Origin of the sequence: Flavobacterium sp. Arc2 (assembly GCF_041431385.1) — a bacterium.
Lineage (GTDB): Bacteria > Bacteroidota > Bacteroidia > Flavobacteriales > Flavobacteriaceae > Flavobacterium.
Genome location: NZ_JASMRH010000020.1, coordinates 1 through 55,906, shown reverse-complemented (window position 1 = coordinate 55,906; position 55,906 = coordinate 1). Strand labels below are relative to the sequence as shown.

Here is a 55,906-nt window from a genome sequence, read left to right as displayed (position 1 = left end):
CTTCAAAGAAACTTGCAGGTTTTTTTTATGTTCAATTTTTAGAAAAAATGATATAAAGCAAAGGTTCGAATCCGAATCATAAAACTATAACCTTCAAAGAAATTTGAAGGTTTTTTTATGTTCCATTTTTGGAAAAATTATATAAAGTAAAAGTTATAATCCAAACGAGACTACTAACCTTCAAAGAAATTTGAAGGTTTTTTTTATGTTCAATATTTAGAAAAAATTATATAAAGCAAAGGTTTGAATCTGCACGATGCCTCTAAAACCTTCAAGGAAACTTGGATATTTTTTTTATCCTAAACTCACAAAAGCACTTCATATAGCCTAAATAGAACTACTCAATTAATAACAAAAATTTTAGATATTACCTTCAAATCAAGTTTATGTTTAAAAAATTGAACATAAAAAAAACCGCTCAACTAGAGCGGTTTTAATATATAAAGTAAAAAATTTAATTTTCTTTCTCTATTTTCTGAAATGCATTTTTTACCATTTCTTTTTCTTTTGGAAACCAACCTTGTGTTATCAAAACCAATCCAAAAACCATTAGAACAATACTTATTCCTTTTTTAATTTTTAAGATATTTGTTGGAGTCATTTTTGTTTTTAACTGTTTAGCTAAAAGTATTTTAACACAATCAACTAATAAATAAGTAATAATTACTGCACTAAAAAAAGTAAACATTCTCGAGGTTTGCATATCTAATTTTGGTCCTACCGAAATGATTATTGCTAACCAAAATCCCAGCACTCCAATATTAATAATGTTCAAGAAAAATCCCTTAATAAAAAGACTAAAATAGTCTCTTTTTATGATTTCATTATCAATTTGTTTAGTGTCTATCTTTTTTTCTTTTCTTAAACTCACAAAAGAAATTATACCATAGGCTAACATGAGCATCCCTCCAAAAATAAAGAGAGCCGGTTTGTCTTTTAAAGATTGAATTAACCTATAACTACCCAAGTATGCAATACCTATAAATACGATATCACCTAAAATAACACCTAAATCAAAAACTATTGCAGCCCTAAAACCTTTTATAATACTTGTTTCAAGTAAAATAAAAAATACCGGACCTATCATAAAACTTAAGAAAACTCCCCAAGGAATTCCGGATAAAATATCGTTTATCATTAAAATTTATAACTATAGATTATTTTTTCTCTACGATGGTTCCACCAAACAATGTTTCTTTATTGATTTGTTTTGGACTTCCATAAATGTAAATAGAGCCTCCTGCTCTAACTTTTGCGTCAACAAGGGTAGTAGCATATATTTCGGCAGTTCCTCCCGCAGAAACGCTTATAGTCGTTTGTGAGGTATATAAATCCTTTGAATTCAAAACACCACCTGACATCAACACAACGTCCTGATTTAACGCTTTACCAGACAATTCAATGATTCCACCTGTTACCGCTTTTACATTTACTTTTTGGACATCGATATCGATATTGATCTCTGCCCCTTCACGAGCATTTAAATCCATGATCGTAGCTTTAAATTTATCGTCACTTGCAACATAAGAACCTTCGCTGGCTGATATTGATTCTATATCTTTAAAATACAATTTAATCGTAATATCATCTCCAGATAATAATTTAGGAAATGGCATTCTTATTTTCAACTCACCGTTTCTATTAACAAATTCCACTTCACCTTCCCTATTTCCAGTAATTACTGCTCGATTTTCTGAAGATGAAATTAGTATAACTTTCAGTTTATCAAATACTTTGATATCGCTAAAATCACCTAAGTTTTTCGTTACCTGACCAAAACTCATTTGGGTAACAATAACAAATGTTATAATCAATAATTTTTTCATTTTTTTTATTTTATTGGTTCTTCAATTCTTCTTAAAAAATTAAAATCAAGTTGTTTTTTAACAAGATCCGCATTTTTAACTTTAACGTAAATTTCGTCACCTAATTGCAATAACTTGTGTGAACTTGCTCCCACGAGTGCATATTGTTTCTCATCAAAAGAATAATAATCATCTTTTATGTCTCGAATTCGAACCATCCCTTCACATTTATTTTCAATGATTTCTACAAAAATTCCCCATTCAGTAACACCAGAAATAACTCCCAAAAATTCTTGATCTTTATGATCCTGCATGTATTTAACCTGCATGTATTTGATAGAATCTCTCTCTGCACTAGTTGCTAATCCTTCCATAGTGGAAGAATGTAAACATTTAGCTTCATAGATTTCTTCATCCACGGACTTTCCACCATCTAAATAATGCTGTAGCAAACGGTGTACCATAACGTCAGGATAACGACGTATCGGTGATGTAAAATGAGAATAATAATCAAATGCTAATCCGTAATGACCTATGTTATCAGTAGAATATTTTGCTTTACTCATCGTCCTAATGGTTAAAGTATCTACTAAATTCTGTTCTTTCGTTCCTACAACCTCACTTAATAAACTATTCAATGATTTCGAAATATCATCTTTACTTCTTAAATCTATTTTATAACCAAATTTTGCGATCACCGTTTGTAATGCAATTAATTTATCTGCATTAGGCTCATCGTGAATTCTATAAATAAATGTTTTCTTTTGTTTACCAATAAACTCAGCTACTTTTTTATTAGCCAAAAGCATAAATTCTTCAATCAAATGATTTGCATCTTTTGATACTTTAAAGTAAACTCCTTCTGGTTCACCTTCTTCATTTAAGTTGAATTTTACTTCTACTTTATCAAAAGAAATTGCTCCATCATTCATTCTTTTTCTTCTAAAAATCTTAGCTAATTCATCCATTTTTAGAGTAGCAGCAACAATTTCATCAGAAACAACATAAGAACTTCCAGTTATCGAAATTTCTTCCGGTATTGTATTGTCTTTGGTTTCTATGATATATTGTGCTTCTTCATAAGCAAAACGCTGGTCAGAATAAATTACTGTTCTTCCAAACCATTGATCAACTACTTCACATTTATCTGTTATTTCAAAAACAGCCGAGAATGTATATTTTTCTTCATTTGGACGCAATGAACAAGCAAAATTAGATAAAACCTCTGGCAACATAGGTACTACCCTATCCACTAAATAAACAGAGGTAGCTCGTTGATAAGCTTCATCATCAAGAATAGTTCCTTCTTCAAGATAATAGGAAACATCAGCAATGTGAATTCCTATTTCGTAATTTCCATTTTCTAATTTTTTGAATGATAAGGCATCATCAAAATCTTTAGCATCTTTTGGATCAATCGTAAAAGTCAAAGTATCGCGCAAATCTCTACGATTAGCGATTTCACTTTCAGTTATCGATGTATCAATTTTTTGAGCAAAGGTTTCTACTTCAATTGGAAACTCAGATGGTAAACCGTATTCAGCTAAAATAGCGTGAATCTCAGTATCGTGTTCTCCTGGTTTTCCTAATACTTTAATAACCGCTCCAAAAGGACTGTCTGCTCTTGAAGGCCAGTCTTCGATATGAACTAATACCACATCTCCTTGCTCTGCCTCTCCAATTTTGTCTTTTGGAATAAAAATATCCGTATACATTTTTGGATTGGCTGTAGAAACAAAAGAAAAATTCTTCTGAATATCAATTACCCCTACAAAGTCAGTTTTATGTCTTTCTATTACCTCAATAACTTCACCCTCAGGTCTTTTACCTTTTCTTCGGTTATAAACATATACTTTTACAATATCTTTATCTAAGGCATGGTTTAAATTATTGGTTGGAATAAATACATCCTCCTCTAATTCAGCACAAACAAAATAGGCTGTTTTTCTACCGGTCATGTCGATCTTACCTTCGTAATACTCTTTGCTTTCTGCTTTTATTAAATATTTTCCAGGTTCTGATTCAATAATTTTATTTTGACTTGCAAGTATCTTTAAATCTTTTATTATTTGGTTTCTACTTTGTGTATCGTCAAGCTCTAGCTTTGCTCCTATTTGTTTATAATTGAATGCTTTATTAGCACTTTGCGATAATATTTTTATAATTTGTTCAGAGAAATCTTTCTCTTTCTTTACCGGCTTTCTTATTCTTTTACTCATAAATCTTTTCTTAAAAGTTGAAAATTACGAAATAGTTACGCAGTTATGAAGAAAAAGAGGCAGTTTTAAAGAAAATATAACTTTACAGAATAGTTGTATCTTTATGAAAACAATAAAAATGGAAGCATTTATAACCATCGCTATTTTTGATTACATCCATGAAATAGAAATTCTAAAGCATCGATTAGATCAGGAAGGTTTACAGTATTATTTTCAGAATGAATTAATGTCATCAATTGTTCCAATGTACTCAACTGCTCTTGGAGGAATCAAACTTAAAATTCATCCTAATGACTTTGCAAGCGTAAAAGCAATTTTACAAGAAATGAAGTACGATAACAATTTAAAAATAGTTTAATTTTTCTTTGAAGTTGTCAACATATATATAATACAACAAAAAAAAAAATTAATTTAAATTATTTATTAATGGGTATTATAGCTTGTTAATAGTGGCTATAAATATCTTAAAAAAAGTATTGAAACCAAGTTGTAGAACTTTATTCTGAGTTATTAACAATGCTATAGTTACTTAAATAGTTAGTTTTAAAGAGTTTTTAGATTTTAATTAACAACGGTTGATAAACTAAAATCATTTGAATTTGTAAATAAGTATTTTTAAAATTTTTGTTAATAAAGTACTTTTTAATAGTGATAACTATTCTAAAAATTAACCAAAGTAAATTAGGATTTCTAATGTGGGTTTTTGATTACTTATTTTTTTAATACTACAGAAAAATAGTTCTAATATTCTATCTCAAGTTATCAACAATCAATGTTAATTTAAAGTTAACTGAATATCAAGCAATTGCGTTTTGCTATTAACAATGGCTATTTTTAACAAAATTTATTCAAATTATTTGTTGATTATCAGGGTTTTATGTAATAATCGCAATTGTTGATAACTACTAAACTATCTAGTAATCTGTACATTACAATACAGTAAACAACCGAAGCTAAAATCCACTTTTCTTTTTTAACAAATAAAGAATTCCATACTTTAATAATACAAAATTGTTTTGGTAAATTTGCACGACACAACTTAATAGAAATAAAATGAAAATCGCAATTGGAAATGACCATGCTGGTCCAGAATATAAAAAAGCCATTGTTGACATGCTTAAAGCAAAAGGATACGAGGTAACAAATTATGGAACGGATTCAACTGATAGTGTAGATTATCCTGATTTTGGGCACGCTGTTGCAAAAGATGTAGCTGAAGGAAAAGTTGATTTTGGAATTGTTATTTGCGGAAGCGGTAATGGAATTGCCATGAGCGCTAACAAACATGCTAAAGTGCGTGCTGCTTTATGTTGGATGAAAGAGATAGCGGTTTTAGCGCGTCAACACAATGATGCTAATATTATTAGTATTCCAGCTCGATATACATCTATTCCACAAGCAGTAGAGATGGTAGATACTTTTTTGAATACTGCATTTGAAGGTGGAAGACACAAAACTAGAGTCGATAAAATTGCTTGTTGCTAATTTTTGAAATCCAGGTGCTTCACACCAAATAATTATATCTAGCCTATTTATTTTTAAATGAATAGGCTTTTTTTTAGAACAAAATTTACAACCTAAAATTCTTATCGTTTCCAGTAATTGATTTCCTATCGCTAGTTTTTATGAGATTACAAGGTCTAACTATTTTGATTTTTTCCGTTCAAATAAAACCACCCGCAAAGGATTATAGCTTGTATTATGACAATAGTCCAAAACTTTAATAAATAGCTTCTTTTAGCCGTTTTATGTCTAAAAAACAACATAGCAATTCCGCTTCCTATAGTACCTCCAAAAGCTACAAAGCTCAAAAGCATTTTTTCGGAGATTCTTCTTTTATGGACTTTCGCTAAATATTTATCGTACGCGATTACTATAAAAGCAATTACATTTAAAATAAGAAATAGGTAGAATAAAATAATCATTTAACTCAATTTAAGTTTCAAAGATATTATTTTAGCTGTTCGAAAAAAACTAAAATGACTAACATACAATTCATATCAAAAGTAGTTGCTACAGCAGCAATTAACATTCAAAAAACCGTGCAATTATTACAAGAAGATTGTACGATTCCGTTTATTTCTAGATATAGAAAAGATACTACAGGAAATCTTGACGAAGTTCAAATTGAAAACATAGCCAAACTTCAAAAAGAGTATGAAGTCATTGTGAAACGCAAAGAAGCCATTTTAAAAGCTATTACGGAACAAGGAGCTATGAACGAAGGGTTGTTTGCTAAAATCGACAAAAGTTTTGATTTACAAGAACTAGAAGATTTCTACTTGCCTTATAAAAAGAAGAAAAAAACCAAGGCTGATGTTGCTCGTGAAAACGGACTAGAACCTTTGGCTAAAATCATCATGGCTCAAAATAATGATGATGTCGATTTTATTTCGACAAAATATTTAAACGATAATGTTATCAACGAAGACGCAGCATTGCAAGGAGCACGTGATATTGTAGCCGAATGGATTAATGAGAATATTTATGTTAGAAAGCAATTGCGACGTTTGTACGAACGTAAAGCAACGATAACAACTAAGGTGGTAAAAACTAAAAAAGACGACGAAGTAGCCCAAAAATTCAACCAATATTTTGATTGGTCAGAGCCATTGACCAAAGCACCTTCACACCGCTTAATGGCCATGTTGCGCGCCGAAAACGAAGGGTTTATCAAGTTTAAAGTCGAAGTGGATGTCGATGAAGCCTATGATATTATTGATGCATTAGTTTTAAAAGGGCAAAATAAAACGACTTCTCATGTGCAACTTGCTATTGAAGACAGTTACAAACGATTGTTGAATCCAGCTATTTCAAATGAAGCTTTGCAAGAAGCAAAAGCCAAGGCTGATGCCAATTCGATTCAGGTATTTGCAAATAATTTAGGGCAATTGTTGCTGGCGCCACCATTAGGTGAAAAACGTATTTTGGCCATCGATCCGGGATTTAGAAGCGGTTGTAAAGTGGTTTGTTTAGATGAAAAAGGAGATTTATTGTACAACGAGAATATTTATCCGCATGCACCACAGAACGAAACGGCCATGGCAATGAAAAAAATAAAATCGATGGTGAATGCCTATAAAATCGACGCTATTTCCATAGGAAACGGAACTGCTTCCCGCGAAACTGAATTTTTCATCAAGAAAATAGCTTTTGATAAACCGGTACAAGTTTTCATCGTTTCTGAGGCAGGAGCTTCGGTATATTCGGCTTCAAAAATTGCCCGTGAAGAATTTCCAAATTACGATGTAACCGTACGTGGTTCGGTTTCTATTGGTAGACGACTTTCAGACCCGTTGGCAGAGTTGGTTAAAATTGACCCGAAAGCGATTGGAGTCGGTCAATACCAACATGATGTGGATCAAAGCAAATTAAAAGAAGAATTAGACAATACGGTAATTCGTTGCGTGAATTCGGTGGGAATAAATATTAACACCGCCAGTAAACATTTGTTGAGTTATGTAAGTGGAATAGGAGAGAAGCTGGCGGAAAATATTGTGAACTACCGCTCAGAAAATGGGCCTTTTGAAAATAGAAAACAATTGAAAAAAGTGCCTCGTTTGGGAGAAAAAGCATATCAACAAGGGGTTGCTTTTATCCGAATTTCGAATGCTAAAAATCCGTTGGATAATTCAGCTGTTCATCCAGAGGCCTATGGGATTGTGGAGAAAATGGCCAAAGATTTGAAATTGACAGTAAATGATTTAATTGCCAATAAAGAAAAAACAGCCTTAATAAAACCGGAGAATTATATCACTCCAGAAATTGGATTGTTAACCTTGAAAGATATTATCAAAGAGCTTGAAAAACCAGGATTAGACCCAAGAAAATCAGCCAAAGTATTTGAATTTGACCCAAATGTAAAAACGATAAAAGATGTAAAATCCGGAATGATATTACCAGGAATTGTCAATAATATTACCAATTTTGGTTGTTTTGTTGATATTGGAGTCAAAGAAAGCGGCTTAGTTCACATCTCGCAGCTCAAAGCAGGCTTTGTAAGTGATGTAAACGAAGTGGTGAAGTTACACCAACATGTAGAGGTAAAAGTTACGGAGGTAGATGAAGATAGAAAGAGAATTCAGTTGACGATGATACTTTAAGCAGTACACTAATTTTACAGTATCATTTGCCGAAAGGCATTAAACAATAAAGACCAAACTTCTCATAAAAAAACCATCTTTTTTTAAAGATGGTTTTTTTATTTGAGTATGAGGAGATATTATTTCAGCTTACAAAAAGAGCATTAATAGTGTTAGTACGATTCCTGCTGCAGTAAAGTACATTCCTTTTTTAAATATAGTTGTTTTAGGTAAAAACATCCAAAATGTAGAAATAACAAAGAAAAGCAAGGATAAACCAAAAAACACATTCAAAAAGAATAGTGGTTCGCCTGTTTTTGCTTTATGCAAATGATTCATTTTTTCGATTATTAGAGGTTGACTAGTAGTTGTATAGTCGGTTACTCCGGTTTTTTTATTATATGTTCCCTCTTTAAAGAAAATGACATCACCTTCTTCACGCTCTGATTTAAATTTTCTAAGATGTAATGCTTTCCCTATATCTTCTCCACTTAAATTGGTTGCTATAGTTTTAACAATATTCTTTTCTTGTTTTAAAAACGAAGTTTCTCTAAAAATTAATAAGATACCACTTATCGAATATACAGCCATAATCCCCGCAAGGAAAAATCCTAAATAACGGTGAATGATACGCATGTTATTACTCAGTTTGTTTTTTTTCGCCATTTTTATTTCAATTGTTTGTAATGATTTTTTAATTTTTTTTGGCGATAAAAGTAGACAATCTAGATTATGTCTTTATATAACTAAGAAAACTTTAAGAAATACTATTGCGTTACCTACTGTATATTTTAGGTATTTGTAATAATTGAGTATCGTATTCCTGAAAAGATAGTCTGTATTATTTAATAGAAAGGGGTAAATGAAAAGCAACTAATTTAGGGATACTGATAGTTTTCTCTCAAAAAAAATAGCTACAATTTAGCCAACGCAAATTGGTGGTAGTGTAACCAACAATGACTCCTAGTTTAAATTTTTAAAAACAGGAAGAAAACTACATTATTTTTAAACATAAAAAATCCCAAATTCTAATAATACATTAGAGTTTGGGATTCAAATAAGAAAAGATATTTCTTATTTAGTTTCTTCTTTGCTGTCTTCTTTTTTATCAGTTGAATGCTCTTCTTTAGCGGCATTTTTAAATTCTTTAATTCCGCTTCCTAATCCTTTCATTAATTCTGGAATTTTTTTACCTCCAAAAAGTAATAAAACAACTGCTAATATAACTAGGATTTCTGTAACACCAAATCTTCCCATGATTGAATATTTTATTGCCGAAGCAAATTTTTAATAAATGTAGCTACAAAGGTAAATAGAATAACTTAATAAGAATCCAATTTAACTATTATTTAATTAAGTTAAGGTTAAAAATGTATTAAAATTAATTCATTGGTATGATTTAAGTCGAAGTAAGTGACCAAAGTACTTTCGTTGACATTAATTATTATATTTGTAACATAAAGAAAAAGTATGTCAGGAAAAAGATTGAAAAGAAAAAAACTTCACCGTAAATTATTCACTAAAAACCGCTTGGTCATTTTGAATGAGGATACTTTTGAAGAGATATTTTCTTTAAAATTAAACTTAATGAATGTTTTTGTTGTGGCCACTATTGGTGCCATTTTTTTGATTTCAGTCACTACTTTTATAATAGCTTTTACCCCCTTAAGAGAGTTTATTCCGGGGTATTCTTCTTCAAAATTAAAGAGAGACGCGACTGAATTAGCCTTAAAATCAGATTCATTAACCACCGCACTGAAGGAAAATGAAGCCTATATTCAATCCATTCAAAAAGTACTTAACGGAGAATTAGATTATGCAAAATTCAATAAGGATTCCATTCTTGCGTCTAGCGCAGAAGTAGTGCCACAACTAAAATTATCGGCATCAGAAGAAGAATTGGAACTCAGAAAAGAAGTAGAAAAAGAAGAGAAGAAACGCCAACCAGCGACTCCGAAGGGTGGTAGTAAAAACTCAAAATAATATAGACTTCCTGCCTTCGAGGCAAAACCAAAAAAAACTATGTCAGTAAAATCAGCCGCAGCAAAACTATTTGCCAAAAATATATACAAGAAAACCCAAGCTTGGGCCAGCAATCCCGTTGGGAGCCAACAAGCTGTTTTCAAATCATTAATTAAAGAAGCAAAAAAGACAGAATTTGGAATCGATCATCATTTTGACCAAATAAAGACCTTTGAAGATTTTGCTAAACAAGTTCCAATTCGAGATTACGAGGATTTAAAACCCTATGTGGAAAAAGTAGTAAAAGGTGAAGAAAATATTCTTTGGAAAGGAAAACCGCTTTATTTTGCCAAAACATCAGGAACTACTTCTGGAGCAAAATACATTCCGCTTACAAAGGAATCCATGCCTTATCATATTGAAGCGGCTAGAAATGCCATTTTACATTATATACATGAAACGGGAAAAGCTGATTTTGTCGACGGGAAAATGATTTTCCTACAAGGAAGCCCGGTTTTGGAAGAAAAACACGGAATACAATTTGGACGATTATCAGGAATTGTAGCCCATTTCATTCCAAAATATTTACAAAAAAACAGAATGCCTTCTTGGGAAACCAATTGCATTGAAGATTGGGAAACTAAGATTGACGCTATTGTTGATGAAACCATCAACGAAAATATGACTGTAATTTCAGGAATTCCATCTTGGGTGCAAATGTATTTTGAAAGATTGCATCAAAAAGGAGGAAAGAATATAGGAGAAATTTTTAAGAACTTTAATTTGTTCATTTACGGGGGAGTCAACTATGAACCTTACAGAGCCAAGTTCGAAAATTTAATAGGTAGAAAAGTAGACTCTATTGAATTGTTTCCGGCATCGGAAGGCTTTTTTGCCTACCAGGATTCTCAGAAAGAAAAGGGAATGCTGCTGTTGCTGAATGCGGGAATTTTTTACGAATTTGTAAAGAGCGACGAATTTTATTCTGATAAACCAAGACGCTATACCATTGGAGAAGTCGAATTGGGGGTCAATTATGTTTTGATCATCTCAACTAACGCTGGACTTTGGGGGTATAATATTGGGGATACAGTACAGTTTACGTCATTAAAACCGTATCGAATTATCGTTTCGGGAAGAATTAAACATTATATCTCTGCCTTTGGAGAACATGTTATTGCTAAGGAGGTAGAAAGTGCTTTACAGGAAGCAGTGGAAGGAACATCTGCCCGAGTGAATGAGTTTACAGTTGCTCCACAAATAACACCTGTCAGCGGATTGCCTTATCACGAATGGTTTATTGAATTTGAAAACGAACCAGATGACCTCGTTGCTTTTGCGGAAGCGATTGATAATGCCATGCGAAAACAAAATATGTACTATGACGATTTAATTATCGGAAACATCTTGCAAAAAGTAGTTATAACAAAAGTGACTAAAAATGGATTTCAAGACTATATGAAATCTATTGGGAAACTGGGGGGACAAAATAAGATCCCGAGACTTTCTGATAACAGAAACATTGCGGACTTACTAAGCAAGGCATAAAAGGATTACATTTGGATACCAATACTAATAAAAAAATGAAAGAAACTAAAAATATATCACGTTCAAGAGCACAAGAATCATCTGCTGCCATAGAGAAAATGTACATTACAATGCGTCATTTGTTTAACAGGGGATTCTATAAACCAATGGGAATTTCTGGAGACACTTTACGTGAAGCTTTATTAGCATTGCGTCCTGAAATATATGGAAATATTGCAGAAGAGAAAGTGGAATTAAACGGCCTTTTGTATGTTATTGAACGACTTCCTTTGGGAATTGAGGAATGTCGATTTATAAACCTTACCTCTGCAGAAGGATATTCTAAATCGCATTTCCAAGCAATTATTCCCCCTAAAAGAAAAAGAAATTGTTATCGAATTGATGAGGAGCAAATGAATGTGGAAATCACTCGTGGTCGTTCAGATATTTATGATATTTTAACCCATTTGACTTTTATTTTTATCGAATCCCATAAGATCAGAAATCGAGTTTTATTGGACGATGCCGGCGAAGTTTCACGCGATTGGATGAAATTGCAATATGCGGTTTCGCAAAATAAGAAATTATCTCTTGTAGAAAAAGAGAAAGCAATCTCACATACAGCTAATATTCTTGGGAGAACCTTTGAAGAAGTATTGGACATATATGATGCCTTTGGTTCAATAACTGCACCAGATCGTTTTTTACATGTTATTTACTGGTTAGGGAAGCTAGCGATTGAAGAAATTATCGACAACAAAAAAAGAACTATCACTTTTAGCCCTATTTTAAGAGAGCGACTAGGACATCATATTCATGGTGAAATTTGGGCTACTAATATCAAGGAAGTATTAAAAGAGCAGGGACTTTTAGACCGTCCTATTCATGTTATAAGCGCGAATATGCACTCTGTGATGAATTCTATTTTTGCCACAACCGTTTTAAAAACGCAGTTTAAAGATAAATCTGATTTCTTTATTTATGAAGAATTAAGCAAATCTGGTGCGAATGAAGTTAGAAACAAAGTAGAGGAAGTAGCCTTAAAATATGGTATGATTTCGATTCCGGATACATCTGGAACTAATATTGATGTGCAAATTTTTGATACTGCCAAAATTAATTGGGCGCACTCTTCATTTCCTACAGCGAAACTAGGAGATAAAAAACCAGTTTTAATTGTAATGGATTATGCTTTTGGGGAACAAGCTTACGAAACGGTTGATGAGTTGTTGAAACCGTTTAAAAAAGACACTTTGCTTAATGTGGAATCCGTTTCCATAATGGGAAAAGCGGGTATTCTTGAAGGTGGAAAAGGAGATATTATGATTCCAAATGCCCATATCAATGAAGGGACAGCTGATAACTATTTTTTCGAAAATGAATTAACCGCTGAAATGTTTGAAGGAAATGATATTGCTGTTTTTGCAGGGCCGATGGTTACTGTACTAGGAACTTCGCTTCAAAATAGAGATTTATTAAAATTTTTCCATGAATCTACTTGGGGAGTAATAGGTCTGGAAATGGAAGGTTCTTATTATCAAAAAGCCATTCAATCTGCTTCAAAAATCAGAAAAAGTGTACCACAAGATGTAAAAGTAAGATATGCTTATTATGCTTCAGATAATCCATTAGAAACAGGAAGTACATTAGCTTCAGGTGGACTTGGAACAACAGGAGTAAAACCTACTTATTTGATTACCATTAAAATATTGGAACAAATTTTCAACGTAAAATAGAATTATAATATGAGTGTAAACTTACCCCAACATAATACTAACGATCAAGAAATTGATTTAACACAAATATCTAAAAAGATAAAAAGCTTTTTTCAAGGAATTAATACATTGATTTTCAATTGTATTCGGTTTTTTGTGAAAAATGCTGTTGTGATTGCCATTTTGTTGATCGTTGGATTTAGTTTGGGAATGTTTTTAGATAAAACACAGAAAATCTATGATCATCGAATTATAGCAACACCAAATTTTGGAAGCACCGATTATTTATATTCTAAGATTGATTTGATTCAATCTAAAATCCGCGAGGGAGACAGTGTTTTTCTTAAAGAGGTTGTTGGGATAAGGAAGCCTAAAGAAATAGTGAAAATTGAGGTGAATCCAATAAATGATGTTTATAAGTTCATTGAAAATAAATCAGAAAATTTTGAATTAATCAAGTTGATGGCGGAGGCTGGTGACATTAATAAAATCCTTGAAGATAATTTGACAAGTAAGAATTATACCTTACATACCATTACCTTTAAAACCAATAAAAGAACAAATGATTCAGAAACTGTGCAGCCTATCTTAAATTTTTTGAACCAAACGGATTACTATGAAAAGGTACAAAAAGAGACGGTGCGTAATATTCAAGTAAAAATGAATCAAAATGACACTATTATTGCACAAATTGATGGTGTTTTGAATGGTTTTTCTAATAGGGTAAATGGCAATCAAAAAAGTGATAAACTGGTTTATTATAATGAAAATACCCAGCTAAATGATGTTATTAAAACCAAAGAAATGTTGATTAACGAACAGGGAGTTCATAGAGTACAATTAGTTGGATTAAACAAAATTATAAAGGACAATAGTACCACATTAAATATTGAAAACAGCAAGTCAATCAATGGTAAATTAAAACTGGTTTTGCCAATTTTGTTTTTGCTTTCATTTATTTTTATACACTTATTTTTAAAGTATTATAAAAGTCAAATGAAAAAGGCACAATTGATATAATTTCTTTTAAAATAAGGCAGAATCAAATAGGCATTTAATTAATTCAACAAATACAATTTCCTGAAATTTTGAAAAAAATCAATATGGGTTTCAATAAAATAAAAAAAAATCCAATTGTTTTACAGAGCTTTACAACTATGTTTTTAAGAATCATAGGGGTACTCACTCTTTTTGGTTTTTCATTGTTTTTAACCCATAATTACGACCCAAAAATCATTGGTCAATTTGACTTTATAAGAATGGTTTTATTGGTTTTAAGCAGTATTTGCGTTCTGGGCACAGATCAATCCATATTGTATTTTACTGGCATATTAAAAAGCAGTAATGAAACAGAAAAATTAGAAGCGATTTATAAAAAAATTGTCAAATTGATTTTTGCAATTTCTATGCTGGTACTGACTGTATTTTTCATCATTGGTCAAAATAGAATTAATGTTTTTTTTAACCAAAAAGGTACTTATTTACTCATGGCTAAGGCCATTATCGCCTTGTTTTTCTATTCCATAACTTTATTTAACACAGAAACAATTAGAGCATTAGACAAAATTTATATTGCTGAATTGTTTAGAAATACCTTTAAGTATGTTTCCGTTATTATTGGGGCTGTCGTCTTGTTTTATATACATGAGGAAAGCTATTTGGTAGATACTTTTTTGATCGGGTTTGTTGCGCTATCGATTATAACGACGATTATTGTTTTTAGACTGTTCGAAAAGCAAAAAAAGGAATCAGTTTTAGCAAATGGAATTGATCGTTTTACCTACTCTTTTATCGCCCACAAATCATATCCTATGGCTATTAGTAATTTAGCTATTTTCTTGATGATGACCTTTGACGTGGTGTTTTTGAAAAAGTTTAAAGGAGATGAAACAGTCGCTTATTATTCAATTGTGATGAAGTTGGTTTCTGTTTTGTTCATGATTAATAACTCCGTGTATATTTCTGTTTCTTTAAAAATTGCACAACTTTATACTGAAAAGAATCAGGCAGAATTAGTAAAAACATTGAAAGAAAGCGCTAGAATAATTGTTATGTTGACATTGGCCGTGGTTATAACCGTTTGTTTGTTTTCTGAAGATATTTTATATTTCTTTGGAGAAAACTATATAGAAGGTAAACAGGCGCTTTTGATATTAATGCTAGGACAATTGTTAGCTTCTTTTTTTGGAGTTTCTGCGATTTATTTGAATATGACGGGACGACAAAGTATTTTCCAAGTCGTCTTGATTTTTGCAGTAGTACTCAATTTACTTCTAAATATTATATTAATCCCAATGTATTCAATGACAGGAGCAGCAATTGCTTTTGTTGCGAGTTTACTTTTTTGGAATATAATTACATCAATAATTATATATAAAAAAGATAAAGTAGTGGTTCTATTTCATTAAAAATCGATTGTAAACAGCATCGATTTTTAACTGAATTATTCATAAACAAATTAAGGTTTCCTATAAAAAGCAAAAATGCGAACACTAGTTAAAAAAAATAAGGCAGTATTTATAGGGTTGTTTTTTTGCAATTTACTAGTTGCCTTTTTGACGCCTTATATTTTACCAGAAAGGTATTTTAATGATACTGTAATAATTGTGTTTGACAAAGGGCACGAAATAGGCTGGTTGGGTAGTTATCCGTTTGCGATTATGTTTTATAAACTTACAGGTTTACGGCATCTTTCTTTTTTTCTTATTGCCTTGATTCAATTTCCCATAGTAACTTACATACTATATAAAATTGGGGTTCCGTACAACTTTCATAAGCTAAACGTAAAAAACATTTTGGTCTATATTGGGTTCTTGCTTTTGGGAATATATATGTCGATGCCCACTAAGGAATTCATTACATTTTTAATGTTTTGTACTATTCCTTTTATATTTCAATCCAATAAAAAGCCAGTATTTAAAATTGCGTTTTCACTTATTTTAATCGCTTGTTTTTCTTTTTTCAGGCCTTATTATCTATTGATGCCAATATTTGCAATAGGGATGTATGTACTGTCGTTTATCAAATTTGAAAACAAAACAATATCGATTATTTTTTATGGAATATTGATCGCGATTTTTTTATCACTGAGTCATGGAGTTATAAAAGGGGAGTATATTTCGAAGCAAACAAGGGAAAATTATGTAGTTGAGAATATAAATAAAAAGAATATAAATACGGCTGTAGTATCGCCACTATCGCAAGACACATGGTACGGAGAGGCATTTGGTATTGTTTATGGTTTTATGGCTGTAAATGTACCCGTAATTGAAGCAATCAAACATATTTTATCACCACAAGTATTGGTTTTTGTATTGTGGCAGTTATTGCTATTTTATATTTTGTTTGTCCGGTTTTCCAGATGTTTAAAAAACAGGAAACAATATCAATTTGAGTTATGGACCTTATTGATTTTATTTGCTTTTTTTATCGTTCAAGGTATATTTGAACCAGATTTAGGCACTTCTATCCGACATAAAATAGGGCTTTTTCCTTTAATATATTTTGCATTGTATTATGAAGATTTCAGAAAAGACATTCGACAAATTATTTAATTTATTTCTGTTTCTAATTGCTATTACATTAATTTTCAGAAAACTATGTACCGTTTTTTTGATAGCTTTTGTAGTTTTCAATTTGCTGTTTTTAAAAAAAATAAAAATTTCAAAAAAGCAACTGCCAATTATCTTGTTAGTGGCAGCTCCATTCTTAATGGAAATGTTGTTTTTTTGGAATAATGATTTTTACGCTCTCGGTTTAAAATCATTAGAGAAAAGTGTTTCGCTACTCTTTTTCCCAATATTTATAATTGGGAATTATCAGCGTATTCAATTTATAAAAATTTTGAAAGCCTATTGCATCACTACAACGCTTATTATGGCCTTCTTTTTTGTGCGTTTTATAGTGTTGGATCCGGAGCATTTCTTTAAATACCTTAATGGGAATGACCTTTGGGAAATGGGCTATGTTTTTGCTGATAGTATTGGTATTCATGCACCAGCGCTCAATATGCATTTGGCTTTTGTTGCTTTTTCTAATTTTTATTTCTTGTTTGAAGCTTCCAAAATCAATTATAGTAAATGGACCAAAATAAGCAATTTATTGATTTTCATTCTTTCCTTCTTTTTTGTTTTGTATGTGAACACCAGAATGGCTTTATTAGCCACTTTAATTGGTTTTCTGATAGTTGTTTATTTCCAAATTTCAAAAAGTTACAGCTCTAAAGTAATCTTTAAAAGAGCCATAATTTCTCTAGTTTTGGTTACTTCGGTTTTATTTTTATTCATACAGAAGAATCCCTATATGAAAGAGAAGTATTCGACTCAAATTTTTTCGAATATGGATAAAGTAGGGAAACTAGACGAGATTGATCATCCTGAAATAGCGGTTTATAGCTCTTTTGTTACTAGGGTATCCATCTGGAAATCTGCTTGGGAACTATCACTCAAGAATCTTCCTTTTGGAGTAGGAGCCTCAGATGGAAAGCCAGAATTAGTAAAGTATTTTAAAGAAACAAATCAAGTATTTCTGGCAGAATATGAGTTTCCCACGCACAATCAATTTTTAGATTTTTTATTGAAATTTGGAATATTGGGTCCCATTGTTGCCTTGTTCTATATTGGATTTATTGCTTATTTGGGAATTAAGACTAAAAACGCAGTGATAATTTCGTTCTTTTTTTTGTTTTTCATGTCAAACCTGACAGATGATTTTCTGCTTCGTTTTGATGGAATTGTTTTCAGCGGATTATGGATTTCTATATTTGCTAGTTATTGGCTTCAACAAAAATCGGAGGCAATTGTAACTTAATATTTTTAGAATGAAACAAAAAAAACCGCTTATTTAGCGGTTTCAATTACATCTTTTTTAAATTCTAAATGTGGATATATTTCTCCAACTTCTGAAAATTGTTGTAGTGTTTCCATAGGCACATTTTTCACGACATAATCTTTCCCAGGAGGTAGTGTTTTTATATAATCATCTGTTGCCGCTATTGAATTAGTTCTCCAACGAGCGCCTTCTTTTATTAAATACCATTGACCATTAGTTCCTAAAACAATTTTGCCTTCGTAACGGTCAAAGTCAGTAACTTCAACTTTTACTTCATTAGATGTTGCAGGTGCAATCTCTTGCATAGCATCTTGCTGAGGCGTTTCCTCGTTCTTGTTTCCGCAAGACAATGAAAATAAAGCAACAAGAGTTGCAATTAAAAACCTTTTTTTCATTTGAATTTATTTGATATAGTAAAATTAAAATTTTGGTAAATATCGCTATTTTTTTTATCAAAGAAACTGAATATATTTCATAAATTGAATTGTCTTTTTTTTAAAGATTCGAATGGCATAATTTAAGGCAATACTATGTAATCATTAAAATAATGATACATTTGGATTTAAATGCAAATGGATAAATTGCGCATATAATTAAAATGGCAAAAACGAAAATAGCTCATCTATTACATTCCTTAGGAGGAGTCGATATTTATGTAAGACTGTTATTAAATAACATTGATACAGATTCATTTGAAAATATAGTCATTCATGGCACTAAAGACACCGCTGTGCCTTTTTTGGATAAAAATAAGAAGAATCTAAAAGAGTATAAAATTTCAATTTTTAGAGAAATATCAATATTTAATGATCTAAAAGCTACCTATCAAACCTACCAAATTTTAAAGAAAGAAAAACCCGATCTAATTCATAGCCATAGTGCTAAAGGAGGGATAATAGGAAGGGTTTTAGGACCAATATTAGGTGTAAAAGTAATTTATACACCGCATGCTTTCTCCTATTTGAGCACCCAAAGTAAATTAAAAAGAGGCATTTTTCTGGCTATTGAAAAACTGCTGGCAAAAAGAAGCAGTTTGCTGTTAGCAACCTCTAATTCTGAGAAAAAACGTGCGATTGATGAAGTGGGGTTTGATCCTCAAAACACCATCGTTTTTAATAACTGTATTGAACCAATATTAAAAATAGAACCCTTATCCATTCCTAAAACATGGCCTGATTATTATATCTGCACCGTGGGCCGACCTTCTTATCAAAAAAATATTGAACAGATGGTTAGGGTAATGAATGAGGTGAATAAAGAAGTTAAAATTCATTTAGTGGTAATGGGAGTAGGGCCTGTTTCAGATCAATTAGAATCAGTAAAAAGTCTTATTCAAGAACTTGATATGGAGAAAGAAGTGACACTTTTGAGTTGGACTGAAAGAACAGACGTTTTTAATATAATTGACCAATCTAAATTGTATATTTCGACAGCTCGATATGAAGGTCTTCCATACGCTGTCATAGAAAGTTTAGCATTATCGAAGCCTTGTGTCGTAACAAATTGTGACGGAAATAGGGATTTAATTAATGACGGTTTTAACGGTTTTGTTATTAATGAAGACGTGATTCAATTCAAGGAGAAAATTTTAAAGTTGCTTGGAGATGAAAAATTATTAGAGCGCATGTCAAAGAATTCGCAGCAAGTTTTTGCGGAAAAATTTTCAATTAAATCGAATATCAAACAATTGGAAGCAATTTATAAAAGCTACAATTAATTATAACAAATTCATGTTCAGAGAAATAATTAAAAAAAGAATAAAGAAAGAAAAATTTAATCCTGGAATACTTGGTTTTTTTATCAACTATAATTTTCTGATTAGAAGGTCGCTATTTTCAGCTATTAAGGATAATGCCACTAAATTAGATGGTTCATTATTAGATTTTGGTTGCGGTACAAAACCATACAAGGATTTATTTGTCAATGCGAAAGAATACGTAGGAGTTGATTATAAAATTGAAGGAAGAGATCAAAATACTGATGAAATTGACCGATTTTATGATGGAAAAGTGATTCCATTTGAAAACGAAAGATTCGATTCTATTTTATCCACCGAAGTCTTGGAACATGTTTTTAATATTGATGAATTATTGCAAGAGTTTAATCGAGTTTTAAAAGAAAAGGGAAGAGCAATAATAACAACTCCATTTACATGGGAAGAACATGAAATGCCTTATGATTTTGCCAGATATACTACTCCAGCGCTACAGTTTTTATATCAAAAACATGGTTTTAGAGTTATTGAAAATTTTAAAACAGGGAATTATATTGAAGTCATTTTTCAATTTCAGTTAAACTACATAAAGAACATACTTCCCGGCAATAAGAATCTAAGACAGGTATTTCTTATTCCTTTCATCGTTTTCTTCAATTTCTTTGGACTGCTGTTTAGTTTAGTATTGCCAGTAGATAAAAATGCCTATTTTAACAATGTCTTTGTGTTAGAAAAAACATCAAATATAGTAGAGTAAATAGTGGATTTGGTAAATCGATTAACAATACTAAAAATTTTATAGGTATTACTTTCGGAATCCTAATGATAAAGTTATTTTTGACAGAATAAAATTTATTATAAAAGCGGAGATCCGTTTTTTTATTCCATTCTGTATTTTTTATACAGGCCTATTTCTAAATTTTTTATTATGAAAAGAATACTTATTACAGGAGCTGCAGGATTTTTAGGCTCACATTTATGCGACCGTTTTATTAAAGAAGGATACTTTGTAATGGGAATGGATAATCTCATAACTGGAGATTTAAAAAATATAGAACATTTGTTCAAACTGGAGAATTTTGAATTTTATCATCATGATATTACAAAATTTGTTCATGTTCCAGGTAAATTGGATTATATCTTACATTTTGCCTCACCAGCAAGCCCTATTGACTATTTAAAAATCCCGATACAAACTTTAAAAGTAGGTTCTCTAGGAACGCATAATCTTTTAGGATTGGCACGAGTAAAGAATGCTAGAATTTTAATCGCATCGACATCTGAGGTTTATGGAGATCCATTGGTTCACCCGCAAACCGAAGAGTATTATGGAAATGTAAATACAATAGGACCAAGAGGGGTTTACGATGAGGCGAAACGCTTTCAGGAATCAATCACTATGGCCTATCATACTTTCCATGGTGTTGAAACTAGAATCGTTCGAATTTTCAACACATACGGACCAAGAATGCGACTCAATGACGGTCGTGTGATTCCTGCATTTATAGGTCAGGCAATTCGTGGGGAGGATCTAACCATTTTTGGTAACGGAATGCAAACTCGTTCGTTTTGCTATGTTGATGATCAGGTAGAAGGAATTTTTAGATTGTTGCACTCGGATTACGTATATCCAGTGAATATTGGAAACCCAGACGAAATCACGATTAAAGATTTTGCCGAAGAGATTATAAAATTGACGGGAACCAATCAAAAAATTGTATATCATGCTTTGCCAGAAAATGATCCTTTGCAACGTCAGCCAGACATCACTAAAGCAAAAGAAATATTGGGTTGGGACGTTACAGTAAATCGTGCCGAAGGAATGAAAATAACCTATGATTATTTTAGATCATTATCAGAAGATGAACTTTCAAAAGAAGAGCACAAAGATTTCTCTAAATACATCAATTAAAAAAGGATACTTTTAAACCAATAAATTTAATTCTATTACAATTCAGTTAGGATAGATTCGCTACTCATGACATTACCCCAAATAGGAAGATATTCAAAATACATAAGGCCAATAAGCATCTTAATGGACTTATGTATCATTTCTATTTTAGGTTTTTTTTTATTCGAAGACCTTAAAATAAATTTAATTTTCTATTTAATATACCAAGGATTAGGTTGGATTGCCATTGCTTTGCTTATAAAATTTTATGGAGTCTATCGTTTTACAAAACCTATAGAAATAATTTCAAAAATAATAAAGCAAGGTGTTCTTTTTCTTTTGATTGTCATTGCTTTTTTCCCGTTTTCGGATCAGGCTATTTTTAATGCAGAGCGTATTGGTCTATTCATAGTATGTAGCTTGATTTTAATCACTATTTCAAAATTCTTTTTGTTTTATTGTTTGAAAAAATACCGATTGATAATAGGGAATAATTGCAGATTTGCTGTGATCGTTGGGTATACACCAGAATCTATCCAGTTGAAAGAACTTTTTGAAATTAGGAAAGATTATGGATATCAGTTTTTGGGTTATTTTTCAGATAAGAAAAGAAATCAGGAAATCAAGGGAAATTTACAGGATTTAAAGACCTTTTCAATAGCAAATCATGTCGATGAAATATATTGCTCCTTGAGTGAAGTTTCAAATTCACAACTCAAAGATTTAGTGGAATTTGCTGATGAAAATAACAAAACAATAAAATTCATTCCAGACACAAAAGAGATTTTTTCAAAGAATTTAAAGGTAGATTATTACGATTTTTTTCCTGTACTATCTTTGAAAGACACTCTTTTAAATGAGCCGACAATAAAGATATTTAAACGTTTTTTTGATGTCATTTTTTCATTGATTGTAATAATTGGTCTTCTTTCTTGGTTAGCGCCATTATTGGCTATTTTAATCAAATTAGAGTCCAAAGGCCCAATTTTTTTCAAGCAAGGAAGACCAGGAATTGGTGAAAAACCATTTAACTGTTATAAATTTCGTTCGATGCAAATAAATGCAGTGTCAGAAACAGAGGCTTCTAAAGACGACCCTAGAGTTACTAGGATAGGGAAATTGATGCGGAAATCTAGTATTGATGAAATGCCTCAATTTGTAAATGTTTTGTTTGGAGATATGTCTATTGTTGGACCGCGGCCTCATCTTTGGTCACAAAATAAAACCTATGCTGGTAAGATTAAAAAATACATGATGCGTCATTATGTGAAACCTGGGATTACTGGTCTGGCTCAAGTAAGTGGTTATAGAGGAGAGATTGAGACAGAAAAAGACATGGTTAATCGAATAAAAATGGATGTATTTTATATTGAGAATTGGTCTGTAATTTTAGATTTAAAAATAATTCACATGACTATTGTTAATATTCTAAGAGGAGATAAAAAAGCATATTAAAAATGGAAAGTACTCTTGTATCTGTAATTATTCCAACATTCAATTCTGAAAAGTTTATTTCGCAAGCGATTCTTTCTGTCCAAAATCAAAGCTATGTGAATTGGGAAATTATCCTTGTTGATGATTGTTCTACTGATGCTACTCTTTCTATTGTGTCAGAACTTGCTTTAAACGATACACGAATTAAATACTCTAAATTATCCAAAAATTCTGGAACTGGTGTTGCCAGAAATCGTGGCGTATCTAATGCACACGGAAGGTATATTTCCTTTTTGGATGCAGATGATTTATGGAAAACGGAGAAACTTCAAAAACAAATTGATTTCCTGACGATAAATAATGTACCGTTCACTTTTTCTTTTTATGATTGCATGGATGAAGAGGGGAAACCCTTAAATAAAAGAGTCGAAGCACCATTGAATTTGAGTTATAGGCAATTGTTTTTCTGTAATTATATTGGGAATTTGACGGCTATTTATGATGTTAATTATTTTGGAAAAATCCCTATTTCTCCTATTCGAAAAAGACAAGATTGGATGCTTTGGCTTACGGTTCTTAAAAAGTTAAAAGTTGCCCATCCGGTTACTGAAAGTTTAGCGTATTATAGAGTAAGAGATAACTCCATTTCGACTTCTAAGTTTGATTTGATAAAATATAATTATGCTGTTTATAGAAAGTTTCACGGTTTTATTTTCCCTTTTGCAATAGCCTGTATGAAACTGTTTTTATTCACACAATTGTTCATAAAACCATGGTATATCAAGAAAATTAAACCATCGATTTAAACTGTTTCAGTTTTCCTCTTTTGTTTCTTTCTAAGGTGGTTTTTCGTATAAAAGTAAACTTCAAATTGGGTTCCAAATATAGAATAATGGCTTGTTCAATTTTTTGAATTTCGGCCAAATTCAATTCAGTTTCACTGACATATTTTATCTCAAAAGTATCAATTTTGGTTTGCTTAATCGTAAACTCTTTTACATTTCCGTCGTCTTCGATAATGCTTTTTGTTATGTAGTAAAAAGTTAAACCGGGTGCTTTTTTTCCGCTTGGTAATAAGGCAACATCATTTGTCCTTCCAATTAATTTTTTGAGAATAGGTTTTTGAATGGTACTTTTTTCATCCAATATTCCTATATCACCTATATCATATCTAATAAAAGGATGTGCTTTGTTAAAAAGGGAAGTGATTACGATTCGACCTTCCTGTCCGTGAGGTAAAACGGCATCATTGTCATCTAAGATCTCTACAAATAAGGTTTCCGAATTTACTTGCCATTCTCCTTCCAGATTCTGAAAAGCAATTAAATCCAATTCTGACGCACCATATTCATTGACAATGGGAATGCCTAATTGTTTTTCCAAAAGGATTCTATCGTCCTCAAAAAGCATTTCAGAGGTAGCCATGCAAACTGTAAGTGAAGGACAGATGTCTTTTAGTACGATATGCTTTTTCTGTAGAAACTTAGCAAACAAAACAATAGAACTCGTGTAACCGTTGATATAATCAAATTTTTTGTTTCTAAACTGAGTCAGAAATTCTTCCAACACAGCATCTGACAAATCAAAAATGGGAAAACGGAAACGTTTGCTTAAAAAATCTTTTAATTGCTCTTTTTTATTACCAATGAAATCCATTGGGATTCCATAAAAACGTGCTTGGTATGAGTTGTTAAAATCAAGACCGTACCAACCAAACCGATAGATGTTTGAAGCCCAAGTCAAAGAATGGCAATATTTGTCTTTTGCAAAAATAAAAGGATCTCCGCTTGAACCAGAGGTTTTGTTTCGATAAATATTTTTAAGTGTATAGCCTTTAGAAAGCCTTTCCTGTAAAGGTTTTTGCAAGTTTTTTTTATTCAAAACAGGCAAATCGGCCCAAGTGCTACAATCTTTTTCGCCAACCAAATCCCGATAAAACGGATTGTTTTCCAAATGAAAAGCTACGATTTCTTTCTTTTTTTGTTCAATAAAAGTCTGCTTATCCATTTCAGATAACGCTGTGATTTTCAATAAATCGGCACTAGCCCTTTTTATCGGATACCCGTTTAATTGAAGCGATAAGTCAAAAATAGATAGCATTTTATGAGTTTATTTAGTCAAAAATAATATTTAACGGCAACTAATAGGGGAGAACCAACAAGTTTTTAAAAATTAATTATTATTTACGTGCAAAAGCAATTATTTTTGCACGACAACTAAAATAACAACACATGAATATTTTACTATTGGGTTCAGGAGGAAGAGAACATGCATTTGCATGGAAAATGATTCAAAGTCCGCTTTGTGATACTCTTTTTGTAGCACCGGGTAACGCAGGAACCGCTTCGATTGCAACGAACGTCAACATGAGTCCAACAGATTTTGATGCCATAAAAGCATTTGTAATTGAGAAAAAAGTAGAAATGGTTGTTGTAGGGCCGGAAGATCCTTTGGTAAAAGGGATTTATGACTTTTTCCTAAATGACGATAAATTAAACCATATACCAGTTATTGGCCCTTCAAAATTAGGCGCACAACTGGAAGGAAGTAAAGAGTTTGCAAAGGAATTTCTTGTAAAACATAAGATTCCAACTGCAGCTTATGATAGTTTTACTGCTGAGACTGTAGAAAAAGGATGTGATTTCCTTGAAACACTGAAACCTCCGTATGTTTTGAAAGCAGACGGTCTGGCTGCAGGAAAAGGGGTTTTGATTATTCATGACTTGGCAGAAGCCAAAGAAGAATTAAGAAACATGTTAGTGAACAAAAAATTTGGTGCCGCAAGTTCAAAAGTGGTTATCGAAGAATTCCTTGACGGAATTGAATTGAGCTGTTTTGTTCTTACAGACGGAAAGAGTTACAAAATTCTGCCAACAGCCAAAGATTACAAACGTATTGGCGAAGGCGACACAGGCCTAAATACAGGCGGAATGGGAGCTGTTTCTCCAGTTCCTTACGTAGATGCTGTTTTGATGGAAAAAATAGAAACACGCATCGTTAAACCTACAATTGACGGTTTCCAGAAAGACGGAATACCTTATAAAGGATTTGTGTTTATTGGGTTGATTAATGTGAATAACGAACCTATTGTTATTGAATACAACGTAAGAATGGGTGATCCAGAGACAGAAGTGGTCGTTCCTAGGTTGAAAACGGATTTAGTTGAATTATTTTTGGCTGTAGCCAATGAAAAATTGGACGAAATAACACTTGAAGTTGACGAAAGAAGTGCAACTACGGTTATGCTTGTTTCTGGTGGTTATCCTGAAGATTTTGAAAAAGGAAAAGTCATTTCTGGATTAGAGAATATCACTGATTCCATTGTTTTCCATGCCGGTACAAAATTAGACAACGGTACTGTTGTTACTAATGGAGGAAGAGTATTAGCCATTACGTCTTATGGGAATGACTTCCAAGAGGCCATAAAAAAATCTTATCAAAATATAGACAAGCTACATTTTGATAAGATGAATTATAGAAAAGATATTGGTAACGATCTTTTATAAAAAAATATGATACTTAACCCTAAATTTTATTTGGGGTTAGGTTATTTTATTTAAAAAAAGAGTGTGCAGTAGTATCTTGTTTTTCAGTTCCAGCGTCATCAAAGATTTTTAGTTGTCTAACCCAATACACCATTGCGATTGCACAGATAATCATGAAAATCCAGTTGATAGTATTGGCAGCAAACCATGACTGAAGTTCCAATGAACGTAAAAAGTCCAAGGGAGCAAATAATATATTTACAAATAGGTATTGAATTCCTTCAAAAAATGATTTCATATCGTTAAAATTATGTTGTTGTTCTTTTTAATTTCCTGGCAGTGAAAAATTCTTTTATTAAGAATCTTTTTCAACTTAAGGGATTCCTTTTTAAACAAGTATTATATTTACAGTTTTAAAGTTACAAAAGTATAAAATATCCTTATGATTACAAGTCTTTTTAAAAAATCTACACCATTAAATTTTTCTTTGGTTGTAATTTTAATACTGAGTTTTTTTTCAATCTATCAAATTCAGGATTTGGTCTGGACAAATTCTGTTATACTGATTTTTCAAAAAGTTGGAATTTTACTTGGTTTATCGGCTTCTATTTTCATCACAAATTTCATTTCGATAAAGAACGGTCTCAGTAAAGACAGTAGTTACACGATCTTTTTTTATTTTTTATTCTTGATTTTCTTCCCTTCGGTTTTAGACAATATTAATTTAGTCTTTGCCAATTTCTTTATTCTATTAGCACTTCGAAGGTTGCTTTCTCTTCAGTCTTTAAAAGCATCTAAAGAAAAAATATTTGATGCTTCACTGTGGATTTTTGTAGCTTCTTTATTTCATTTTTGGAGTATTCTTTATTTAGTATTGGTTTTTATTTCAATCATTTTTCACGTTTCCAGTGATTATAGAAATTGGATATTGCCCATTATTGCTTTTTTTGCAGTAGGAATTCTTTTTGCACTTAGTTCCATACTTTTTGACATTAGCGCAATAGAATATATTAACAGCAGTATTCACACTAGTTTTAAAATTAATTATTTTACTAATAATTATCAAAACGGTGCTTTGTCAATCTATGCGACTGTGGCTTTGTTTTTTGTTATTTCGATGTTTGCTACAATATCGAACAGACCATTAGTAACACATGCTTCCTTCAAAAAAATCATCGCTTCTTTTTTTATTGGAATATTAATTTATTTGGTTTCTTCTAATAAAAGTAATGATTTACTGATATTTACTGTTGCTCCTTTGGCTATAATGGCAACAAGTCATATCGAAATGCCTCAGTTAAAATTGAAGCAAGAAATGGTTTTGGTTGTTCTTATAGCCTGTAGCTTTTTTGCTTTTTTCTCTCAGTTATAATTTAGTTCCGTACGATAAGTCTCCTGCATCGCCTAGTCCCGGTACAATATAACTATGCTCGTTTAGTTTCTCGTCCAGTGAGGCTACCCATAAATGACAAGTATCAGGCAAGTATTTTTCTAGATGAGCTATTCCTTCTGGAGCAGCAATTACAACAGCAATATGAATTTCTTTTGCTTCTCCTCTTTCCATCAATCGGTTAAATACTGCCACAATCGATTGTCCAGTGGCAAGCATAGGGTCTACTAATAATAAATATTTGCCATTAAAATCAGCAATAGCCTGGTATTCGACAAGAATTTCAAAGTAATCATCGTTGTTTGGGTGGTGTCTTGATGCAGAGATAAAACCGTTTTCAGCCGCATCAAAATAATTTAAAAATCCAGTATGCATTGGGAATCCAGCACGTAAAATAGAACAGATAACTAATTGATCAGAAATTTCTGTAGTCTTTTTTATACCTAAAGGTGTTTGAATTTCGACTGCTTTATAATGCAATTCTTTACTCAATTCATAGGCCATTATTTCTCCTATGCGTTCAATATTTCTTCTAAAACGCATGCTGTCATTATGTATATTTACATTTCTGATTTGGCTCAGAAAATGATTTAAAACGGTATTGTTATCTGATAGATTGTGAATTTGCATGATTTATGGTATTAACATTTTTTAGTCCCCAAAGCAGATTTAGCACTGATTTTTGAGTTCTAGATTAGATTTGTGATTTGTAATTTTTTTATAAAAGTATAAAAAGTATCTTTGTAACTATAAAATATAAATTATGTTTTCAAAATTAGCGTATACCGTATTCGAACAAAGCATCAAAGATTATCATCAATTTGATAATGTTGATCAGCCTATAAATAACCCTTTTCCTAAAGATCAATTTGAACATTTATTGTATCTAAAAAACTGGATTGACACTGTTCAATGGCATTTTGAAGATATTATTCGTGATCCAAATATTGATCCTGTTGCTGCTTTGACTTTGAAAAGAAGAATTGATGCATCTAACCAGGAACGTACTGATATGGTAGAATATATTGATGGTTATTTTTTGCAAAAATACAGTGATGTAAAAACAAAAGATAATGCAAAAATCAACTCTGAAAGTCCAGCTTGGGCCTTTGATAGGTTGTCAATTCTGGCATTAAAAATTTATCACATGAATGAAGAGGCAACTCGTGCAGAAGCTTCTCAAGAGCATAGAGATAAATGCCAGGCTAAATTAAATATTCTGTTAGAACAAAGAACAGATTTGTCTACAGCAATTGATGATTTATTAATAGACATTTCTAGTGGAGATAAGTTCATGAAAGTGTACAAGCAAATGAAAATGTACAATGATGATGAATTAAATCCTGTTTTGTACCAAGGGAAAAAATAGTTGACAAGTACTAATCTGTCAAATAAAATGAAGCATATAGCCGTCATGAGACTTTCCGCAATGGGAGATGTCGCCATGACGGTTCCTGTTTTACGGGCCTTTGTAAATCAATATCCTGAGGTTAAGTTAACCGTCATTTCCCGTCCTTTTTTTAAACCTTTTTTTGAAGGAATACCTAACGTTTCTTTTTTTGCTTTCGATGAAAAAGAACGACATAAAGGATTCTTGGGTTTGTTGCGGTTATTTCAAGAGGTGAAAAAGCTTGATATTGATGCTTTCGCCGATTTGCATAACGTGTTACGTTCTAAAATAGTGAGAACATTATTTGTCTTGAGCGGAAAAAAAACTGCTTATACAGATAAAGGACGTGAAGGTAAAAAAGCATTAACTCGTATCGAAAATAAGATTTTTAAGCCATTAGTTACCGTGTTTGAAAGACATGCAAAAGTGTTTGAAGAATTGGGTTTTCCCATAGATTCATCTCATCCTAAATTTCCTGAAAAAGCGGCTTTAAATGCTGATATTCTGAAATTAATGGGAGGTGAAAATCAAAAATTAATTGGAATCGCTCCTTTTGCACAATACGATTCTAAAGTTTATCCCTTGGATTTAATGCAAGAGGTGATCCTTCAATTAGCTGAAAATCCAAAGTATAAAATACTCCTTTTTGGTGGAGGAAAGAAAGAAATTGAAATCTTGAATTCTCTTTCAGATTCAAAGGACAATGTTATTAACATGGCGGGAAAAATCAAGTTGCGACAAGAGTTAGCGCTCATTAGCAATTTAGACGTTATGATTTCTATGGATTCTGGAAATGCCCATATTGCGGCAATGTTAGGAGTAAAAGTCATTACGCTTTGGGGTGCCACGCATCCGTATGCTGGATTTGTGCCTTTTAATCAACCGCTTAGTAATTCATTAGTTTCTGACAGGGAAAAATACCCCATGCTACCCACTTCTATTTATGGCAATAAAGAAGTTCCTGGTTATGAAAATGCGATGCGAACGATTACGCCAGAGAGGATAGTGTCCACTGTTGAGTCACATTTAGAAGATTAAATCTAGATAAATCCTAAAATAAAAAATTCCAAACCCCAATTTTAAAGTTGGAGTTTGGAATTTTTTTATTGCAGTTTTATTTTCTATACATCATCATAATCTACATAGATCGTTTCTGATGTGGGATGTGCTTGACAACTAAGAATTAATCCGCTTGCAATTTCTTTATCAGTTAGGATAGAATTCTTTGTCATTTCAGCAGTTCCCGAGGTTACTCTACAAAGACAGCTGCTGCAAATTCCGCCTTGGCAGGAGTAAGGAGCATCTAAGCCTTGTTTTAGCGCCGCTTCAAGTATGGTTTGTTTTTGAGACATTTCAAAAGTAGTTTCTTCATCATCTACCATAACGGTAATTTTTGAATGCCCTTCTAATGATTCTTTTATTACGTTTTCATGAGAAGACGAAGTAAAAAGCTCAAATTTTATAGCCGATTCTTTTACATTTTTCTCTTTCAAAACGCCAGAAACCAATTCAATCATTTCCTCTGGACCACACAAATAGAATTTATCAAATTCTAATGCTGCGTGTTTGTTGGTTAAAACATAATTTACGGCAGATTTGTCTATTCGACCAAATAAAGCGTCTTCTGCTTTGGCTTGACTAAAAATAAAGTGAATAAATAAGCGACCTACATATTGTAATTGTAAATCGTGTAATTCTTTACTAAAGATTGTTCCTTCTGGTGTTTTGTTACCGTAAACCAGTACAAAAGAGCTTTTAGGTTCACTTTTTAAGACGCTTTTCAAGATCGAAATCACGGGTGTTATACCACTTCCAGATACAAAAGCCACGTAATTTTTTTGTCGGTCGGCTTGAGGTTCAAATGTGAATTTTCCTTCCGGTTTTCCTATTTCAAGTGCTTGTCCCGCTTTTAATTTGGTATTGGCAAATTGAGAAAAAGCTCCATTTTTTACCGCTTTAACCGCGATACGCAATTCACCACTTTCCGGAGAAGAGCAAATTGAATAAGCACGACGAATTTCTTGACCGTCTAGTGTTAATCGTATATTAACATATTGTCCAGCAATAAAAGTATAATTGGGTTTTAATTCCTCAGGAACGTTAAAGAGTATGGAAACCGCATCTTTGGTTTCGCGTCGTACTTCTTTTATGATTAGTTTTAAAAATGAAGACATGAGATATTTTTTTTGCAAATATACTAAACTGTATAGCTTTCTTAAATCAAAGTCTTTGAAATTTTACATGCCTAAAAGTGTTATGTATAAGATTCTTATGTATATTTGTTTTTCAAAATGAGATTGCTTCGTGCCTCGAAATGACAAAAAAATGAAAAATTCACAGTTGTATAAAGGAAGTTTAAATACCATCATCATGAAATTACTAGAAGAAAACAGCAAGATGTATGGCTATGAAATCACCCAAAAAGTAAAAGCCATTACCCAAGGAGAACTCAATATCACTGAAGGTGCTTTATATCCTGCCTTACATAAACTGGAAGCCGAAGGCATACTGGATGTGGAAATTGAAAAAGTAGATAACCGAATGCGGAAATACTATAAGCTGACGGAAGCGGGTACTAAAGAAACCGTTAACCGTCTCGCAGAACTGGAAGACTTTATCAGAACCATGCAGAGCTTAGTGAATCCAAAACCGAATTTAGAATTTTAATTTTTGAATATGAAACTAACCAACCAACAAATAACCACAATAGAGCAAACTTTAGTTTTAAACGGAGTTGTCTATGACGATATCAAACTGGAACTACTAGATCATATTGCTACAGAAATTGAATATATAATAGACGAAAGTCAGTTTTCATTTGAAGAAAACTTAAAAAAAGTTTTTGCAAAATGGAAAAACGAACTGACACCAAGCAGCTCTTTCTGGATTAGAAATAACAAATCAATTCCTAAGATTGTGATTCAAAAATCCATTAAAATGATTCAGCATGTTTTCTTGACGTCTTTTTGTTTAGGATTAGGAACGGCAGTAGTTATTACCCTAATCTTTAAAAGCAATGCAAATCAGGAAGTGCTTGTGGTATTGAATACATTACTGAGGGCAATGGGCCTTTTAGGAATTGTGTTGCTGATCTATGCTAAATTTAGGCTATGGCAATCCAATCAAGAATCTACATATAGTTATTTATTCAATCAAAATGGCTTTTTACAAGTTATAAATCTAGTATTGATTGCTACGGGTATATTTCGATTTAAAGGGAACACCGCTTTTTTTGATTTTCATTTTATGAGCACTTTTTTTCCAATCACTTTATTATTTATCTCATGGTTCTATTTAAACATAGCTTTCAAACATATAAAATTTGAAAATAAAATAAATATGATATGAAACTAAGCACCGAACAAATAGAATATGTTGAAAATTATATCATTTCGAAGGACATTAAATGGTATGAATTGCAAGTAGAACTAACCGATCACATGGTAACTAGTATGGAGGGTTTTTGGGAAAAAAATCCGGAATTGGCTTTTCATCAGGTCAAACAATATGCTGAAAATATATTTGTAGGAGATTCCAGTTTTAAATCGATTGAAAAGCAAAGAAAACGTATTTTGCAGAAAGAATACCGGAAAGTACAATGGAAAATGATAACTGAATATTTGAAATTCCCTAAGATTTTTGGAAGCATTCTATTAGTATATCTCGCATATACTTTTTCAGCTTATTTCGTTAGTCCTCAGAAATATTTAGCGGTATTATTCTGTCCTTTAGCAATTGTTGGTTTACTATACGTGCATTATTGGCGGAAAAGCAAAGAAATTGAAGGCAAATATTTTTTAACTTTAGAAACTTTAAACCCTACTCTTTTGGTATTTTCTTTTCCGTCTCTGGGTATGAGTATTACTACTCAATTGAAAGAAGAATTGCTACAACATCAATGGTTAGTATTGTTCTTTTGTTGTATTTGGGTATTAGGAATCTTATTTTCAATTACGGCAATTCATCTTCAAAAGAAAACAATCGAGAATGTAAAAAAACAATACCAATTAACCTAACTTGCTATGAAACTAACCACCGAACAAATAGATTATGTTTTTGATTATATAGTCTCTCATGATATTAAATGGTATGAACTGCAAGTAGAATTGACAGATCATATGGTTATAAGTATGGAAGAGTTCTGGAAAAAAGATCCTGAATTGACTTTTCATCAGGTAAAATACTATGCTGAAGATAAATTTGGCAGGAACGGGTTTAAATTAATTGAAGAGGAGCGAACCAAAATACTAAGAAAAGAGTTTAAAAGAGCACAATTAAAAATGATTGCGGACTATTTTAAATTCCCAAAAATTATTTTAGGTATTCTGTTAGCCTTTTTAGCTTTTAAGGCATCTTTTTATTTTGATGAACCAGTAAAGTTTGTTAAAAATTTATTCGGTTTATTAGCAGTACTTTTTATTCCAGCGCTCTATTCTTTTTATACAAATAGAAAAATTAAAGGGAAACGTTTTTTAGAGTTGAATATTAGTCATGGTACTTTCACAGGAATTTTCGGATTGCTGTACTGGGTAATGTATCTATTAAATTCTTTTAAGGAGTCGGTTCAATCGCATCCAATTTTAATATTAGCTTTCTGCTGTTTATGGGTAGTGGGAACCTTATTTTTAATTACAGGAATTCATCTTCAAAAGAGGACAATCGAGAACGTAAAAAGACAATACCAACTCACCTAATTTGCTATGAAACTAACCAACCAACAAATTACAACGATAGAAGAAACTTTAGTTTTAAACGGAGTTGTTTATGACGATATCAAACTCGAATTAGTAGACCATATTGCTACAGAAATTGAGGTTTTAACAGAAGGAAATAGTCTTTCATTTGAAGAAAACGTACAAATGGTTTTTAAAAGATGGGAGCCACAATTAAAACCTTCGAATTCATTTTTTACAGGAATTAGTAATAGCTACCCAAAAATGATTTTAGATAAAAAGCTTGCTCTAATAAAAAAACAATTATCTACCGGGTTTTTAATAAGTACAACTGTCTTAGTTACTTTTTTAGTTCTTAAAGAATATTATAATCCGCAGTTTCTGACGTCTCAATTTCAAAAAGGAGTTCGATTTCTATATGTTGTGGGATATTTATTATTGACTTTCAGTACCATAAGAATCTGGAAATCAAAATTAAATACGTCATTTAACCACCTTTTTAAAACAAGAGTAATGTTGTACCTATTTTACATATATCCAATTATTTTTTTTACTACGCCTACAACTATTAATAATCAAGTAATGCTCGTTATTTTTGAATCTTTAATGGTATTCCATCTTTTATTAAGTTTTCAATTGGTGAGTAACCATATTCAATTCGAAAAAAAACTAAACATTCACAAATCATGAAACTAACCGCCGCTCAAATAGACCAGCTGTTTACTTTTACTCGCCAACATTATGTGGAATGGTATGACTTACAATCAGAACTAGTGGATCATTTGGCGAATGCGATAGAAGCACAATGGGAAGAGAATCCTAATCTTACTTTTGACCAAGCCCTAAATGTAGAATTCAAGAAATTTGGTGTTTTTGGTTTTATGGATGTGGTCGAAAAACGTCAAGCTGTTTTAAGCAAAAAATACAATCGTTTGGTTTGGCAACATTTCAAAGATTTTTTTGGAGTCCCTAAGATTGTGTTGACAATTTTAACGACGCTGGTATTATTTAGCATTCTCAAAATAAGCCATTATAGCGAATGGATTTATATGGGGCTTTTTATTATTTTGATAGTGTTTTCAGTTTATGAAATTTTCAAAAGCAAAAAAAAGCAAAAACAAAAACTGCAATCGGGACAGAAAAGATGGTTGTTTGAAGAAATCATAAATCAATATGGGGGTTTTTTAGTACTGATTAGTTTTCCAATTAACCTGTTTTCTCGTATTTTTTACCATAGTGAAAAGTATATTGGAAACGACTATTGGATTCTTGGCTTAAGTTTCTTTTTTGCCCTTCTGGCTATAGTAATTTTCATCATCTTTAAAGTTATTCCATCTAAGGCAGAAGATTACTTATTGGCCACTTATCCAGAATATAAATTAGAAAGACTGTAACATTTTCTTACTTTTAAATACTTACAATAAAACTAAACCATTAAACTATGTTCAAACATTTTATAGATTTAGAATTGAAATCTTTCTTCCGCTCAGCAAGTGTGGGGAAAAGTATCGGGCTTAAAATTCTGATGGGTTTTTTAGTGGTTTATTTTTTACTTGTTTTTTTAGTATTAGGTGTTTCTTTATACCCACTGTTAGAAAAAACTTTTCCAGGTCAAAAACCATTGGCTATTGTGAATAGTTTTGTATTTTTTTGGTTGGCTATAGAACTTGTTTTCCGTTTTTTTATGCAAAGTCTACCGGTAATGAATATCAAACCATTATTAGTATTGCCCATTAAGAAAGAAGCGGTAATCCATTTTGTGTTATTGAAGAGTCTGACTTCAATTTATAACATCTTTCCGCTATTAGTGATTATTCCTTTTGGGATTTTCAACATTATCGAAGGAAATTACGATCCAGTTACTATGATTGTATGGATGTTTGGGATGTATCTTTTAGCGTTAATTGTTAACTATGCCAACTTTTTAATTAAGAAGAAATTTGCCGAGAATATCAAAGCATTTCTTCCTTTTGTAGCTTTAGGGTTGCTGTTTTTTGGTTTAGATTATTTTGGAGTTTTTAAAATAACGACGCTTTCAGGAGTTGTTCTTGATAATTTGGTGCTGCAACCCATTTTGGTTTTAGTCCCCATTTTGATTTTAGGGGGTTTGTACTTTCTAAATTTCAAGTATCTAAAAAGTAATTTCTATTTGGATAGTTCGTTACAGTCAAAAGTGGAGGAGGCAAAAACATCTGACTTAAGTTGGACGAAGCGTTTTGGCGAGATTGCACCCTTCTTGCAATTAGATCTTAAAATGATTTGGAGAAACAAAAGACCAAAAACCACAATTTGGATTTCTTTAATTTTCTTGGCCTACGGTTTAATGATTTACACAAATCCTAGTTACAAAGGTATTTCTCCATTTTTTGTATTGGTTGGAATTTTAATGACTGGAGTATTCATGTTGAATTACGGGCAATTCGTTCCTTCGTGGGACAGTAATTATTACGGAATGATGATGTCACAAAACATCCCTATGAAACAATATTTAGCTTCAAAGGCAGGATTAATGTCTGTTTCTGTAGTGATTTTGGCGATTTTAAGTACGCCTTATCTTTATTTTGGTTGGAAAATTTTGGCCATAAATTTAGCCTGTGCTACTTATAATTTAGGGATCAATATCCCCATTTTATTATTTGCAGGTTCGTATAATAAAAAAAGAATTGATTTAGAGAAAAGTCCGTTCATGAATTACCAGGGGACAGGAGCGACACAATGGATTGTAGGATTGCCTTTAATGTTGATTCCCACCTTGATTTTTTATGGTATTTATAAACTGGTAAATGCTGAGGCTGCTATAATTGCAATTGCTATAATTGGGATTATTGGATTAGTACTGAGAAATTATTTTTTAAATAAAATAGCAGCAGGCTATACTAAAAGGAAATACGCTACGATAAACGGTTTCAAACAACAAGAAAATTAGTAATGATAACTCCAGAGTCATCACAATACATAAAACAATAATGATACAGGTAAATCAGCTTTCAAAAAAATATAACGGAACTACAGTTTTAAATATCGAAAACCTTGAAATCCCAAAAGGACAAAGTTTGGGTCTTGTGGGAAATAACGGTGCCGGAAAGACAACCTTTTTTAGTTTGCTTTTGGATTTAATCCAACCGTCAACTGGGAATATAGTAAACAATGGTATTTTAGTAAACGCTAGTGAAGACTGGAAACCTTTTACTGCTGCATTTATTGACGAAAGCTTCTTGATAGGCTATCTGACACCGGAAGAATATTTCTATTTTATTGGTGATTTACGCGGTCAAAATAAGGCTGATATTGATGCTTTATTAGATAAATATGAAGAATTTTTTAATGGTGAAATTCTGAAAAACAAAAAGTACTTGCGTGACTTATCTAAAGGAAACCAAAAAAAAGTAGGTATAATTGCGACTTTGATAGGCAATCCGGAAGTAGTTATTCTTGACGAACCTTTTGCTAATTTAGACCCTACGACCGTTAATCGTTTGAAAAAAGTAATTAAGGAACTTGCTGAAAATCCTGAGATCACAATTTTAGTTTCAAGCCATGATTTACAACACACCGTAGAGGTTTGTGATCGAATAGTAGCTTTAAATAAAGGAGAAATTGTAAAAGATATTCAAACCTCTACTGAAACGCTGCAGGAGCTAGAGATGTTTTTCGCGGTTTAAACTTCCATATTTCAAAAAGAAACGTATTTTTACCAGTCATTATACTAAAAAGCTTTTTAAAAAGTTTAATGATAAAAACGGTACCATTTGAAAACCAATATATTTAAATATTCAATCCCAGTAGGCTTTTTGTGCTTTTTGGTAGCCTGTTCTACGAGGAACAACAGTTTTTTATCTCGAAATTCTCATGCACTGAGTACTAAATATAATATTTTGTACAATGGAGGAATTGGCTTAGATAAAGGTATTCTAGCGATAGAAGCTAATAGCAAAGATAATTTCTGGAAACGTTTGCCTATCGAAAGAATGCAAATAACGGATGAAGTTACTACACAAGAAAAACCGAAAAATGCTGATTTTGAATTGGCCGAAACTAAGGCTACTAAAGCCATTCAGAAGCATTCCATGAACATCGACGGAAGAGAAAGAAACTTCCAAATTGACGAAGCTTATTTACTTTTGGGTAAAGCCAGATACTACGATCAAAGATTTATTCCTGCATTAGACGCCTTCAATTATATTCTATACAAATACCCCAATAGTAGCAGGATTTATGAAGCAAAGATTTGGCGCGGAAAAACCAATATGCGCTTGGGTAACGACGCTTTGGTTGTCAATAATATGACATATCTGTTAAAGGAACACAAACTTAAAAATCAGGTTATCGCTAATGTAAATGCTCTTCTATCTGAAGCGTATTTGAACTTAGAAGAAAAGGATTCGGCTTTGATTAAATTGAAAGTAGCTGAGAAATTCACCAAACAAAACAAAGAAAAAGCAAGATATCGATTTATACTCGGGCAACTTTACGAAGAGTTAGGTAAAAAAGACAGTGCGATCTACAACTACGAAGCGGTGATAGGTATGAATCGCAAGTCAGAAAGAAAATACGTTATTCAAGCGCAAGCCAGAAGAGCACAGTTGTTTGATTATCAAAACGGGGACACTACCGCCTTTTTGAAAAACTATAGAAAATTAATTGCCGACAGAGAAAACAGACCATTCCTAGATGTATTAAATTATCAGATGGGTGTTTTTTATGACAAACAGGACAATCAAAAGAAAGCATTAGATTTTTATAATACTTCATTAAAAAAATCAACTGCTGACCAGTATTTAGTAGCGTCAAATTATAGAAATATAGGGAATATGTATTTTAGAAATGCTGCATATCCTATGGCAGCAAAATATTACGACAGTACCTTAGTGAATCTTGATCTTAAGACAAGAGAGTTTGTTCACATTCAAAAAATTAGAAAAGACTTAGACGAAGTAATTTTGTACGAATCGGTTGCAACAAGAAATGATAGTATTTTACATGTTGTTTCCATGTCGGAAGGTGGCAGAATTTCTTATTTCGAAAATTATATTGATACCTTAAAAAAGAAGGACGAAGCTAGAAGAATTGCAGAAGAAAAATTGAAAGAGAAGCAAGAAAACAGAGAAAAAAATAATAATTCAATGGCTGCTGATCCTGCAGTTTCTGTTAAAAACGGAGGGAATGTAGATCCTTTATCACCGTTTGCACCACCTTCTATGGGATTATCTAATGCAACTACAAGTGTTTTCTATTTTTACAATCCTACGACTGTTTCTTTTGGGAAAGTGGAATTCAAAAAAATATGGGGGAATAGAAGTTCAGTTGGCAATTGGAGACTTTCGTCAACAGCTAAAGCGAATGTGGTTTCAAAAGACACGTTGAATAGTAATCCAGCACAGACGGGTGATAAGTTGAGAGAGGAAGAAAATAATATAGTCATAGTCGAAGAGTACACTACTGATTTTTATTTAAAACAACTTCCAAGTACGAAATCTACAATTGATAGCATAGGGAAAGAGCGCAATACAGCCTATTACCAACTTGGAGTGATTTATAAGGAAAAATTCAAAGAATATGAACTAGCGGCGAACAAGCTAGAGCAGTTATTGCAAAATAGTCCAGAAGAAAAATTGATTCTTCCTACAATGTATAATCTATACAAGATATACCAAATAACAAATAGCAGTAAAGCGGAAGCAATGAAAGATAGGATTAATTCCCAGTTTCCAGACTCTCGTTATGCTCAAATAATAAACAATACAAATCCAGCGGGAACTAATTTGAAAGACACCCCCGAAGGAGTTTATGATGCCTTATATAAACAATATGAAGAGGGACAGTTTATATCTGTTTTAGAAAAAACGGAGGATTTAATCAGTCAGTTTTCTGGTGATGAAATCGTATCAAAATTCGAGTTTTTGAAAGCGAATGCTATTGGGAAATTGAAAGGATTAGTAGCTTATAAAAACGCATTACAGTTTGTGGCAGATAATTATCCAAATACGGAAGAGGGTAAAAAAGCGCAGGAAATTGTGAAGAGCCAAATTCCTTTTTTAGAACAATTAGATTTTACAACGACAGATACTAAAAACTGGAAAGTACTCTACAAAGTGCCGGTATCAGATGAAAAAGATACAAAATCGATGGAAGAAAAGATTAAAAAATTCATGACCGCAGCAAACTTTCAGGATTTAAATTATTCATTAGACGGGTATAGCGATACAGAAAATTTTATAGTAATTTACGGTATAAATTCAGAAGCATATGCCAGAAATATTAGTTCCATTCTAAGAGAAAATAAGGATTTTAAAATAGCAATACCAGCGGTTATTCTTACGAATGAAAATTATAAAGTAATCCAAATTAAAAAAAATCTAGATATTTATTTAGGGTTAAAAAAAGACTAAAAATGTTTAATAGAAAAGCAAAGCCCTATACGGAGCTTTTAGGAAAAACGAATAGAATAGTAGAAGGAACAATTATAAAAGGAGATATCGTTTCTCAGGCTGATTTTAGGCTTGACGGAGAATTGATAGGAAACTTTCAGTCTACCGGAAAATTAGTAATAGGCCCTGCTGGAAGCGTAACGGGTGATATTAACTGTAAAAATGCAGATATCGAAGGAAAATTTGAAGGGACTATTCGTGTTGCTGAAATCCTGAACGTAAAATCTAAAGCTAGTATCAACGGTGAAGTGACCGTAGGAAAGTTATCTGTGGAACCGGGGGCTGATTTTAGCGCATCCTGCATAATGAAGATTAATGAAGAAAATTTCTTATTAACCGATGGAAAAGAAACCCAACAAAAAACAAGCTAGCAAATGGTTAGCTTTAATTAATATTCCTATTCAAATGGGGGTTATCATTTTTTTGTTTGCTTATGGAGGTAACTGGCTTGATGAAAATTACCCTAATCCTAAAGTATATTGCAATAAAATCCTTGTCATGGTTGGTGTCGCTCTCGCTTTATACAACGTGATAAGACAAGTGAACGAAATCAATAAATCTCAATAAAATTTTAAACAACAAAAGTAAATTAAGTCTCGAGTCTTTGTGTCTTGAAGACCAAATAAACACAACATGAATTTAAAAAATCAAAAGCCTCTACTAAATTTAACCCTCCTAGCCATAGTGGCTTATTTGTTACATAAATTCATTTTCTACGTTTTAAAAATTAATGTTGCGCCATTTCAGTATTCGATTGAAGTGCTCTATTTATTATTTTTTGGTATGTCCACTCTGATATTCATTGTTTTGCTAAAAGTGAAAGAAAAAAGCTTTGATAACGTAGGTATGTCTTTTCTTTTAGGAACAAGTATTAAAATGGTATTTTGTTATTTGATATTAAAACCTATCTTGCACGTTACAGCATATGATAATTCAATAGAGAAAATTAATTTTTTTGGGATGTTTATTCTTTTTTTGTTAATAGAGACCGTTTTAACCATACGAATATTAAACGAAAAGCAATAGATTAGCAAAAATAGGAAGGATTGAAAAAAATAATTTTATATATTCTTTCGAAGAATAATAAAAAATGTACATTTGCACCAAATTTCAGAAACGTAAAAAATTAAGATATTTAACAGTTATGGTGATTTCAAACAGACCACTTAGATTTATAATGGCGACTTTAGTAGCGTGTCTTCCTTTAATGAGTTTTGCAAATCCTGAAGTGGATTCTGTAAAAGTTCACACTGAAGTTGCACACGAAACAACAGAACTAAGCCATGAAGGAGCTCATGCTGAACCTACAGATGTAAAATCTAAAATTAAAGCATTCATTGGTCATCACGTTTTAGACTCTCATGACTTTACTTTTTTCTCTGATGAGGTAGAAGGAAAACATTATGGTTTCTCTTTACCGGTAATTCTTTGGGATAATGGTATACATTTCTTTTCATCTTCAAAATTTGAACACGGAGAAGCAGTTGCCGAATCTAACGGTAATTTCTACGCGATTAATCATCATGATGGAAAAATATACAAAACGGATGCTTCAGGAAAAATAACAGAAGACGAAAAAACAGGTTTTCCTGTAAATGAGCGTCCTATTGATTTCTCAATCACAAAAACAGTTTTATCTATATTCATAGCTTCTTTTCTAATGGTGTTCCTATTTGCCGGTTTGGCAAGGACTTATTCTAAAAATGGCGGAATTGCTTCTGGAGGGGGAAGAATATTTGAACCAGTGGTTCTTTTTATTCGTGATGAAATAGCTATTCCTAACATTGGAGAAAAACACTACAAGAGATACATGAGTTATTTATTGACTATATTTTTCTTTGTATTGTTCTTGAATATTTTTGGATTGATGCCTTTCGGTATAAATGTTACTGGTAATTTAACGATTACATTTGCATTAGCAATCATGACATTTTTAATTACTAACCTTACGGCTAATAGAAACTATTGGGGTCACATTTTCTGGATGCCAGGGGTACCAAAGATAATGCGTATCGTATTAGCGCCTATTGAGTTATTAGGAGTTATAATTAAGCCTTTTTCATTAATGATTCGTTTGTATGCAAATATCTTTGCAGGACATATCGTTTTGATGAGTATTATTGGTTTAATGTTTATTTTCAAAAGCTGGTTAGGAAGTAGTTTATCATTTGGTTTGTCATTTGCACTTTCTATCCTAGAGATTTTGGTAGCATTCTTACAAGCTTATATTTTCACATTGTTATCAGCGCTGTATTTTGGTTCAGCAGTAGAAGAGCACCACCATGAGGAGGCGCACTAATAAATTGAATGTTTAATTTTTAATTATATATATTATGGAAGGTTTGAATTTTATTGGTGCAGGATTAATCGTAATCGGAGCAGCTTTAGGTATTGGTAGAATTGGTGGTTCAGCAATGGACGCTATCGCTCGTCAACCAGAAGCATCTGGAAAAATCCAAACAGCTATGCTTATTGCAGCTGCACTTATTGAAGGTATTGGTTTCGCAGCGTTATTCGCAGCTTAATTAAAACTTAAAAAAACAGTAGTCGCAACGGTTGGTTGTGACTGCTGTTTTATTAAAAAAAATTAAATATTTTTAGAGATACATTGATATGGAAAAATTAATAAATCAGTTTGAATTAGGGTTGTTCGTTTGGCAAGTTTTAATATTTTTAGGATTAATATTTTTACTTAAAAAATTCGCCTGGAAACCTATTCTTGATGCAGTTAATGAAAGAGAAGATGGTATAAAAAATGCTTTGCTTTCTGCTGAGAACGCAAGAAAAGAAATGCAAAACTTACAAGCAGATAACCAACGTATTTTGCAAGAAGCAAGATTAGAGCGTGACAACATGCTTAAAGATGCTCGTGAAATTAAAGAGAAAATGCTTGCTGACGCAAAAAGTGAAGCTCAAGTTCAAGGACTAAAAATGATTGAGCAAGCAAAAGCAGCAATTGAAGGTGAGAAAAATGCAGCTATGGCTGAATTGAAACTACAAGTTTCTACTTTGTCATTGAATATCGCAGAAAAATTATTGAAAGACGAATTATCTAATAAAGAAGCTCAAACTAAATTAGTTGAGAAGATGTTAGGTGACGTAAAGTTAAACTAAGATTATGGCAAATACAAGAGCAGCAATTCGTTATGCAAAAGCAATTCTGGAGATAGCACAATCTAAGGGAGTGGCTGAAGCAGTAAGTGATGATATGAATTCTATCGCTTCAACTATAGGTGGGAACCTAGAATTGAGCACTTTTATCCAAAACCCTACTTTAAAAGTGGAGGTTAAGGAAAATGCCTTAATGGAAGTTTTTGCAAGTACTAATAGCGTAACTAAAAGTTTGTTTCATTTGTTATTCGAAAACAAAAGATTCGAAATTTTAGAAACAATAGCGTTAGAATATAGAAAGTTATTTGATATCATGAATGGTGTTCAAATAGCTAAAGTCACTACTGCGGTTCCTATGGATGCGGCTTTAGAAGCTAAAGTATTAGCTAAGATAGCAAGCTTATCAGATAAAAAAATTACGATAGAAAGTAACGTAGATCCTTCAATCATTGGTGGGTTTATTTTAAGAATAGGTGACCAGCAGTACAATGCTTCGGTAGCCAACAGATTACAAGTATTAAAAAGAGAATTAAGTAACTAGTTTTATTGCACATTTAAGTGTCTAAATTATAAATTAAGATGGCGGAAATCAAACCTGCTGAAATTTCAGCAATATTAAGAAAGCAAGTAGAAGGTTTTGAATCTGGCGCTACGCTAGAGGAAGTAGGAACAGTACTTCAAGTTGGAGATGGTATTGCTCGTATTTACGGGCTTTCGAATGTTCAATACGGTGAGTTAGTAGAATTTGACAATGGTTTAGAAGCTATTGTATTGAATCTTGAAGAAGACAATGTTGGGGTGGTACTTTTAGGACCATCAACAGGAATCAAAGAAGGTTCTATTGCAAAAAGAACGCAACGTATTGCTTCTCTTAAAGTTGGAGAGCAAATGGTAGGACGTGTAGTTAACACTCTTGGTTTTCCAATTGATGGTAAAGGACCAATTGGTGGAGATTTATACGAAATGCCTTTGGAAAGAAAAGCTCCAGGAGTTATCTTCCGTCAACCAGTAACTGAACCATTACAAACAGGAATTAAAGCAGTAGATGCTATGATCCCAGTTGGTCGTGGACAACGTGAGCTAGTTATTGGTGACCGTCAAACAGGTAAATCAACTGTTTGTATCGATACTATCTTAAATCAAAAAGAATTTTACGATGCAGGAAAACCTGTATTTTGTATATATGTTGCAATTGGACAAAAAGCGTCAACTGTAGCAGGAATTGCAAAAATGTTAGAAGAAAAAGGAGCAATGGCTTATACCATTATTGTTGCTGCTAATGCTTCTGATCCTGCTCCGATGCAAGTATATGCTCCTTTCGCAGGTGCTGCAATTGGAGAATATTTTAGAGATTCTGGTCGTCCAGCTTTAATTGTTTATGATGATTTATCTAAACAAGCTGTTGCTTACCGTGAGGTTTCTCTTTTATTAAGAAGACCACCGGGACGTGAAGCATATCCTGGAGATGTATTTTACTTACACAGTCGTTTATTAGAGCGTGCTTGTAAAGTAATTGCTGATGATGGAATTGCTAAAAACATGAATGACTTACCAGATTCATTGAAACCAATCGTAAAAGGTGGTGGTTCATTAACGGCGCTACCAATTATCGAAACTCAAGCTGGTGACGTTTCTGCATATATCCCAACAAATGTAATTTCGATTACAGATGGTCAAATTTTCCTTGATGGAGATTTGTTTAACTCTGGGGTGCGTCCAGCGATCAACGTAGGTATCTCGGTATCTCGTGTTGGAGGAAATGCACAAATTAAATCAATGAAAAAAGTAGCAGGTACTTTGAAACTAGATCAAGCACAATTCCGTGAATTGGAAGCGTTTGCTAAATTTGGTTCTGACTTAGATGCAGTTACTTTAAACGTAATTGAAAAAGGTAGAAGAAACGTTGAGATCTTGAAACAAGGTTTGAATGATCCTTATACAGTAGAAGATCAAGTTGCGATTATATACGCTGGTTCAAAAAACCTATTGAGAAATGTTCCTGTGAATAAAGTAAAAGAATTTGAGAAAGATTTCTTGGAATTCCTTAACAATAAACACAGAGCAACTCTAGATGCTTTGAAAGCAGGGAAACTTACAGATGAAATTACAGATGTAATCCAAACTGTAGCAAAAGAAATTTCAGCAAAATATAACTAGAAGTTATTTTAAGTTTTGAATTTTAGATTATGAAAAGCCAGTCTTTTTGTAATTTAAAATTCAAAATTTATAATTCATAATAGAAAAAAATAAATGGCAAATTTAAAGGAAATCCGTAATAGAATTACTTCCGTTTCATCTACGATGCAAATCACATCCGCGATGAAAATGGTTTCTGCAGCAAAGCTAAAGAAAGCACAAGATGCAATTACAGCCATGCGCCCTTATGCCGAAAAATTAACGGAATTATTACAAAATCTTTCCTCTACACTAGAAGGTGGAACAGGTGCAGAGTTTACTACACAACGTGAAATTAAAAAGGTATTGGTTGTTGCTATTACTTCAAATAGAGGTTTATGTGGTGCATTTAATTCGAATGTAATTAAGGCAGCTAAAACCCGTTCTGGATTTTATGCAGGAAAACAAGTAGATATTTTTGCAGTAGGTAAAAAAGGAAATGATGTTTTGGTTAAAACTAATACTGTAATTGACAATCAAAGTGCAGTTTTTGATGACTTAACTTTTGATAATGTAGCTTTAATAGCAGACACGTTAACTGAGAAGTTCCTTTGTGGAGAATATGATAAAATTGAATTGATTTACAATCAATTTAAAAATGCAGCTACTCAAATCGTTCAAGTTGAACAGTTTTTACCGCTGGCACCAATAAAATCTGATTTGACGGTTTCAACTAGTGATTATATTTTTGAACCATCTAAGGAAGAAATTGTTTTGACTTTGATTCCAAAATCATTGAAAACACAATTATACAAAGGAATTAGAGATTCATTTGCTTCAGAACATGGTGCTCGTATGACTGCTATGCATAAAGCAACTGATAATGCAACTGAGTTGAGAAATCAATTGAAATTGACTTACAATAAAGCACGTCAAGCTTCAATTACTAACGAGATCCTTGAAATCGTTGGTGGAGCAGAAGCGTTGAATGGATAGTATTTGTTCATAATAATATACAAAAGCTTCGCTATCGCGAGGCTTTTTTTATGCAACAGTTTTTTTTTAAAACTGTGTCTGGAGTCGCTTCGCAAATGAAAGCTGACAACAAATACAAAGAGAGGGTTACAGACAATATTCTATTCTCAGATGATATCGAAACTAAGCTTTATAAACTTAACAATTATTGGTGTAGTCAAAAGCTAATTTGCAATTTTTGTTCGTGCTGTTTTCATAAATAGTTTAGCATTTGTAAAGGTTGATTATAGCATGCTACTGAAAATAAATTAATTACAGCGAATCTTACTCATGAGACTAGGACAAATTAAGATTCTTAATTTAGAAGTACATTGCTTTTCCTCATAGTGTCATTAAATATTTATGACAACTTTAATTGTCGGGTTTATTAACCACTTTATTTTTTCACTATTTTTATAGTTTTATAAACCATTCTCCATTGAAAACACAAGAACTTACCACCGTAGCCGAAATGCTTAACAATTTTGAATTGATGCGGTTTCTTTATCCAGCCTTTACGTTAGAAAAATATGAATCCTATCTCAAAGAAATGGTTCCTCATAACTACAAGCAGCTTGTAGTTATTGAAAACGACATTAGTGTTGCTGTAACTGGTTTTTGGACCGGAACAAAATTATGGTCGGGTAAATACATTGAGATTGATAATTTTATCGTTCATCCAGAGCATCGTTCTAAAGGACTAGGCAAAATGATGACAGATTACATTGATGTAAAAGCTAAGGAAGAAGGCTGCACCATGATCGTTCTCGATGCTTTTACAGGAAACTTCACGGCGCATCGTTTTTATTACAATCAGGGCTATGGTCCAAAAGGCTTTCACTTCGTTAAAATTCTCGATAGAGAAGGGTTATCTTAAATCATTTTACAATGGGTTCTACTATAAAAATAGCGTTGTTAGTGTTGATTTCTTGTAGCCTTTCTTTTTGTGCCTCTAAACAGGATAATCAAATGAAATTTCCACAAGAAATAGTAGCGGCGTATTACCAAAAAACGAATAGCGTAGAAGGTCAAGTCCCAAATGGAATCGATTTTTATATTGAGTTCAATATACCTTTGCAAGAAGGAATTATTTTAGATAAGGTCTATTTCAAAAATCAAGAAGCGAAACTAGAAAAAGAAGACAAATATACTTTTAAGGCGCATTTCAACCAGTTTCCAGCCAGTTATGATTTGGTTTTAGACAGCGACCCACTCAAAGAATACGGAAATAAAGCACCCAGTATAACCCAACCCAAATTTGAATTACAATCAACCGAGGCGGTATTGGAATATAGTAAAAATGATAAAACTTTTTTTTATAAGATCAAGGCAATAAAAGAAAGACCAATGATTCCTAATCCATCAGGGATTAAACCAAAGAAATAGTTATTTTTGTGCTCTAAATATTAATAAGACGTACCATTTTGGGATTATATAAAAAACTTTTTAAACAGACAGCCATATACGGACTCGCTACAGTTTTACCGAGAATGTTCAGTTTTTTGTTAGTTCCGCTTTATACCGATTTGCTTCCAAAAGCGGAGTACGGTAAAGTATCTGTTATTTTTGCCTGGATGATATTTTTTAATGTTATTCTAGCCTATGGCATGGAGACTGCTTTTTTTAGATTTTATAACAAGGAATCTAATAAAAAATCAGTGGTAGAAACGTCTATGGTTTCTATTTTTTGGAGTACCATAATATTTTTATTTATTGCCCTCTTATTTAGGAGTTCTTTAGCAACCTGGTCCGGAATCGATTCCCAGTATATAGGCTATACGATTTGGATTTTGGCATTAGATGCCTTAGTTATTATCCCATTTTCAAAATTAAGAGTCAATCAGAAACCCATGGTTTATGCGGCAATAAAAATTGGAAATGTATTGGTTAACCTGATTCTGAGCGTAGTTTTTTTACTGTATATTCCCATGTTAATTGAAGCAAATCCCCATGGTTTTTTGCGTTCTATTTATGTAGATAATTTTCAAATAGGGTATATATTTTTAGCAAATATTATAGCGAGTCTACTAACCTTTGTCGTGTTATCTCCAGATTATGTGTACTTGAATTGGAAGTTCGATGCTGATTTGTGGAAACGAATGATGCGGTATGGAATGCCTATTATGGTGGCGGGAATTGCCTTTGCCATTAATGAACAGTTCGATAAGATTCTTTTGGCAAATTTGTTACCAGCTAATATTGCTGAATCAGAGGTAGGAGTTTATTCTGCCTGTTATAAATTAGGACTGTTCATGGTTTTGTATAGAACTGCTTATACTTTAGGAATAGAACCCTTCTTTTTTAGCCATTCGTCTGATAAAAATGCGCCACACACTTATGCAATGGTGACTAAATATTTTGTCATCTTCGGATCTTTTATATTACTGTCGGTAATCGTTTTTGCGGATCTTTTTAAATTATTAATGATTCGCGATAGCTCTTATTGGGAAGCGATGAAAGTAGTGCCGTTGATTATTCTGGCTAATTTCTTTTTGGGAATTTACACTAACCTTTCCGTTTGGTACAAGTTAATTGACAAGACGTACATCGGAGCTTATATTTCCATAGTAGGTGCCATAATTACTTTAGTGCTCAACTTTTTACTGATTCCTACAATGAGTTATTACGGTTCCGCAATAGCAACAATTGCAGCTTATGGAAGTATGATGATTATTTCCTATTACCTGGGAAACAAATATTATCCCATTCCTTACGACTTAAAAAAAATAGGAGGGTATCTCTCACTATCCATAGCTTTTTCAGCGGTATCCTTTTACGGTTTCAGGGAGAATTATTATGTTGGTGTGGGTTTACTAATCGTGTTTCTTTATTTCATATATCATAACGAAAAAGAAACATTGATGAAAATTATAAAAAAATAAAAATAATTAGGAGCTATTTCCTGCTATTCGCTATATCTTTTCTTTCCTAAAAAGTCAGGAAAAGGATGCCGCTACTATCAGGGCTAGTATCTTTGAATAGCAGAACAAGTCAAATCCTATTATTGAATTAAAACAAAAAAAATGAAAATAAACATTATCAATAGATCACAACATGCCTTGCCTAATTATGAGACTATAGCCTCGGCAGGAATGGATTTAAGAGCAAACCTCACAGAAGCTGTAACCTTGCAAGCTTTAGGACGCGCAGTGATTAAAACGGGTCTTTTTATCGAATTACCGATAGGCTACGAAGCACAAGTACGACCAAGAAGCGGACTAGCTTTCAAAAACGGAATTACAGTATTAAATAGCCCCGGAACAGTTGACGCCGATTATCGTGGTGAAATTGGTGTGATTTTAGTAAATTTATCCAATGAAGCTTTTGTAATCCAAAACGGAGAACGTATTGCACAACTAATTATCGCTAAACACGAACGCGCAGACTGGATTGAAGTTCAGGAGTTATCTGAAACCTCTCGTGGAGAAGGCGGATTCGGAAGTACGGGAGTGAAGTAGTTCTCAGTGTTCTGTTTTCAGTCAGCGCTTAATCGAGTTGCTATTTGAAATATACAGAGCATAGCAATCTTTGCGTAAAACCTTGCGATCTTTGTGGTCAAAAAAAAAGCAACAATAAACTTAGCGAACTTTGCGAAAATTCTTTGCGAACTTTGCGTTTAAATAAAAACAAAAAATGAAAATAATAGTACCAATGGCAGGACGTGGTTCTCGCCTTCGCCCTCATACTTTAACTATTCCAAAACCATTGATTCCTATTGCTGGAAAACCAATCGTACACCGATTAGTGGAAGACATCGCTAAAATCCTGGACGAACCTATTGACGAAGTTGCTTTCATATTAGGAGATCCAGCTTTCTTTGGAGATGATCTTGTAAAAAGTTTAGAAGAATTGGCAGAAAGCTTAGGTGCTAAAGCCTCTATTTATCGTCAACTTGAGCCGTTAGGAACAGGTCATGCTATTATGTGTGCCAAAGAATCACTTTCTGGACCAGCAGTAATTGCTTATGCAGATACACTTATCAGAGCTGATTTTGATCTTGATCCTGAAGCAGACGCTGTTATTTGGGTAAAACAAGTAGATCAACCAGAAGCCTATGGTGTGGTAAAACTAAATGAGGCGAATGAAATTGTCGAACTAGTTGAAAAACCACAAGAATTTGTAAGCGATTTAGCCGTTATTGGTATCTATTACTTTAAAGAGGTAGGGGTTTTAAAAGAGGAACTTCAAAATGTTTTAGACAACAACATTCAAAATGGTGGAGAGTACCAAATTAATGATGGGATTAAAGCAATGATGGCCAAAGGAAAAGTCTTTAAAACGGGTAATGTAGACGAGTGGATGGACTGCGGAAATAAAAATGTAACTGTAGAAACCAATTCCAGAATGTTAGGCTTTTTACAGAAAGAAGAGGCAGCATTAGTGGCTGTAAATGTTAGAATAGACAACTCAACAATTATTCCACCTTGTTATATCGGAGAAGATGTGTTTTTAATAAACTCAACTGTAGGACCTAATGTTTCTTTAGGAAAGGGAAGTCACGTTACAGGAAGTGTGATTACAAACAGTTTAATTCAAACACATGCACACATCAGTAATGCTAAGTTAGACAATGCGATGATTGGAAATCATGTTCGTTTTGATGGTGATTTTACCAGTATAAGCATTGGGGATTATTCGGTATTAGAATAATAATTATTTTTTGCGTTCCCGTTTTCTAACCGGAACGCAAAAATGCTATTTCGTTGTACTACCTTTATTTGTTTCCTAGAAGGGATGCTTCGATTTTTGCCACAGATTAGTTTGTCTGTTCGACCTTTGGTCTTGAGTGACGGATTATTTTTTTTAAAATCGGTGGCTACTATTTCACTAATACCTTGTGGGCTCTGTCCCGAGGTAGTTTATTAAATAAGTCAATGAAAAAATCGGCTTTATGGATTCTATTTTTTGTTTTGCTAAGCAATTCGGCATTGCTATTGGCACAAACGGAACCAGAAGGAATAAAGTCAAATAGTGACAAATTCCAGGATTATTTTTATGAGTCCTTAAAGCAAAAAGGGATCGAAAACTACGACAAGGCAATTCTGGCTTTGGAGCAATGTTTAAAAATCGAACCTCAGAATGCTACCATTCATTTTGAATTAGGGAAAAATTACTTAGCCTTAAAAGACTATAAAAATGCCTATAGTTCCTTTGAACATGCCACGCAAATCGATCCTACAAACAAATGGTTTTGGGTAGGAATGTATGATGTCGATTATCAGACGAAAGACTATGTCAACGCCATAAAAACGATTAACAAACTCATCCCTTTTGATGCTAAATTTAAAGAAGATCTAACCTCGCTTTACATGAGCACTAGTCAATTTGATAAAGCATTAGATTTGATCAATGAACTCAATGAATCGTCTGGAAAGTCAGATCGTCGAGAGTCGTACAAAATGCAAATTTTATCTCAGGGGAAATATCAGAATACTGAAATCACCAATTTAATTGATCAAATTAGCAAGTACCCCAAAGAGGAATCCAATTACATTTCGCTGATTTATCTGTACTCTAAAAACAATGAAACGGATAAAGTGTTGGAAACGGCACGAAAATTGGAAACAGCAATACCAACATCTGAATGGGCACAAGTGAGTTTATTCAAGTACCATTTAGAGAATAATGAAGGAGAAAAAGCTGTAAATGCAATGAATATTGCTTTGGCTAGTGCCAAAATAGATTCAAAAATTAAACATCGGATTCTGAATGAATTCTTGCTTTATGTAAATGCAAATCCGCAATTTGCTCCTGATTTAGAAAAAGCGATTGGCTATTTTGATAATGATCCAGAAGTGAATGTGTCTAAGGAAATAGGGAAGTTTTATCAAAATAAGAAACAGTGGGATAAAGCCAGTGGATATTACGAAAAAGCGAATGCTAAAAGCACGGAGACTGATATTGAAACAAATTTACTTTTGCTTCAAGCGTACACAGAAACTAAGGCCTTTTCTAAAGTAGCAAAAAAAGCCATGGATATGGTAGATGTCTTTCCTGCACAGCCACAGTTTTATTACTATTCTGGTTTAGCATACAATCAATTGGCTCAATTTAAAAAAGCAAAAGAAGTGTTGGAGATGGGATTGGATTACCTGATAGACGACAACGCATTAGAAATAAACTTCAACATACAACTTGGTGAAGCTTACAATGGATTAGGAGATGTGAAGAAAAAAGAATTCTATTTTTCCAAAGCCAATCAATTATTAAAAAAATAAAAATAAAATGAATAAATTTTTAGCATTACTGGCAGTTGTCCTATTATTTTCGTGCAAGTCGAAAGCGATTGTGACAGAAGCAACCGTTCCGGTTACCTATTTAAAATCGAGTAAAATAATAGCGAATCACTACAACAATAAAAGTGATTTTTCTACATTATATATTAAGGCTAATGCTAAATATTCTGATGATAGACAGTCACAGAATGTTACCGCCGAAATTAGAATTAAGAAAGACGAGCAGATTCTAGTGAGCATTCGTTTTCTTGGAATTACAATGGCAAAAGCAAGCATTACACCAACATCAGTGAGTTATTATGAAAAAATAAAAGGTACTTATTTTGAAGGTGATTTTAGCGCTTTGAGCCAATGGCTAGGAACTGATTTAGATTTTAATAAAATTCAAAACATGTTGTTAGGGGAAGCCTTGGATGATTTGTCGAAAGGAAAGTACAAAGAATCGTTATTCGATCAGTTGTATCGATTAGATGACTTAGCAAATGGCAATACAAAAAAAACATTCTATATCAACGCAGCAAATTTTAGTGTGCAAAAACAAGAAATCACACAAACAGCTGAAGGCAGAATGATTCAGGTTGCTTATGCAGACATCAAGGAATACAAAGAAGCAATGTTGCCGGGTAGTGTGGTAATTAATACGTTTCAGCCCAAAGGGAAATCAGTAATTGATTTAGATTACAATAATATTACGTTTAATGAGGAACTTTCTTTTCCATATAGTGTTCCAAATGGTTACAATAAAATTATAATTAAGTAAATTTGCAAAAATATATTTTTACGATGCCAAAATTTCTCCTTAGCCTACTGTTTATGTGCATGACTTCTATGATGTGGAGTCAGTCTTCGCAACAAGAAAAGTTAGAAAAACGAAAAGCCGAAATCCAAAAGGAGATTAGAGAAAATGAGAAGATGTTGCAAAACGTTAAATCAAAGGAAAAATCGGCGATGAATGTGTTTTTGATCCAAAAAAACAAGATCAGACTAAAAGAAACCTTGATCAATACTACCGAAAAGCAAACTAAGCTTTTGGCCAATGACATGTACATTAATCAGATGAAAATCAACAAACTCAACAAAGAGCTTTTGGTTCTCAAAGAAGATTATGCTAAGATGATCGTAAAATCTTATAAAAGCCGTTCAGAGCAAAGTAGGGCGATGTTTATCTTATCTGCTGAAAACTTTTTACAGGCTTATAAAAGAGCGCAGTATTTAAAACAATACACCAGCTTTAGAAAAAATCAAGGAGAAGAAATAAAAACCAAGTCAACCCAACTGGTTAATTATAACGATAAATTAAAAATTCAAAAAGTAGCCAAACAAAAACTGCTAGTCGAAAACAAGAAAGAAAAAGAGACGCTTGTAAAAGAAAAAGAGGAGCAGGAAAAACTGGTGAATTCGATTAAGAAAGATAAAAATAGAATCGTATCTGACATTCGAAAAAAACAGCGCGAGTCTAAAACAATTGATAAACAAATTGACCGCTTGATTAGAGAAGCGATTGCTGAAGCAAATAGAAAAGCGGCATTAGAGAAAGCAAGAGCAAAAGCATTAGCAGAAAAACCAAATGCGACGCCAAAAGAGGTTGCTGCTGCAGTTGCTAAGGCACCAGTATCTTCTTCCAGAATTGAGCTTACGCCAGAAGACAAATTGATTGCAGATAGTTTTAAAGCAAACAGAGGAAGCCTTCCTTGGCCGGTAGAGAAAGGATTTATATCATTAGGATATGGAGATCAAGCACACCCAATATATAATACCTTAGTAATTCATAATAGTGGAGTCGAAATCACTACGAATGAAGGTGCTACGGCCAGAGCGGTTTTTGGTGGAGAAGTAGCTAGTGTTATGGTGCTGTCACCGGTAAATAAAGCAGTGATGATACAGCACGGGGATTATTTCACCATCTATCAAAACTTAAGTTCGGTGTCTGTGAGTAAAGGAGATAAAGTAAGTATTAAACAAAGTCTAGGAAGAGTGAGAACAAACGGAGATACGGGTAAAACGGTAATCAAATTTCTATTGTTACAAAACACGACTTACACGAATCCGCAAGGATGGTTGTCCAATAAATAATACATCAAAAATAGACTGTGAAATGTAAAAGCGAATCATGTTTTATGAGACTGAACCCGTAGGTTTGGACAAATTTATAAGTGATTTTGATAATAATGAGCTCGATATTGTGTCGGGCTCATTTTGTATAAATTTGAATTGATTCTATCGTTATTATAGTAGTTTATTTATTCATTTAGCTCTTTTTTTAATTGGTATATTTATTTATATAAAGCAATTCTATAATGGTCTTTTTATTCACCAGTATAAATATATATATTTCCAATAGCAATATTTAAGCATTTTGATAATTCATTTCTTTAATTATGAGAATTATTTAATTATAGTCAGTTTTTTTGTTAGATGAATATAATATGAAACCAAAGCCATGTTTTACTTACAGAAATCAGTGTTTTGAGCTAATGAATTGTATCTTTGATAGATTAAACTGATAAAAAAACGTTCTAAATAGTTAATGGAAAAATCTTTAAATTCTCATAATGAATCAAGTAACAAAGCTCATAGTAAATTATGGGCTTTATTTATTAAGGGAGATTCCAGTGCATTTCAAACTATTTATAGTTTTCATTATCAAATGTTGTACAATTTTGGTAAACGTTTTTTAAACGAGTCAGAGGTTGAAGATTGTATTCACGATACTTTTTTAAATATTTTAAAATATAAGAATTCTGCAGCCGAAGTTAGTAATGTTAAGGCTTATTTGTTTAAGTGTCTTAGGAATCAAATTTATAAAGTGCTGGATTCAAGTTACTAATGCAACTTTTTGGTTAAACATATAATTTGGTGTTTCAAAATTAAATCTTTTTCTCGGA

58 protein-coding genes are annotated in these 55,906 nt (G+C 32.5%); 46 read left to right on the top strand and 12 right to left on the bottom strand.

Going from position 1 to position 55,906, the window contains the following annotated elements; all coding sequences use genetic code 11:
• Positions 1 to 454: 454 nt before the first annotated feature.
• The 3 genes from QO182_RS14160 to rnr are packed head-to-tail and all read right to left on the bottom strand — an operon-like array spanning position 455 to position 4,024.
• A complete protein-coding gene (locus QO182_RS14160; RefSeq protein ID WP_371537974.1) occupies positions 455 to 1,138 on the bottom strand; it encodes a LysE family translocator in 684 nt (227 codons plus the stop codon).
• 19 nt (positions 1,139 to 1,157) lie between these two features.
• The gene (locus tag QO182_RS14155; protein WP_371562271.1) at positions 1,158 to 1,826 is read right to left on the bottom strand and encodes a head GIN domain-containing protein; all 669 of its coding nucleotides are present in this window, start codon (positions 1,824 to 1,826) and stop codon (positions 1,158 to 1,160) included.
• 5 nt (positions 1,827 to 1,831) lie between these two features.
• Complete coding sequence (gene rnr, locus QO182_RS14150; RefSeq protein WP_371562270.1) at positions 1,832 to 4,024, bottom strand: ribonuclease R; 2,193 nt, start codon at positions 4,022 to 4,024, stop codon at positions 1,832 to 1,834.
• A 118-nt stretch (positions 4,025 to 4,142) separates the two neighbouring features.
• Between rnr and QO182_RS14145 the strand changes: the two genes are divergently transcribed.
• Together QO182_RS14145 and rpiB are read left to right on the top strand one after the other, a co-directional pair.
• Positions 4,143 to 4,382 carry a hypothetical protein gene (locus QO182_RS14145; protein WP_074721113.1) on the top strand — a complete coding sequence of 80 codons (240 nt, stop codon included), beginning with the start codon at positions 4,143 to 4,145 and terminating at the stop codon, positions 4,380 to 4,382.
• A 695-nt stretch (positions 4,383 to 5,077) separates the two neighbouring features.
• The gene (gene rpiB / locus QO182_RS14140; RefSeq protein ID WP_371537966.1) at positions 5,078 to 5,509 is read left to right on the top strand and encodes a ribose 5-phosphate isomerase B; all 432 of its coding nucleotides are present in this window, start codon (positions 5,078 to 5,080) and stop codon (positions 5,507 to 5,509) included.
• Between the two features lie 155 nt (positions 5,510 to 5,664).
• On the opposite strand, the gene QO182_RS14135 is transcribed toward rpiB, so the two are convergent.
• Positions 5,665 to 5,949, bottom strand: a complete 285-nt coding sequence (locus QO182_RS14135) for a DUF1294 domain-containing protein (RefSeq protein ID WP_371537963.1) — start codon at positions 5,947 to 5,949, stop codon at positions 5,665 to 5,667.
• 54 nt (positions 5,950 to 6,003) lie between these two features.
• On the opposite strand from QO182_RS14135, the gene QO182_RS14130 reads away from it, so the two are divergent.
• Positions 6,004 to 8,127, top strand: coding sequence for a Tex family protein (locus QO182_RS14130; RefSeq protein WP_371562268.1), 2,124 nt, complete (start codon positions 6,004 to 6,006; stop codon positions 8,125 to 8,127).
• Positions 8,128 to 8,256: 129 nt separating this feature from the next.
• Here the strand turns inward: QO182_RS14130 and QO182_RS14125 are convergent, their stop codons facing one another.
• Complete coding sequence (locus QO182_RS14125) at positions 8,257 to 8,772, bottom strand: hypothetical protein (protein ID WP_371537956.1); 516 nt, start codon at positions 8,770 to 8,772, stop codon at positions 8,257 to 8,259.
• Positions 8,773 to 9,180: 408 nt separating this feature from the next.
• Positions 9,181 to 9,363 carry a twin-arginine translocase TatA/TatE family subunit gene (locus tag QO182_RS14120; RefSeq protein ID WP_371537953.1) on the bottom strand — a complete coding sequence of 61 codons (183 nt, stop codon included), beginning with the start codon at positions 9,361 to 9,363 and terminating at the stop codon, positions 9,181 to 9,183.
• A 213-nt stretch (positions 9,364 to 9,576) separates the two neighbouring features.
• On the opposite strand from QO182_RS14120, the gene QO182_RS14115 reads away from it, so the two are divergent.
• The 7 genes from QO182_RS14115 (at position 9,577) to QO182_RS14085 (ending at position 18,119) form a co-directional block, all read left to right on the top strand.
• Positions 9,577 to 10,089 (top strand): peptidase, encoded by a 513-nt coding sequence (locus tag QO182_RS14115; RefSeq protein WP_371562266.1) that lies wholly within the window; start codon positions 9,577 to 9,579, stop codon positions 10,087 to 10,089.
• 39 nt (positions 10,090 to 10,128) lie between these two features.
• Complete coding sequence (locus QO182_RS14110; protein ID WP_371562264.1) at positions 10,129 to 11,616, top strand: GH3 auxin-responsive promoter family protein; 1,488 nt, start codon at positions 10,129 to 10,131, stop codon at positions 11,614 to 11,616.
• A gap of 35 nt (positions 11,617 to 11,651) precedes the next feature.
• Positions 11,652 to 13,331: a hypothetical protein gene (locus QO182_RS14105; RefSeq protein WP_371562262.1), complete on the top strand. Its 1,680-nt coding sequence runs from the start codon at positions 11,652 to 11,654 to the stop codon at positions 13,329 to 13,331.
• Between the two features lie 9 nt (positions 13,332 to 13,340).
• A complete protein-coding gene (locus QO182_RS14100) occupies positions 13,341 to 14,330 on the top strand; it encodes a hypothetical protein (protein WP_371562261.1) in 990 nt (329 codons plus the stop codon).
• A 137-nt stretch (positions 14,331 to 14,467) separates the two neighbouring features.
• Positions 14,468 to 15,718 (top strand): MATE family efflux transporter, encoded by a 1,251-nt coding sequence (locus QO182_RS14095; protein ID WP_371562259.1) that lies wholly within the window; start codon positions 14,468 to 14,470, stop codon positions 15,716 to 15,718.
• A gap of 75 nt (positions 15,719 to 15,793) precedes the next feature.
• Positions 15,794 to 16,864 (top strand): hypothetical protein, encoded by a 1,071-nt coding sequence (locus QO182_RS14090; protein ID WP_371562257.1) that lies wholly within the window; start codon positions 15,794 to 15,796, stop codon positions 16,862 to 16,864.
• A gap of 139 nt (positions 16,865 to 17,003) precedes the next feature.
• A complete protein-coding gene (locus tag QO182_RS14085) occupies positions 17,004 to 18,119 on the top strand; it encodes an O-antigen ligase family protein (protein WP_371562255.1) in 1,116 nt (371 codons plus the stop codon).
• Positions 18,120 to 18,148: 29 nt separating this feature from the next.
• Here QO182_RS14085 and QO182_RS14080 read toward each other — a convergent pair whose 3' ends face one another.
• On the bottom strand, positions 18,149 to 18,535 hold the full coding sequence (locus tag QO182_RS14080) for a hypothetical protein (RefSeq protein ID WP_371537936.1): 387 nt from the start codon (positions 18,533 to 18,535) through the stop codon (positions 18,149 to 18,151).
• Between the two features lie 203 nt (positions 18,536 to 18,738).
• Between QO182_RS14080 and QO182_RS14075 the strand changes: the two genes are divergently transcribed.
• The 5 genes from QO182_RS14075 (at position 18,739) to QO182_RS14055 (ending at position 23,985) form a co-directional block, all read left to right on the top strand.
• Positions 18,739 to 19,857 carry a glycosyltransferase gene (locus tag QO182_RS14075; RefSeq protein ID WP_371562253.1) on the top strand — a complete coding sequence of 373 codons (1,119 nt, stop codon included), beginning with the start codon at positions 18,739 to 18,741 and terminating at the stop codon, positions 19,855 to 19,857.
• A gap of 13 nt (positions 19,858 to 19,870) precedes the next feature.
• Entirely contained in the window at positions 19,871 to 20,611 is a 741-nt protein-coding gene (locus QO182_RS14070; RefSeq protein WP_371562251.1) for a class I SAM-dependent methyltransferase, read from the top strand.
• Positions 20,612 to 20,782: 171 nt separating this feature from the next.
• Entirely contained in the window at positions 20,783 to 21,766 is a 984-nt protein-coding gene (locus tag QO182_RS14065) for a UDP-glucuronic acid decarboxylase family protein (protein WP_371537928.1), read from the top strand.
• 66 nt (positions 21,767 to 21,832) lie between these two features.
• Positions 21,833 to 23,200, top strand: a complete 1,368-nt coding sequence (locus QO182_RS14060; RefSeq protein ID WP_371537926.1) for an exopolysaccharide biosynthesis polyprenyl glycosylphosphotransferase — start codon at positions 21,833 to 21,835, stop codon at positions 23,198 to 23,200.
• A gap of 2 nt (positions 23,201 to 23,202) precedes the next feature.
• Positions 23,203 to 23,985, top strand: coding sequence for a glycosyltransferase family 2 protein (locus tag QO182_RS14055; protein ID WP_371562249.1), 783 nt, complete (start codon positions 23,203 to 23,205; stop codon positions 23,983 to 23,985).
• Here the strand turns inward: QO182_RS14055 and QO182_RS14050 are convergent.
• The gene (locus QO182_RS14050; protein ID WP_371537922.1) at positions 23,969 to 25,279 is read right to left on the bottom strand and encodes a phenylacetate--CoA ligase family protein; all 1,311 of its coding nucleotides are present in this window, start codon (positions 25,277 to 25,279) and stop codon (positions 23,969 to 23,971) included. The two genes, QO182_RS14055 and QO182_RS14050, sit on opposite strands and share 17 nt — an antisense overlap.
• 131 nt (positions 25,280 to 25,410) lie before the next feature.
• On the opposite strand from QO182_RS14050, the gene purD reads away from it, so the two are divergent.
• Positions 25,411 to 26,685, top strand: a complete 1,275-nt coding sequence (purD, locus tag QO182_RS14045) for a phosphoribosylamine--glycine ligase (RefSeq protein WP_371537920.1) — start codon at positions 25,411 to 25,413, stop codon at positions 26,683 to 26,685.
• Positions 26,686 to 26,731: 46 nt separating this feature from the next.
• Here purD and QO182_RS14040 read toward each other — a convergent pair whose 3' ends face one another.
• A complete protein-coding gene (locus QO182_RS14040) occupies positions 26,732 to 26,962 on the bottom strand; it encodes a uracil phosphoribosyltransferase (RefSeq protein ID WP_371537918.1) in 231 nt (76 codons plus the stop codon).
• Positions 26,963 to 27,106: 144 nt separating this feature from the next.
• On the opposite strand from QO182_RS14040, the gene QO182_RS14035 reads away from it, so the two are divergent.
• On the top strand, positions 27,107 to 28,036 hold the full coding sequence (locus QO182_RS14035; protein WP_371537915.1) for a DUF6427 family protein: 930 nt from the start codon (positions 27,107 to 27,109) through the stop codon (positions 28,034 to 28,036).
• On the opposite strand, the gene upp is transcribed toward QO182_RS14035, so the two are convergent.
• A complete protein-coding gene (gene upp / locus QO182_RS14030; protein WP_371537913.1) occupies positions 28,031 to 28,684 on the bottom strand; it encodes a uracil phosphoribosyltransferase in 654 nt (217 codons plus the stop codon). The genes QO182_RS14035 and upp overlap by 6 nt on opposite strands.
• Before the next feature lie 133 nt (positions 28,685 to 28,817).
• Between upp and QO182_RS14025 the strand changes: the two genes are divergently transcribed.
• Positions 28,818 to 29,423: a DUF4254 domain-containing protein gene (locus QO182_RS14025; RefSeq protein ID WP_371537911.1), complete on the top strand. Its 606-nt coding sequence runs from the start codon at positions 28,818 to 28,820 to the stop codon at positions 29,421 to 29,423.
• 45 nt (positions 29,424 to 29,468) lie between these two features.
• Entirely contained in the window at positions 29,469 to 30,482 is a 1,014-nt protein-coding gene (locus QO182_RS14020) for a glycosyltransferase family 9 protein (RefSeq protein WP_371538254.1), read from the top strand.
• Between the two features lie 83 nt (positions 30,483 to 30,565).
• Here the strand turns inward: QO182_RS14020 and QO182_RS14015 are convergent, their stop codons facing one another.
• Positions 30,566 to 31,618 carry a 2Fe-2S iron-sulfur cluster-binding protein gene (locus tag QO182_RS14015; RefSeq protein WP_371537909.1) on the bottom strand — a complete coding sequence of 351 codons (1,053 nt, stop codon included), beginning with the start codon at positions 31,616 to 31,618 and terminating at the stop codon, positions 30,566 to 30,568.
• Positions 31,619 to 31,769: 151 nt separating this feature from the next.
• Between QO182_RS14015 and QO182_RS14010 the strand changes: the two genes are divergently transcribed.
• From QO182_RS14010 to QO182_RS13885, 26 genes are all read left to right on the top strand, one after another.
• Positions 31,770 to 32,111 carry a PadR family transcriptional regulator gene (locus QO182_RS14010; protein WP_371537907.1) on the top strand — a complete coding sequence of 114 codons (342 nt, stop codon included), beginning with the start codon at positions 31,770 to 31,772 and terminating at the stop codon, positions 32,109 to 32,111.
• A 9-nt stretch (positions 32,112 to 32,120) separates the two neighbouring features.
• Positions 32,121 to 32,792, top strand: a complete 672-nt coding sequence (locus tag QO182_RS14005) for a hypothetical protein (protein WP_371537903.1) — start codon at positions 32,121 to 32,123, stop codon at positions 32,790 to 32,792.
• A complete protein-coding gene (locus QO182_RS14000; protein WP_371562247.1) occupies positions 32,789 to 33,460 on the top strand; it encodes a hypothetical protein in 672 nt (223 codons plus the stop codon). Before QO182_RS14005 ends, QO182_RS14000 begins: the two co-directional genes overlap by 4 nt.
• Positions 33,461 to 33,466: 6 nt before the next feature.
• Positions 33,467 to 34,138, top strand: a complete 672-nt coding sequence (locus tag QO182_RS13995; protein WP_371537898.1) for a YrzE family protein — start codon at positions 33,467 to 33,469, stop codon at positions 34,136 to 34,138.
• A gap of 6 nt (positions 34,139 to 34,144) precedes the next feature.
• Entirely contained in the window at positions 34,145 to 34,807 is a 663-nt protein-coding gene (locus tag QO182_RS13990) for a hypothetical protein (RefSeq protein ID WP_371537896.1), read from the top strand.
• Positions 34,804 to 35,511, top strand: coding sequence for a hypothetical protein (locus QO182_RS13985; RefSeq protein WP_371537893.1), 708 nt, complete (start codon positions 34,804 to 34,806; stop codon positions 35,509 to 35,511). Before QO182_RS13990 ends, QO182_RS13985 begins: the two co-directional genes overlap by 4 nt.
• Positions 35,512 to 35,558: 47 nt before the next feature.
• On the top strand, positions 35,559 to 37,043 hold the full coding sequence (locus tag QO182_RS13980; RefSeq protein ID WP_371537891.1) for a DUF5687 family protein: 1,485 nt from the start codon (positions 35,559 to 35,561) through the stop codon (positions 37,041 to 37,043).
• 40 nt (positions 37,044 to 37,083) lie between these two features.
• The gene (locus QO182_RS13975) at positions 37,084 to 37,779 is read left to right on the top strand and encodes an ABC transporter ATP-binding protein (RefSeq protein ID WP_371537888.1); all 696 of its coding nucleotides are present in this window, start codon (positions 37,084 to 37,086) and stop codon (positions 37,777 to 37,779) included.
• Between the two features lie 87 nt (positions 37,780 to 37,866).
• The gene (locus QO182_RS13970; protein ID WP_371537886.1) at positions 37,867 to 40,506 is read left to right on the top strand and encodes a tetratricopeptide repeat protein; all 2,640 of its coding nucleotides are present in this window, start codon (positions 37,867 to 37,869) and stop codon (positions 40,504 to 40,506) included.
• A gap of 2 nt (positions 40,507 to 40,508) precedes the next feature.
• Positions 40,509 to 40,916, top strand: coding sequence for a polymer-forming cytoskeletal protein (locus tag QO182_RS13965; protein WP_371537883.1), 408 nt, complete (start codon positions 40,509 to 40,511; stop codon positions 40,914 to 40,916).
• Positions 40,885 to 41,112 carry an AtpZ/AtpI family protein gene (locus tag QO182_RS13960; RefSeq protein ID WP_371562245.1) on the top strand — a complete coding sequence of 76 codons (228 nt, stop codon included), beginning with the start codon at positions 40,885 to 40,887 and terminating at the stop codon, positions 41,110 to 41,112. Before QO182_RS13965 ends, QO182_RS13960 begins: the two co-directional genes overlap by 32 nt.
• A gap of 66 nt (positions 41,113 to 41,178) precedes the next feature.
• Positions 41,179 to 41,571, top strand: coding sequence for a DUF6168 family protein (locus QO182_RS13955; protein ID WP_371537878.1), 393 nt, complete (start codon positions 41,179 to 41,181; stop codon positions 41,569 to 41,571).
• Positions 41,572 to 41,689: 118 nt separating this feature from the next.
• The gene (gene atpB / locus QO182_RS13950; protein ID WP_371538252.1) at positions 41,690 to 42,844 is read left to right on the top strand and encodes a F0F1 ATP synthase subunit A; all 1,155 of its coding nucleotides are present in this window, start codon (positions 41,690 to 41,692) and stop codon (positions 42,842 to 42,844) included.
• A 34-nt stretch (positions 42,845 to 42,878) separates the two neighbouring features.
• On the top strand, positions 42,879 to 43,070 hold the full coding sequence (atpE, locus tag QO182_RS13945) for an ATP synthase F0 subunit C (protein WP_371537875.1): 192 nt from the start codon (positions 42,879 to 42,881) through the stop codon (positions 43,068 to 43,070).
• 88 nt (positions 43,071 to 43,158) lie between these two features.
• Positions 43,159 to 43,659, top strand: coding sequence for a F0F1 ATP synthase subunit B (locus QO182_RS13940; RefSeq protein WP_371537873.1), 501 nt, complete (start codon positions 43,159 to 43,161; stop codon positions 43,657 to 43,659).
• A 4-nt stretch (positions 43,660 to 43,663) separates the two neighbouring features.
• A complete protein-coding gene (atpH, locus tag QO182_RS13935; RefSeq protein ID WP_371537872.1) occupies positions 43,664 to 44,197 on the top strand; it encodes an ATP synthase F1 subunit delta in 534 nt (177 codons plus the stop codon).
• 38 nt (positions 44,198 to 44,235) lie between these two features.
• Positions 44,236 to 45,813 carry a F0F1 ATP synthase subunit alpha gene (gene atpA, locus QO182_RS13930; RefSeq protein WP_371537869.1) on the top strand — a complete coding sequence of 526 codons (1,578 nt, stop codon included), beginning with the start codon at positions 44,236 to 44,238 and terminating at the stop codon, positions 45,811 to 45,813.
• Between the two features lie 93 nt (positions 45,814 to 45,906).
• The gene (gene atpG, locus QO182_RS13925; RefSeq protein WP_371562242.1) at positions 45,907 to 46,767 is read left to right on the top strand and encodes an ATP synthase F1 subunit gamma; all 861 of its coding nucleotides are present in this window, start codon (positions 45,907 to 45,909) and stop codon (positions 46,765 to 46,767) included.
• Between the two features lie 490 nt (positions 46,768 to 47,257).
• Positions 47,258 to 47,662, top strand: a complete 405-nt coding sequence (locus QO182_RS13920; RefSeq protein WP_371562295.1) for a GNAT family N-acetyltransferase — start codon at positions 47,258 to 47,260, stop codon at positions 47,660 to 47,662.
• An 11-nt stretch (positions 47,663 to 47,673) separates the two neighbouring features.
• Positions 47,674 to 48,171, top strand: coding sequence for a hypothetical protein (locus tag QO182_RS13915; protein ID WP_371562241.1), 498 nt, complete (start codon positions 47,674 to 47,676; stop codon positions 48,169 to 48,171).
• 38 nt (positions 48,172 to 48,209) lie between these two features.
• Positions 48,210 to 49,667: a lipopolysaccharide biosynthesis protein gene (locus QO182_RS13910; protein WP_371562239.1), complete on the top strand. Its 1,458-nt coding sequence runs from the start codon at positions 48,210 to 48,212 to the stop codon at positions 49,665 to 49,667.
• Between the two features lie 141 nt (positions 49,668 to 49,808).
• On the top strand, positions 49,809 to 50,243 hold the full coding sequence (gene dut / locus QO182_RS13905; protein ID WP_371562237.1) for a dUTP diphosphatase: 435 nt from the start codon (positions 49,809 to 49,811) through the stop codon (positions 50,241 to 50,243).
• Positions 50,244 to 50,418: 175 nt separating this feature from the next.
• Positions 50,419 to 51,435 (top strand): sugar phosphate nucleotidyltransferase, encoded by a 1,017-nt coding sequence (locus tag QO182_RS13900; protein ID WP_371562235.1) that lies wholly within the window; start codon positions 50,419 to 50,421, stop codon positions 51,433 to 51,435.
• A 224-nt stretch (positions 51,436 to 51,659) separates the two neighbouring features.
• The gene (locus QO182_RS13895) at positions 51,660 to 53,003 is read left to right on the top strand and encodes a tetratricopeptide repeat protein (protein ID WP_371562233.1); all 1,344 of its coding nucleotides are present in this window, start codon (positions 51,660 to 51,662) and stop codon (positions 53,001 to 53,003) included.
• Positions 53,004 to 53,010: 7 nt separating this feature from the next.
• On the top strand, positions 53,011 to 53,781 hold the full coding sequence (locus tag QO182_RS13890) for a DUF4292 domain-containing protein (RefSeq protein ID WP_371537851.1): 771 nt from the start codon (positions 53,011 to 53,013) through the stop codon (positions 53,779 to 53,781).
• 23 nt (positions 53,782 to 53,804) lie between these two features.
• Entirely contained in the window at positions 53,805 to 55,094 is a 1,290-nt protein-coding gene (locus tag QO182_RS13885; protein ID WP_371537849.1) for a murein hydrolase activator EnvC, read from the top strand.
• A 74-nt stretch (positions 55,095 to 55,168) separates the two neighbouring features.
• Here QO182_RS13885 and QO182_RS13880 read toward each other — a convergent pair whose 3' ends face one another.
• Positions 55,169 to 55,261 (bottom strand): IS3 family transposase, encoded by a 93-nt coding sequence (locus tag QO182_RS13880; protein ID WP_371562293.1) that lies wholly within the window; start codon positions 55,259 to 55,261, stop codon positions 55,169 to 55,171.
• A 287-nt stretch (positions 55,262 to 55,548) separates the two neighbouring features.
• On the opposite strand from QO182_RS13880, the gene QO182_RS13875 reads away from it, so the two are divergent.
• A complete protein-coding gene (locus QO182_RS13875; protein ID WP_371562232.1) occupies positions 55,549 to 55,848 on the top strand; it encodes an RNA polymerase sigma factor in 300 nt (99 codons plus the stop codon).
• The last annotated feature ends 58 nt before the right edge of the window (positions 55,849 to 55,906 follow it).

Excerpts from the sequence above, each read along its gene's own strand:
- QO182_RS14025 (WP_371537911.1), top strand. The coding sequence starts at position 28,818 with ATGTTTTCAAAATTAGCGTATACCGTATTCGAACAAAGCATCAAAGAT.
- atpH (WP_371537872.1), top strand. The coding sequence starts at position 43,664 with ATGGCAAATACAAGAGCAGCAATTCGTTATGCAAAAGCAATTCTGGAG.
- QO182_RS14135 (WP_371537963.1), bottom strand. The coding sequence starts at position 5,949 with ATGATTATTTTATTCTACCTATTTCTTATTTTAAATGTAATTGCTTTT.
- QO182_RS13920 (WP_371562295.1), top strand. The coding sequence starts at position 47,258 with ATGCTTAACAATTTTGAATTGATGCGGTTTCTTTATCCAGCCTTTACG.
- QO182_RS14015 (WP_371537909.1), bottom strand. The coding sequence starts at position 31,618 with ATGTCTTCATTTTTAAAACTAATCATAAAAGAAGTACGACGCGAAACC.
- dut (WP_371562237.1), top strand. The coding sequence starts at position 49,809 with ATGAAAATAAACATTATCAATAGATCACAACATGCCTTGCCTAATTAT.
- QO182_RS14155 (WP_371562271.1), bottom strand. The coding sequence starts at position 1,826 with ATGAAAAAATTATTGATTATAACATTTGTTATTGTTACCCAAATGAGT.
- rnr (WP_371562270.1), bottom strand. The coding sequence starts at position 4,024 with ATGAGTAAAAGAATAAGAAAGCCGGTAAAGAAAGAGAAAGATTTCTCT.
- QO182_RS14035 (WP_371537915.1), top strand. The coding sequence starts at position 27,107 with ATGATTACAAGTCTTTTTAAAAAATCTACACCATTAAATTTTTCTTTG.
- QO182_RS14020 (WP_371538254.1), top strand. The coding sequence starts at position 29,469 with ATGAGACTTTCCGCAATGGGAGATGTCGCCATGACGGTTCCTGTTTTA.
- QO182_RS13900 (WP_371562235.1), top strand. The coding sequence starts at position 50,419 with ATGAAAATAATAGTACCAATGGCAGGACGTGGTTCTCGCCTTCGCCCT.
- QO182_RS14060 (WP_371537926.1), top strand. The coding sequence starts at position 21,833 with ATGACATTACCCCAAATAGGAAGATATTCAAAATACATAAGGCCAATA.
- atpA (WP_371537869.1), top strand. The coding sequence starts at position 44,236 with ATGGCGGAAATCAAACCTGCTGAAATTTCAGCAATATTAAGAAAGCAA.
- QO182_RS14090 (WP_371562257.1), top strand. The coding sequence starts at position 15,794 with ATGCGAACACTAGTTAAAAAAAATAAGGCAGTATTTATAGGGTTGTTT.
- QO182_RS14005 (WP_371537903.1), top strand. The coding sequence starts at position 32,121 with ATGAAACTAACCAACCAACAAATAACCACAATAGAGCAAACTTTAGTT.
- QO182_RS14010 (WP_371537907.1), top strand. The coding sequence starts at position 31,770 with ATGAAAAATTCACAGTTGTATAAAGGAAGTTTAAATACCATCATCATG.
- QO182_RS14095 (WP_371562259.1), top strand. The coding sequence starts at position 14,468 with ATGTTTTTAAGAATCATAGGGGTACTCACTCTTTTTGGTTTTTCATTG.
- QO182_RS14070 (WP_371562251.1), top strand. The coding sequence starts at position 19,871 with ATGTTCAGAGAAATAATTAAAAAAAGAATAAAGAAAGAAAAATTTAAT.
- QO182_RS14065 (WP_371537928.1), top strand. The coding sequence starts at position 20,783 with ATGAAAAGAATACTTATTACAGGAGCTGCAGGATTTTTAGGCTCACAT.
- QO182_RS14115 (WP_371562266.1), top strand. The coding sequence starts at position 9,577 with ATGTCAGGAAAAAGATTGAAAAGAAAAAAACTTCACCGTAAATTATTC.
- QO182_RS13895 (WP_371562233.1), top strand. The coding sequence starts at position 51,660 with ATGAAAAAATCGGCTTTATGGATTCTATTTTTTGTTTTGCTAAGCAAT.
- QO182_RS13885 (WP_371537849.1), top strand. The coding sequence starts at position 53,805 with ATGCCAAAATTTCTCCTTAGCCTACTGTTTATGTGCATGACTTCTATG.
- QO182_RS13965 (WP_371537883.1), top strand. The coding sequence starts at position 40,509 with ATGTTTAATAGAAAAGCAAAGCCCTATACGGAGCTTTTAGGAAAAACG.
- atpG (WP_371562242.1), top strand. The coding sequence starts at position 45,907 with ATGGCAAATTTAAAGGAAATCCGTAATAGAATTACTTCCGTTTCATCT.
- QO182_RS14145 (WP_074721113.1), top strand. The coding sequence starts at position 4,143 with ATGGAAGCATTTATAACCATCGCTATTTTTGATTACATCCATGAAATA.
- QO182_RS13890 (WP_371537851.1), top strand. The coding sequence starts at position 53,011 with ATGAATAAATTTTTAGCATTACTGGCAGTTGTCCTATTATTTTCGTGC.
- purD (WP_371537920.1), top strand. The coding sequence starts at position 25,411 with ATGAATATTTTACTATTGGGTTCAGGAGGAAGAGAACATGCATTTGCA.
- QO182_RS13915 (WP_371562241.1), top strand. The coding sequence starts at position 47,674 with ATGGGTTCTACTATAAAAATAGCGTTGTTAGTGTTGATTTCTTGTAGC.
- QO182_RS14110 (WP_371562264.1), top strand. The coding sequence starts at position 10,129 with ATGTCAGTAAAATCAGCCGCAGCAAAACTATTTGCCAAAAATATATAC.
- QO182_RS13990 (WP_371537896.1), top strand. The coding sequence starts at position 34,145 with ATGAAACTAACCAACCAACAAATTACAACGATAGAAGAAACTTTAGTT.
- upp (WP_371537913.1), bottom strand. The coding sequence starts at position 28,684 with ATGCAAATTCACAATCTATCAGATAACAATACCGTTTTAAATCATTTT.
- QO182_RS13955 (WP_371537878.1), top strand. The coding sequence starts at position 41,179 with ATGAATTTAAAAAATCAAAAGCCTCTACTAAATTTAACCCTCCTAGCC.
- QO182_RS14105 (WP_371562262.1), top strand. The coding sequence starts at position 11,652 with ATGAAAGAAACTAAAAATATATCACGTTCAAGAGCACAAGAATCATCT.
- QO182_RS14130 (WP_371562268.1), top strand. The coding sequence starts at position 6,004 with ATGACTAACATACAATTCATATCAAAAGTAGTTGCTACAGCAGCAATT.
- QO182_RS13975 (WP_371537888.1), top strand. The coding sequence starts at position 37,084 with ATGATACAGGTAAATCAGCTTTCAAAAAAATATAACGGAACTACAGTT.
- QO182_RS14055 (WP_371562249.1), top strand. The coding sequence starts at position 23,203 with ATGGAAAGTACTCTTGTATCTGTAATTATTCCAACATTCAATTCTGAA.
- atpE (WP_371537875.1), top strand. The coding sequence starts at position 42,879 with ATGGAAGGTTTGAATTTTATTGGTGCAGGATTAATCGTAATCGGAGCA.
- QO182_RS13995 (WP_371537898.1), top strand. The coding sequence starts at position 33,467 with ATGAAACTAACCACCGAACAAATAGATTATGTTTTTGATTATATAGTC.
- QO182_RS14125 (WP_371537956.1), bottom strand. The coding sequence starts at position 8,772 with ATGGCGAAAAAAAACAAACTGAGTAATAACATGCGTATCATTCACCGT.
- QO182_RS14160 (WP_371537974.1), bottom strand. The coding sequence starts at position 1,138 with ATGATAAACGATATTTTATCCGGAATTCCTTGGGGAGTTTTCTTAAGT.
- QO182_RS14000 (WP_371562247.1), top strand. The coding sequence starts at position 32,789 with ATGAAACTAAGCACCGAACAAATAGAATATGTTGAAAATTATATCATT.
- QO182_RS14080 (WP_371537936.1), bottom strand. The coding sequence starts at position 18,535 with ATGAAAAAAAGGTTTTTAATTGCAACTCTTGTTGCTTTATTTTCATTG.
- QO182_RS13940 (WP_371537873.1), top strand. The coding sequence starts at position 43,159 with ATGGAAAAATTAATAAATCAGTTTGAATTAGGGTTGTTCGTTTGGCAA.
- rpiB (WP_371537966.1), top strand. The coding sequence starts at position 5,078 with ATGAAAATCGCAATTGGAAATGACCATGCTGGTCCAGAATATAAAAAA.
- QO182_RS14040 (WP_371537918.1), bottom strand. The coding sequence starts at position 26,962 with ATGAAATCATTTTTTGAAGGAATTCAATACCTATTTGTAAATATATTA.
- QO182_RS14075 (WP_371562253.1), top strand. The coding sequence starts at position 18,739 with ATGGCAAAAACGAAAATAGCTCATCTATTACATTCCTTAGGAGGAGTC.
- atpB (WP_371538252.1), top strand. The coding sequence starts at position 41,690 with ATGGTGATTTCAAACAGACCACTTAGATTTATAATGGCGACTTTAGTA.
- QO182_RS14120 (WP_371537953.1), bottom strand. The coding sequence starts at position 9,363 with ATGGGAAGATTTGGTGTTACAGAAATCCTAGTTATATTAGCAGTTGTT.
- QO182_RS14050 (WP_371537922.1), bottom strand. The coding sequence starts at position 25,279 with ATGCTATCTATTTTTGACTTATCGCTTCAATTAAACGGGTATCCGATA.
- QO182_RS13985 (WP_371537893.1), top strand. The coding sequence starts at position 34,804 with ATGAAACTAACCGCCGCTCAAATAGACCAGCTGTTTACTTTTACTCGC.
- QO182_RS13960 (WP_371562245.1), top strand. The coding sequence starts at position 40,885 with ATGGAAAAGAAACCCAACAAAAAACAAGCTAGCAAATGGTTAGCTTTA.
- QO182_RS14100 (WP_371562261.1), top strand. The coding sequence starts at position 13,341 with ATGAGTGTAAACTTACCCCAACATAATACTAACGATCAAGAAATTGAT.
- QO182_RS13875 (WP_371562232.1), top strand. The coding sequence starts at position 55,549 with ATGGAAAAATCTTTAAATTCTCATAATGAATCAAGTAACAAAGCTCAT.
- QO182_RS13980 (WP_371537891.1), top strand. The coding sequence starts at position 35,559 with ATGTTCAAACATTTTATAGATTTAGAATTGAAATCTTTCTTCCGCTCA.